General features: G+C 67.4%; 51 protein-coding genes (2 of these 51 running past the window's edge). 31 read left to right on the top strand and 20 right to left on the bottom strand.

Features of this window, described 5'->3' with window-relative positions:
• From ribH to prfH, 9 genes are all read left to right on the top strand, one after another.
• A protein-coding gene (ribH, locus tag AAN986_RS19835) for a 6,7-dimethyl-8-ribityllumazine synthase (protein ID WP_016450458.1) crosses the window boundary here: on the top strand, positions 1–294 show its 3' portion. It extends 177 nt beyond the left edge of the window; 294 of the gene's 471 nt are visible here — the last part of the coding sequence; its start codon lies off the left edge, out of view; the stop codon is at positions 292–294.
• Entirely contained in the window at positions 291–881 is a 591-nt protein-coding gene (nusB, locus tag AAN986_RS19840) for a transcription antitermination factor NusB (protein ID WP_016453904.1), read from the top strand. The genes ribH and nusB overlap by 4 nt, the downstream gene beginning before the upstream one ends.
• Positions 882–996: 115 nt before the next feature.
• Positions 997–2,181, top strand: coding sequence for a pyridoxal phosphate-dependent aminotransferase (locus AAN986_RS19845; protein ID WP_043796416.1), 1,185 nt, complete (start codon positions 997–999; stop codon positions 2,179–2,181).
• A 12-nt stretch (positions 2,182–2,193) separates the two neighbouring features.
• A complete protein-coding gene (gene ybgC / locus AAN986_RS19850) occupies positions 2,194–2,610 on the top strand; it encodes a tol-pal system-associated acyl-CoA thioesterase (RefSeq protein ID WP_016450455.1) in 417 nt (138 codons plus the stop codon).
• Entirely contained in the window at positions 2,607–3,311 is a 705-nt protein-coding gene (gene tolQ, locus AAN986_RS19855) for a protein TolQ (RefSeq protein WP_047218592.1), read from the top strand. Before ybgC ends, tolQ begins: the two co-directional genes overlap by 4 nt.
• Positions 3,312–3,341: 30 nt before the next feature.
• Positions 3,342–3,767, top strand: a complete 426-nt coding sequence (locus AAN986_RS19860) for an ExbD/TolR family protein (protein WP_047218593.1) — start codon at positions 3,342–3,344, stop codon at positions 3,765–3,767.
• A gap of 24 nt (positions 3,768–3,791) precedes the next feature.
• Entirely contained in the window at positions 3,792–4,934 is a 1,143-nt protein-coding gene (tolA, locus tag AAN986_RS19865; RefSeq protein WP_349335444.1) for a cell envelope integrity protein TolA, read from the top strand.
• A gap of 399 nt (positions 4,935–5,333) precedes the next feature.
• Complete coding sequence (locus AAN986_RS19870; RefSeq protein WP_016450451.1) at positions 5,334–6,620, top strand: RNA ligase RtcB family protein; 1,287 nt, start codon at positions 5,334–5,336, stop codon at positions 6,618–6,620.
• Positions 6,611–7,210 (top strand): peptide chain release factor H, encoded by a 600-nt coding sequence (gene prfH, locus AAN986_RS19875; RefSeq protein ID WP_047218595.1) that lies wholly within the window; start codon positions 6,611–6,613, stop codon positions 7,208–7,210. The genes AAN986_RS19870 and prfH overlap by 10 nt, the downstream gene beginning before the upstream one ends.
• Positions 7,211–7,221: 11 nt before the next feature.
• Here the strand turns inward: prfH and AAN986_RS19880 are convergent, their stop codons facing one another.
• Positions 7,222–7,992: a sulfite exporter TauE/SafE family protein gene (locus AAN986_RS19880; protein WP_047218628.1), complete on the bottom strand. Its 771-nt coding sequence runs from the start codon at positions 7,990–7,992 to the stop codon at positions 7,222–7,224.
• Positions 7,993–8,137: 145 nt separating this feature from the next.
• Here AAN986_RS19880 and AAN986_RS19885 point away from each other — a divergent pair, with 145 nt between their 5' ends.
• From AAN986_RS19885 to AAN986_RS19905, 5 genes are all read left to right on the top strand, one after another.
• On the top strand, positions 8,138–9,049 hold the full coding sequence (locus AAN986_RS19885) for a LysR family transcriptional regulator (protein ID WP_034368164.1): 912 nt from the start codon (positions 8,138–8,140) through the stop codon (positions 9,047–9,049).
• A gap of 21 nt (positions 9,050–9,070) precedes the next feature.
• Entirely contained in the window at positions 9,071–10,459 is a 1,389-nt protein-coding gene (gene yegQ, locus AAN986_RS19890) for a tRNA 5-hydroxyuridine modification protein YegQ (protein ID WP_016453913.1), read from the top strand.
• A 112-nt stretch (positions 10,460–10,571) separates the two neighbouring features.
• Positions 10,572–11,444 carry a hypothetical protein gene (locus AAN986_RS19895; RefSeq protein ID WP_016450446.1) on the top strand — a complete coding sequence of 291 codons (873 nt, stop codon included), beginning with the start codon at positions 10,572–10,574 and terminating at the stop codon, positions 11,442–11,444.
• A gap of 25 nt (positions 11,445–11,469) precedes the next feature.
• Complete coding sequence (locus AAN986_RS19900) at positions 11,470–12,915, top strand: PLP-dependent aminotransferase family protein (protein WP_016450445.1); 1,446 nt, start codon at positions 11,470–11,472, stop codon at positions 12,913–12,915.
• Between the two features lie 248 nt (positions 12,916–13,163).
• Entirely contained in the window at positions 13,164–15,326 is a 2,163-nt protein-coding gene (locus AAN986_RS19905) for a TonB-dependent siderophore receptor (protein ID WP_047218596.1), read from the top strand.
• 349 nt (positions 15,327–15,675) lie between these two features.
• Here AAN986_RS19905 and AAN986_RS19910 read toward each other — a convergent pair whose 3' ends face one another.
• From AAN986_RS19910 to AAN986_RS19935, 6 genes are all read right to left on the bottom strand, one after another.
• Positions 15,676–16,668: a Bug family tripartite tricarboxylate transporter substrate binding protein gene (locus AAN986_RS19910; RefSeq protein ID WP_012204371.1), complete on the bottom strand. Its 993-nt coding sequence runs from the start codon at positions 16,666–16,668 to the stop codon at positions 15,676–15,678.
• A gap of 81 nt (positions 16,669–16,749) precedes the next feature.
• A complete protein-coding gene (gene ilvD, locus AAN986_RS19915; protein ID WP_047218597.1) occupies positions 16,750–18,597 on the bottom strand; it encodes a dihydroxy-acid dehydratase in 1,848 nt (615 codons plus the stop codon).
• 117 nt (positions 18,598–18,714) lie between these two features.
• A complete protein-coding gene (locus tag AAN986_RS19920) occupies positions 18,715–19,017 on the bottom strand; it encodes a DNA-binding transcriptional regulator (RefSeq protein WP_016450218.1) in 303 nt (100 codons plus the stop codon).
• The gene (locus AAN986_RS19925) at positions 19,001–19,384 is read right to left on the bottom strand and encodes a type II toxin-antitoxin system RelE/ParE family toxin (protein ID WP_047218629.1); all 384 of its coding nucleotides are present in this window, start codon (positions 19,382–19,384) and stop codon (positions 19,001–19,003) included. The genes AAN986_RS19920 and AAN986_RS19925 overlap by 17 nt, the downstream gene beginning before the upstream one ends.
• A 297-nt stretch (positions 19,385–19,681) precedes the next feature.
• Positions 19,682–21,151: a cytochrome c oxidase accessory protein CcoG gene (gene ccoG, locus AAN986_RS19930; RefSeq protein ID WP_047218598.1), complete on the bottom strand. Its 1,470-nt coding sequence runs from the start codon at positions 21,149–21,151 to the stop codon at positions 19,682–19,684.
• A gap of 136 nt (positions 21,152–21,287) precedes the next feature.
• Positions 21,288–21,863 carry a hypothetical protein gene (locus AAN986_RS19935; RefSeq protein ID WP_047218599.1) on the bottom strand — a complete coding sequence of 192 codons (576 nt, stop codon included), beginning with the start codon at positions 21,861–21,863 and terminating at the stop codon, positions 21,288–21,290.
• A gap of 192 nt (positions 21,864–22,055) precedes the next feature.
• Between AAN986_RS19935 and AAN986_RS19940 the strand changes: the two genes are divergently transcribed.
• On the top strand, positions 22,056–23,027 hold the full coding sequence (locus AAN986_RS19940; RefSeq protein ID WP_016450214.1) for a DUF2157 domain-containing protein: 972 nt from the start codon (positions 22,056–22,058) through the stop codon (positions 23,025–23,027).
• A complete protein-coding gene (locus AAN986_RS19945; protein ID WP_047218600.1) occupies positions 23,024–24,679 on the top strand; it encodes a GDYXXLXY domain-containing protein in 1,656 nt (551 codons plus the stop codon). The genes AAN986_RS19940 and AAN986_RS19945 overlap by 4 nt, the downstream gene beginning before the upstream one ends.
• Positions 24,680–24,693: 14 nt before the next feature.
• On the opposite strand, the gene AAN986_RS19950 is transcribed toward AAN986_RS19945, so the two are convergent.
• From AAN986_RS19950 to AAN986_RS19960, 3 genes are all read right to left on the bottom strand, one after another.
• Positions 24,694–25,809: a CoA transferase gene (locus AAN986_RS19950; protein ID WP_349335445.1), complete on the bottom strand. Its 1,116-nt coding sequence runs from the start codon at positions 25,807–25,809 to the stop codon at positions 24,694–24,696.
• A 157-nt stretch (positions 25,810–25,966) separates the two neighbouring features.
• Entirely contained in the window at positions 25,967–26,971 is a 1,005-nt protein-coding gene (locus AAN986_RS19955) for a tripartite tricarboxylate transporter substrate binding protein (RefSeq protein WP_047218602.1), read from the bottom strand.
• Between the two features lie 75 nt (positions 26,972–27,046).
• Positions 27,047–28,750, bottom strand: a complete 1,704-nt coding sequence (locus AAN986_RS19960) for an acyl-CoA dehydrogenase family protein (protein ID WP_047218603.1) — start codon at positions 28,748–28,750, stop codon at positions 27,047–27,049.
• A 136-nt stretch (positions 28,751–28,886) separates the two neighbouring features.
• Between AAN986_RS19960 and AAN986_RS19965 the strand changes: the two genes are divergently transcribed.
• Complete coding sequence (locus AAN986_RS19965; RefSeq protein ID WP_013803426.1) at positions 28,887–29,786, top strand: LysR family transcriptional regulator; 900 nt, start codon at positions 28,887–28,889, stop codon at positions 29,784–29,786.
• A 142-nt stretch (positions 29,787–29,928) separates the two neighbouring features.
• Here the strand turns inward: AAN986_RS19965 and AAN986_RS19970 are convergent, their stop codons facing one another.
• Together AAN986_RS19970 and AAN986_RS19975 are read right to left on the bottom strand one after the other, a co-directional pair.
• Positions 29,929–32,805, bottom strand: a complete 2,877-nt coding sequence (locus AAN986_RS19970; protein WP_047218604.1) for an aconitate hydratase — start codon at positions 32,803–32,805, stop codon at positions 29,929–29,931.
• A gap of 176 nt (positions 32,806–32,981) precedes the next feature.
• A complete protein-coding gene (locus tag AAN986_RS19975) occupies positions 32,982–33,401 on the bottom strand; it encodes a hypothetical protein (RefSeq protein WP_047218605.1) in 420 nt (139 codons plus the stop codon).
• A 454-nt stretch (positions 33,402–33,855) separates the two neighbouring features.
• Between AAN986_RS19975 and AAN986_RS19980 the strand changes: the two genes are divergently transcribed.
• Positions 33,856–34,128 carry a hypothetical protein gene (locus AAN986_RS19980; protein ID WP_047218606.1) on the top strand — a complete coding sequence of 91 codons (273 nt, stop codon included), beginning with the start codon at positions 33,856–33,858 and terminating at the stop codon, positions 34,126–34,128.
• Between the two features lie 390 nt (positions 34,129–34,518).
• On the opposite strand, the gene AAN986_RS19985 is transcribed toward AAN986_RS19980, so the two are convergent.
• The gene (locus AAN986_RS19985; protein ID WP_349335446.1) at positions 34,519–34,893 is read right to left on the bottom strand and encodes a hypothetical protein; all 375 of its coding nucleotides are present in this window, start codon (positions 34,891–34,893) and stop codon (positions 34,519–34,521) included.
• Between the two features lie 131 nt (positions 34,894–35,024).
• Here AAN986_RS19985 and AAN986_RS19990 point away from each other — a divergent pair, with 131 nt between their 5' ends.
• Positions 35,025–35,843: a helix-turn-helix transcriptional regulator gene (locus AAN986_RS19990; RefSeq protein WP_047218608.1), complete on the top strand. Its 819-nt coding sequence runs from the start codon at positions 35,025–35,027 to the stop codon at positions 35,841–35,843.
• Between the two features lie 76 nt (positions 35,844–35,919).
• Here AAN986_RS19990 and acnB read toward each other — a convergent pair whose 3' ends face one another.
• From acnB to AAN986_RS20015, 5 genes are all read right to left on the bottom strand, one after another.
• Positions 35,920–38,511 (bottom strand): bifunctional aconitate hydratase 2/2-methylisocitrate dehydratase, encoded by a 2,592-nt coding sequence (gene acnB / locus AAN986_RS19995; protein WP_016450204.1) that lies wholly within the window; start codon positions 38,509–38,511, stop codon positions 35,920–35,922.
• A gap of 63 nt (positions 38,512–38,574) precedes the next feature.
• Positions 38,575–39,156 (bottom strand): hypothetical protein, encoded by a 582-nt coding sequence (locus AAN986_RS20000; RefSeq protein WP_047218610.1) that lies wholly within the window; start codon positions 39,154–39,156, stop codon positions 38,575–38,577.
• Positions 39,157–39,187: 31 nt separating this feature from the next.
• Positions 39,188–40,207: an aldolase/citrate lyase family protein gene (locus AAN986_RS20005; protein ID WP_047218611.1), complete on the bottom strand. Its 1,020-nt coding sequence runs from the start codon at positions 40,205–40,207 to the stop codon at positions 39,188–39,190.
• Positions 40,204–41,010, bottom strand: coding sequence for a trans-aconitate 2-methyltransferase (gene tam / locus AAN986_RS20010; RefSeq protein ID WP_013803434.1), 807 nt, complete (start codon positions 41,008–41,010; stop codon positions 40,204–40,206). Before tam ends, AAN986_RS20005 begins: the two co-directional genes overlap by 4 nt.
• Positions 41,011–41,024: 14 nt before the next feature.
• On the bottom strand, positions 41,025–42,011 hold the full coding sequence (locus AAN986_RS20015) for a malate dehydrogenase (protein WP_012204349.1): 987 nt from the start codon (positions 42,009–42,011) through the stop codon (positions 41,025–41,027).
• Positions 42,012–42,229: 218 nt separating this feature from the next.
• Between AAN986_RS20015 and AAN986_RS20020 the strand changes: the two genes are divergently transcribed.
• From AAN986_RS20020 to AAN986_RS20065, 10 genes are all read left to right on the top strand, one after another.
• Positions 42,230–43,018 carry a GntR family transcriptional regulator gene (locus AAN986_RS20020; protein ID WP_016450201.1) on the top strand — a complete coding sequence of 263 codons (789 nt, stop codon included), beginning with the start codon at positions 42,230–42,232 and terminating at the stop codon, positions 43,016–43,018.
• A 134-nt stretch (positions 43,019–43,152) separates the two neighbouring features.
• Complete coding sequence (sdhC, locus tag AAN986_RS20025; RefSeq protein ID WP_016450200.1) at positions 43,153–43,575, top strand: succinate dehydrogenase, cytochrome b556 subunit; 423 nt, start codon at positions 43,153–43,155, stop codon at positions 43,573–43,575.
• A 35-nt stretch (positions 43,576–43,610) separates the two neighbouring features.
• The gene (gene sdhD / locus AAN986_RS20030; protein ID WP_012204346.1) at positions 43,611–43,976 is read left to right on the top strand and encodes a succinate dehydrogenase, hydrophobic membrane anchor protein; all 366 of its coding nucleotides are present in this window, start codon (positions 43,611–43,613) and stop codon (positions 43,974–43,976) included.
• Between the two features lie 33 nt (positions 43,977–44,009).
• On the top strand, positions 44,010–45,815 hold the full coding sequence (gene sdhA / locus AAN986_RS20035; RefSeq protein WP_016450199.1) for a succinate dehydrogenase flavoprotein subunit: 1,806 nt from the start codon (positions 44,010–44,012) through the stop codon (positions 45,813–45,815).
• 27 nt (positions 45,816–45,842) lie between these two features.
• A complete protein-coding gene (locus AAN986_RS20040; RefSeq protein WP_012204344.1) occupies positions 45,843–46,547 on the top strand; it encodes a succinate dehydrogenase iron-sulfur subunit in 705 nt (234 codons plus the stop codon).
• Positions 46,547–46,846, top strand: a complete 300-nt coding sequence (locus AAN986_RS20045; RefSeq protein WP_012204343.1) for a succinate dehydrogenase assembly factor 2 — start codon at positions 46,547–46,549, stop codon at positions 46,844–46,846. Before AAN986_RS20040 ends, AAN986_RS20045 begins: the two co-directional genes overlap by 1 nt.
• Positions 46,847–46,871: 25 nt before the next feature.
• On the top strand, positions 46,872–48,182 hold the full coding sequence (locus AAN986_RS20050) for a citrate synthase (protein ID WP_016450198.1): 1,311 nt from the start codon (positions 46,872–46,874) through the stop codon (positions 48,180–48,182).
• A gap of 240 nt (positions 48,183–48,422) precedes the next feature.
• On the top strand, positions 48,423–49,085 hold the full coding sequence (locus AAN986_RS20055; RefSeq protein ID WP_241150381.1) for an N-acetylmuramoyl-L-alanine amidase: 663 nt from the start codon (positions 48,423–48,425) through the stop codon (positions 49,083–49,085).
• A complete protein-coding gene (locus AAN986_RS20060; RefSeq protein ID WP_047218613.1) occupies positions 49,082–49,594 on the top strand; it encodes a hypothetical protein in 513 nt (170 codons plus the stop codon). Before AAN986_RS20055 ends, AAN986_RS20060 begins: the two co-directional genes overlap by 4 nt.
• Positions 49,595–49,886: 292 nt before the next feature.
• On the top strand, positions 49,887–51,200 hold the full coding sequence (locus tag AAN986_RS20065) for a DEAD/DEAH box helicase (protein ID WP_206424537.1): 1,314 nt from the start codon (positions 49,887–49,889) through the stop codon (positions 51,198–51,200).
• Between the two features lie 19 nt (positions 51,201–51,219).
• Here the strand turns inward: AAN986_RS20065 and AAN986_RS20070 are convergent, their stop codons facing one another.
• Positions 51,220–52,257 carry a helix-turn-helix domain-containing protein gene (locus AAN986_RS20070; RefSeq protein ID WP_016453932.1) on the bottom strand — a complete coding sequence of 346 codons (1,038 nt, stop codon included), beginning with the start codon at positions 52,255–52,257 and terminating at the stop codon, positions 51,220–51,222.
• Between the two features lie 238 nt (positions 52,258–52,495).
• Here AAN986_RS20070 and AAN986_RS20075 point away from each other — a divergent pair, with 238 nt between their 5' ends.
• Together AAN986_RS20075 and fghA are read left to right on the top strand one after the other, a co-directional pair.
• A complete protein-coding gene (locus AAN986_RS20075; RefSeq protein ID WP_012204334.1) occupies positions 52,496–53,605 on the top strand; it encodes an S-(hydroxymethyl)glutathione dehydrogenase/class III alcohol dehydrogenase in 1,110 nt (369 codons plus the stop codon).
• A gap of 204 nt (positions 53,606–53,809) precedes the next feature.
• Complete coding sequence (gene fghA, locus AAN986_RS20080; RefSeq protein ID WP_046240405.1) at positions 53,810–54,682, top strand: S-formylglutathione hydrolase; 873 nt, start codon at positions 53,810–53,812, stop codon at positions 54,680–54,682.
• Positions 54,683–54,826: 144 nt separating this feature from the next.
• On the opposite strand, the gene phnX is transcribed toward fghA, so the two are convergent.
• Positions 54,827–55,455 carry the 3' portion of a phosphonoacetaldehyde hydrolase gene (gene phnX, locus AAN986_RS20085; RefSeq protein WP_047218615.1) on the bottom strand. It continues 217 nt past the right edge of the window, so the window shows 629 of its 846 coding nt (coding positions 218–846); its start codon lies off the right edge, out of view — the gene reads right to left on this strand; it ends in the stop codon at positions 54,827–54,829.

Consider the following 55,455-nt stretch of genomic DNA (forward strand, 5'->3'; position numbering starts at 1 on the left):
GCCCTCGAAGTGCCCGTGGCGCTGCAGGCGATGGCCGAGTCCGACCGCTACGACGCCCTGGTGGCGCTGGGCTGCATCATCCGTGGGGAGACATACCACTTCGAGCTGGTGGCCAACGAATCGGGCGCGGGTGTCACGCGCCTGGCCCTGGACTACCAGCTGCCGATCGCCAACGCGATCATCACCACCGAGAACACCGAGCAGGCCATTGCACGCCAGACCGAAAAGGGACGCGACGCGGCCCGGGTCGCCGTGGAAATGGCCAACCTGCTCCAAACCATTGACCGACCATGAGCGACGAACACTCCACACCGGCCTCCGCACGCCCTCCCCGCCAGAGCCGCACCGGCCTGACCAGCACCGGCGCGCGCAAGGCCGCCTCCAAGTCCAACCGCAGCCGCGCGCGTGAATTCGCGCTGCAGGCCCTGTACCAGCACCTGGTGGGCGGCAACGACGTGGAGGCCATCGACCGCTTCACGCGCGACCTGTCGGGCTTTCACAAGGCCGACTCGGTGCACTACGACGCGCTGCTACGCGGCTGCATCAACTCCCAGGTGGACCTGGACGCACTGATCGCCCCCAAGCTGGACCGCACCATGGCCGAGATCTCGCCCATCGAGCACGCCAGCATGTGGATAGGCGTCTATGAATTCCAGCACTGCATGGACGTGCCCTGGCGCGTGGTGCTCAACGAGTGCATCGAGCTGGCCAAGGAATTCGGCGGCACCGACGGCCACAAGTACGTGAACGCCGTGCTCAACGGCCTGGCGCCCACGCTGCGCGCCGATGAGGTGGCACACGACCGCGCCGCAAAGAGCAGCGCAGCGCCTGCTGCGCCGGCCGCGCCTGCGGCCGACGACGCGGCCGGCCAGGCCGGCTGAAGCGCGTCCTGCCACGCGCCTGCATCCACCGGGGCACAGGCCCCGCCGCATCCGGCCATCCATGGCCCGCCCGCGCCTGCCGGGCGCGGGCGCCTCTTCCAGGATTTCACCCGTCATGAAGTTTTCGACCCGCGCCGACCGCATTGAGCCCTTTTACGTGATGGAGATCGCCAAGGCGGCGCAGGAGATGGCGCGCGGCTGCGCGGACAGCGACACGCCGATGATCTTCCTGAACATCGGCGAGCCCGACTTCACCGCCCCCCCGCTGGTGCAGGAAGCCGCAGCGCGCGCCGTGCAGGATGGCGCCACGCAATACACGCCGGCCCTGGGCCTGCCCCAGCTGCGCGAGCGCATCAGCCACTGGTATGCGCAGCGCTTCGGCGTGGATGTGCCGGCGCGGCGCATCGTGGTCACGGCCGGCGCCTCGGCCGCGCTGCAGCTGGCCTGCCTGGCGACCATTGACGCGGGCGACGAAATCCTCATGCCCGACCCCAGCTATCCCTGCAACCGCCACTTCGTGAGCGCAGCCGAAGGCCGGGCCGTGATGGTGCCGACCACGGCAGCCGAACGCTACCAGTTGAGCGCCGACAAGGTCGAGGCCGCCTGGAACGAGCACACGCGCGGCGTGCTGCTGGCCTCGCCCTCCAATCCCACCGGCACCTCGATTGCGCCGGCCGAGCTGCGCCGCATCCTCGACGTGGTGCGCGCCCGGGGCGGGCTGACCATCATCGACGAGATCTACCTGGGCCTGTCGCATGACGACGCCTTCGGCCAGACCGCGCTGGCGCTGGGCGAGGACGTGATCAGCATCAACAGCTTCAGCAAGTACTTCAACATGACGGGCTGGCGCCTGGGCTGGATGGTGGTGCCCGAGGCCATGGTGCCCGTGGTCGAGCGCGTGGCGCAGAACCTCTTCATCTGCGCCAGCACCGTCTCGCAGCGCGCCGCCCTAGCCTGCTTCGAGCCCGAGTCCATTGCCGAGTACGAGCGCCGCCGCGCCGAATTCAAGGCCCGGCGCGACTTCTTCATCCCTGCGCTCGAGGCCCTGGGCTTGCCCGTGCCCGTGCAGCCCGACGGCGCCTTCTACGCCTGGGCCGACTGCCGTGCCGCTGCCGCCAAGCTCGGCGTCCAGGGCAGTTGGGACTTTGCCTACGCCGTCATGGAGCGCGCCCACCTGGCCATCACGCCGGGCCGCGACTTCGGCACGTTCGAGACCGCCGACTTCGTGCGCTTTTCCACGGCCAACTCCATGGAACAGCTGCAGGAGGCCGTGCGCCGCCTGCAGCGCCTGCTGGCCTGAGGCCCGCCGCACATGGCCTTCGAATTTCCCATCCGCGTCTACTGGGAGGACACCGATGCCGGCGGCATCGTGTTCTACGCCAACTATCTGAAGTTCTTCGAGCGTGCCCGCACCGAGTGGCTGCGCGCCCTGGGCATAGGCCAGCAGCAGTTGCGGGAACAAACGGGCGGCATGTTTGTCGTAACCCAGGCCCAGCTGCAATACCTGCGGGCGGCCCGGCTCGATGACCAACTCCTTGTTACCGCCGAGCTGCAAAGCAGCGGGCGCGCTTCGCTGACAATACGGCAGCAGGCGCTGCTGGCATCCGCCGGCGATGGCAATGCGCCGCCGCCCCTGTTGTGCGAAGGCACGATCCGCATTGGATGGGTGGATGGCTCGACCATGCGCCCCGCAAGAATTCCGAACCGCATCCTGGAGCAACTCTCATGAACTCCCATGACATGTCCATACTCAGCCTCGTGCTGCAGGCCAGCTGGGTCGTGCAGCTGGTCATGCTGATCCTCGTGGGCGCCTCGGTGGCCAGCTGGGCCACCATCTTCCGCAAGTCGCAGACCTTGAAGCGCGTGCGCTCGCTCAACGACGGCTTCGAGCAGGACTTCTGGTCGGGCACCAGCCTCAACGATCTCTACGCCTCGGCGGCCCACCACGCCAAGCAGGGCGGCCCCATGGAACGCATCTTCGCCAGCGGCATGCGCGAGTACCAGAAGCTGCGCGAGCGCCGCATCGCCGACGTGAACCAGTTGATGGACGGCACCCGCCGCGCCATGCGCGCCAGCTTCCAGCGCGAGATGGACGAGGTCGAATCGGGCCTGTCCTTCCTGGGCACCGTGGGCTCGGTCTCTCCCTACGTGGGCCTGTTCGGCACCGTCTGGGGCGTGATGCACGCCTTCACCGGCTTTGCCAACATGGAGCAGATCACGCTGGCCACCGTGGCCCCCGGCATTGCCGAGGCGCTGGTGGCCACGGCCATGGGCCTGTTCGCCGCCATCCCGGCCGTCACGGCCTACAACCGCTACGCCCACCAGATCGACCGCGTGGCCAGCCAGCAGGAAACCTTCATCGAAGAGTTCTCCAACATCCTGCAGCGCAACGTGGGTGCGACCGGCTCCAGCACCCCGTCCGGCCATTGAAGTCACGCACAGTTTGCAAGGAGTGAGCACATGCCCGCAGTAGCCTCGCGCGGCGGCCGCAGCCGCCGCACCGTCAACGAGATCAACATGGTGCCCTTCATCGACGTGATGCTGGTGCTGCTCATCATCTTCATGGTGACGGCGCCCATGCTCACGCCGGGCTCCATCAACGTGCCCAGCGCCGGCAAGGCCGCGCGCACGCCCCCGAAGCGCGCCGACGTGATGATCGACAAGGACGGCGGCATCCGCATCAAGGCCGGCAGCACCGACAAGACCGTCACGCTCAAGGAGCTGGGCGCAGCCGCCAGGAGCTGGCAGGACCAGCAAAGCGACGACAGCGCCGTGCTGATCTCGGCCGACAAGAAGCTGCCCTTCGAGACCGTGATGGCCGCCATGTCCGAGCTTCAGGCGGCCGGCGTCAAGCGCGTGGCCTTCGGCGTCAAGTCCTCCCAGTAAGCAGCGCCGCCCGCCTTCGACTCCATGCCCAACCTGCAAGACCACGACCAGTTCGCACCGCCGCGCACGCGCGGCCGCACCCGTTCGTGGGCCATGGCCGTGGCCGCGCACGGGCTGCTCGTGGCCGCCATGCTGTGGACCGTGCGCCCCCCGAAGCAGGCCGACGAGCCCATGGTCGAGGCCGAGTTCTGGTCCACGGCCGCACCGGCCCCTGCCCTGCCCGTGCCCGCGCCTCCCCCGCCACCTGCGCCCGAGCCCGTTCCCCAGCCGCCACCGCCGCCGCCCGCGCCCGTGATTGCACCGCCCCCACCTCCCAAGCCGCAGGCCGTGGACGACGACCGCGAGGCCGAGATCGCGCTGGAGAAGAAGCGCAAGATCGAGCAGCAAAAGAAGGAGCGCGCCGAACAGGCCGCCCGTGAGCAGCGCGAGAAGGAACGCCAGGAGCGCCTGGACAAGGAAAAGGCCGACAAGGCGGCCAAGGACAAGGCCGAGCGCGAGAAGGCGGAAAAAGCCGAGAAGGACCGCCGCGACAAGCTCGAGCAGCAGAAAAAGGACAAGGCCGAGCAGGACCGCAAGGACCGCCTGGAGCAGCAAAAGAAGGACAAGGCCGAAAAGGAAAAGGCGGACAAGGAAAAAGCTGCCAAGGACAAGGCCGAGCGCGAGAAAGCCGAGAAGGCGGAGAAAGAAAAGGCCGCCAAGGCAGAAGCCGAGAAGAAGGCCGCCGAGGACAAGCGCAAGAAGGAACAGGCCGCCAAGGAAGCGCGCGAGGCCAAGGAAGCCGAGGCACGCCGCCTGGAGAACATCCGCCGCATGCAGGGCCTGGCCGGCAGCGGCGGCTCGGCCGGCGAAGGCGCCGGTGGCAGCAAGAGCGGCGGCTCGGGCAGCTCCGCCGGAGGCCCCTCGGCCGGCTATGGCGCCAAGGTGGCCGCGCGCGTCAAGCCCAACATCGTCTACCCGGACGCCATCAGCGGCAACCCGCGGGCCGAGGTGCGCGTGCGCACCGCACCCGATGGCACCATCACCGGCGCCACCATCGCCAAGTCCAGCGGCAACAAGGCCTGGGACGACGCCGTCATCCGCGCGCTGCAAAAGACCGAGACGCTGCCGCGCGACATCGATGGCCGCGTGCCTTCGGACTTGGTCATCGGATTCCGCCCGCAGGACTGAACGGGCACAGGCCCTTCATCAAAAAGCCCCGCCGGTACCTGCCTGCGGGGCTTTTTCCATCTTGCTTTGTATGCAATCCGCCACGCGCCTGCGACTTCGCTTGCGGCACCGGCCGCTTGTCCCTAGCATCCCCGTCTTTGCCGCATTCGCGGCACCCGTCCACCATCGCAAAGGAGAGAACCCATGTCCCATTCGACACGTCCCTTTGCAGTCGTGCACGCTTGAAGCCCTAGCGCCTCCAGGCCACGCTGCAGACCTGATTTCCGGCCCCGCAAGAGGCCCGGCTTTCGGCTGCGCGTGCGCTTTTCCTGATGCCTGTCCATCGAGCTTGCGGCGACTGCCCATTGCGCATTCCGCATCTGCCGGAATGTGCCCCAAGCACTCGATCGAAAGCCATTCATGGGCAATTCCATAGTATTCCGTGGCGCAAACGCGGCACCCGCAATCACTCAAGCCAGAGACACCGAGGAAGGGCCGCCCCGCACCGAGGGTGTCGTCTCCCCCCGCGAAGCGAGAGGGGGGAAGGCGCGCAGCGACTCAGGGGGGCCGGACATCCATCTTCAGGTGTTCGCCAACCGCGGCGTCTGGATTGAAGACGCCGCCATCCAACAACTTCAAACGACGGCCCGCAACCTGGCCGGCATGCGCGCAGCCGTGGGCCTGCCGGACCTGCACCCGGGCCGGGGCTACCCGGTAGGGGCAGCCTTCTTTTCCGTGGGCCGCTTCTACCCGGCCCTGGTCGGCGGCGACATCGGCTGCGGCATGTCGCTGTACAGCACGGAGCTGGCAGCGCACAAGACCTCGGCCCCCAAGCTGGAAAAGGCGGTGGGCAACATCGACGGCCCCCTGCCCCAGGAACTGCTGGACGCCGTGGACATGCAGCAGCTGGAGCACATCGCCCAGGCCAGCGGCGTGGCCGACCTGGCGTATCTGCAGGACAGCCTGGGCACCATTGGCGGCGGCAACCACTTTGCCGAACTGCAGGTGGTGGACACGCTGTACGAGGACGGCGCGCTCGACAGGAAACGCGTGCACCTCATGGTGCACAGCGGCTCGCGCGGGCTGGGCGGCGCCATCCTGCGCGCCCATGTGGAGGCCTTCAGCCACGACGGCCTGGCCGCCAGCAGCGATGCCGCCACGCAGTACCTGCGCCAGCACGCGGCCGCCATCGCCTTCGCCCAACTGAACCGCGCCAGCATTGCGGCACGCCTGCTGCGCGCCCTGCGCACGCGCGGCCAGGCCCTGCTGGACATCACCCACAACCACGTGATCGCCCACCACTGGCGCGGCGAAGACGGCTTTTTGCACCGCAAGGGCGCCACGCCGGCCGACCAGGGGCTTGTGGTGATCCCGGGTTCGCGCGGCGACTACAGCTACCTTGTGCGGCCCGTGGCCGGGCGTGACGAGGCACTGCACTCGCTGGCGCACGGCGCGGGCCGCAAGTGGGCACGTACCGATTGCATGGGCCGCCTGCGCCCGCGCTTCACGCTGGACGAACTGCTGCGCACAAAATTCGGCAGCGCCGTGGTCTGCGCCGACCGCGAACTGGTCTACGAGGAGGCCCCCCAGGCCTACAAGGACGTGGACTCCGTCGTCGCCAGCCTGCAGGAAGCCGGCCTGGTGCAGCTGGTGGCGCGGCTGCGCCCCCTGCTGACCTACAAGAAGGGAGCCATGCAATGCTGCTGATCCAGCTGACCGCATCCCACGGCCCCGCCGAGTGCGAGCATGCCGTGCGCCTGACCCTGCGCGAGCTGCTGCGCGACTGCGCTGCCAGCGGCATCGCCGTGGACGTGCTGGAGGAAACGCCCACGCCGGCCGGCTACAGGTCCGTGCTGCTGCGCTGCGAGGGCGACACCGGCCTGCTCCACGGCACGCTGGGCGCCTGGCTGGGCACCATCCAGTGGGTCTTCGACAGTCCCCTGCGGCCCCATCACCCGCGCAGGAACTGGTTTGTTGCCGTGCAGAAGTGCGAGCCGCCCCGGCAATTGCCGGCAGACGGCGAAATCGTCTTCCAGGCCTGCAAGGCCTCGGGCAAGGGCGGCCAGCATGTCAACACCACGGACTCCGCCGTCCATGCCCTGCATGTGCCCAGCGGGATCTCGGTGAAGGTCATGAGCGAGCGCAGCCAGCACGCCAACAAGCGGCTGGCGCGCGAGCTGCTGGCCCTGAAGCTGGCGCGCCTCAACGCGCAGGGCGAGGGCCAGGCCCGGCGCACGCGCAGCCAGCTGCACTGGGAGGTGGAGCGCGGCAGCCCCGTGAAGGTGTTCCGCGCCTGAACGCCCCGGGGCTAGCCCCTGGCGCACATGTAGATGCCCAGGGCCAGCAGGCCCAGCATCAGCACGCGCTTGAAGACCTGGGGCGACAGCGACTGGCGCAGCCGCTCGCCCCAGGCCATGCCGGCCAGGGCGGGCAGCAGCATCAGTGCGGAAACCAGGGCCGTGGCCCCCCAGCCCGTCCAGGACGAAGCGGCATGGCCCTGCCCCTGCGCCAGCGCCATGCCCGCGCCCAGCGCCAGCGTGGACACCGTGAAGCACAGGCCCATGGCCTGCATCAGCGCCTGCCGGCCCAGCGCCAGCGATTGCAAAAAGGCCACGGCCGGCACCACGAACACGCCGGTCAACGCCGTGATCCCGCCCGTCAGCAGACCACACAACAGGCCCAGCCAGGCCTGATGCCTCTGCGGCAACTGCAGGCCCGGCCCCCACAGGCCCCACAGGGCATACACAACCAGGGCCACGCCCAGCGCCGTGCGCGCCACGGCGGCCTCGCCCACCGGGCCCCACCACAGCATGCCGCCCACCGTGCCCGCGACAATGCCCAGCTGCATCCAGCCCAGGCGCCGCAGCAGCGGCCACAGCGATGGCAGGGGCCGCATCTGCACCACATTGGTCACCAGGGACGGCAGCAGCAGCCAGGCCGCCGCCTGCCCGGCCGGCATGAACAGCGCCAGCAGCGCCATGGACACCGTGGGCAGGCCCAGGCCCACCACCCCCTTGACGACACCGGCCAGCCCGAACACGGCCACCGCCGCCGCCAGCACCCACCACGCATCCCACATCACGGCCACCCTGCACTTTCCACCGACTTGGCTCAGGCCCTTCCTGAACCTCATGGCGCCATGCTCGTGCACCAACAAAGGGATCACAATCGGGAATCTTCAAACCAAGGCTCAGGCATGGCCTGATCCTTCAGCACCACAGGCCATGCGATTCGACCTCACCGACCTGCAGCTGTTCGTCCACATCCTCGACTGCGGCACGCTCACTGCGGCGGCCGGGCGCGCGCACATGACCCTGGCCTCGGCCAGCGAGCGCGTGCGCGGCATGGAGGCGCAACTGGGCTGCGCCCTGCTCGCGCGCCAGGCGCGCGGCGTGCGGCCCACGGCGGCCGGCCACACGCTGGGCCAGCATGCGCGCAGCGTGCTGGCCCAGATGCAGCGCCTGCGCGGCGACATGGCCGAATACGGCGCGGGGCTGGCCGGCCATGTGCGCGTCTGCGGCAACACCTCGGCCGTGGGCGAGCACCTGCCGCTGGCCGTGGCGGGCTTTCTGCGCAGCCACCCGCGCGTGGCGCTGGAGCTGCAGGAATGCGGCAGCGCCGAAGTGCTGGACCGGCTGCGCCAGGGCCTGTGCGACATCGGCGTGGCCAGCGATGCGCAGGACACCACCGGCCTGCAGGCCACGCCCTGGCGCCCCGACCCGCTGGTGGCCGTGCTGCCGCGCGGCCACCGCCTGGCCCGGCGCACGCGCCTGGCCTTGCAGGAGCTGCTGGCCGAAGACTGGGTGGGCCTGCCGCACGATGCCGCCCTGCAGATGCTGGTGCGCCAGCAGGCCGCCTTGCTGGGGGGGCCGTCGGAAGGGCAGTTGCGCTGGCGTGCCCAGCTGCAGCACCTGGACAGCATCTGCCAGCTGGTGGGCCAGGGCGTGGGCGTGGCCGTCATGCCGGCGGCAGCCGCGCAGCGCCTGGCCCCGGCCAGCGGCGCCCGCGCCGTGCCCTTGAGCGATGCCTGGGCCCGGCGCCAGCTGCTGCTGTGCACCGTCCGGGAAGACCAGTTGCCCGCCCATGCCAGGCAGTTGCTGGAGCATCTGCAAGGGCTTGGCTCGCCTGAGCCTTAGCGAACCATGTTGGAAAGCGCTATGCAGGACAATACGGGGATCATGACCCTCAAAGCCCCCGAACTGCTGCTGCCGGCCGGCTCGCTCGACAAGATGCGCGCGGCCTACGACTTTGGCGCCGACGCCATCTACGCCGGGCAACCCCGCTACAGCCTGCGCGCACGCAACAACGAATTCCGCCTCGAACAGATCGCCCAGGGCATCTCCGAGGCGCATGCGCGGGGCAAGAAATTCTTCGTCACCAGCAACCTGATCGCCCACAACGACAAGGTGCGCACCTATATCCGCGACATCGAGCCCGTGATCGAGTGCAAGCCCGACGCGCTGATCATGGCCGACCCCGGCCTGATCATGATGGTCAAGGAAAAGTGGCCCGAGACCGAGGTCCATCTCTCGGTGCAGGCCAACACCACCAACTGGGCCACGGTGAAGTTCTGGCAGAAGGCCGGCGTCTCGCGCATCATCCTGTCGCGCGAGCTGTCGCTGGACGAGATAGAGAAGATCCGCCAGGAATGCCCGGACATGGAGATCGAGGTCTTCGTGCACGGCGCCCTGTGCATCGCCTACTCGGGCCGCTGCCTGCTGTCGGGCTACTTCAACCGGCGCGATCCCAACCAGGGCACCTGCACCAATGCCTGCCGCTGGGACTACAAGACGCATGACGCGGCCGTGGACCCCAATACCGGCGAGGCCCTGGCCCAGACCATGGAGCAGGACTTCAGCTTCGAGAAGGCCCGCGAGGAGGCCGACAGCCAGTTCACCAGCACCTGCGGCGACGGCGCGCGCCACCCCAAGGCCGAGCAGGTCTACCTGCTGGAGGAAAAGGGCCGCCCCGGCGAGCTGATGCCCATCATGGAAGACGAGCACGGCACCTACATCATGAACTCCAAGGACCTGCGCGCCGTGGAGCATGTGGAGCGCCTGGTGAAGATCGGCGTGGACTCGCTCAAGATCGAGGGCCGCACCAAGAGCCTGTACTACGTGGCACGCACGGCCCAGGTCTACCGCCGCGCCATCGACGATGCCGTGGCCGGCCGCCCCTTCAACCCGCACCTGATCACCGAGCTCGAAGGCCTGGCCAACCGGGGCTACACGGGCGGCCTGCTGGAGCGCCGTCCCTCGCAGGACTACCAGAACTACGAGACCGGCCACTCGGTGCTGCAGCGCAGCCACTTCGTGGGCGAAGTGCGCAGCTATGCCGACGGCATGGCCGAGGTGGAGACCAAGAACCGCTTCTCGGTGGGCGACACGCTGGAGATCATCCACCCCCAGGGCAACCGCCAGGTGCTGCTGGAGAAGATGTTCAACCTCGACGGCGAGCCCGTGCAGGTGGCCCAGGGCAACCCGGTGCGCGTGCGCATCCCCCTGGAAGGCCCGGCTGAAGGCGCGCTGATCTCGCGCCTGCTCTGAGGGCGGGCTTCGCCCCTGCTTCCAGTTTTTCTTCTTGGCGGCCGTCCAGGTCCATTGCCGCAATGGCCTGGAGCGGTCGCCTTTTTCTTTCATTCCTCATTTCTGCACTGCCATGGACATCGTCGTCAACGAAGAACTCAAGGCCTACATCGACCCGCTGACCCCCGATGAACTCGACGCGCTGGAGCGCAGCATCCTGGCCGAGGGCTGCCGCGATGCGCTCGTGCTCTGGAACGACCTGCTCATCGACGGCCACAACCGCTACGCCATCTGCCAAAAGCACGGCCTGCCCTTCAACACCATCCAGGCCACGCAGTTCAAGAACATGGACGACGTGCACCTGTGGATGATCGACCAGCACCTGGGCCGCCGCAGCGTGTCCGACTTCCAGCGCGGCGTGCTGGCGCTGCGCAAGCGCGAAATCATTGCGGCCCGCCGCTCGGCCGCTGCCGCCGCCGTGATGGCGGCCAAGGCCGAGGCGCCGGCCCAGCCCGAAGGCGAAGCGCCCTGGGAAGGCGAGACCGACCCCGTGGTCGCCGCCGCCCTGGCCAGCGTGGCCAAGGTGCCCGATGAGGCCCTGGACACGCGCGAGGCCCTGGCCCGCGTGGCCCGCCTGTCCAGCAGCCAGGTCAAGCTGATCGAGACCATCCAGCAAAAGGCCGCGCCCGAAGTGGTGGCCGCCGTGCGCTCGGGCGACATCTCGCTGAGCACCGCCGCCGTGGTCGCCAGCCTGCCCGTGGATGAGCAGCAGGCCGTGGCCGCCGCCGGCGCCGACGAACTCAAGCAGGCCGCCAAGCGCGTGCGCGATGCGAAGAAAAAGCCCAAGGCCGCCAAGCCCGAAGCCGACGCTGCCGACGGCGAAGGTGCGGCCGTGACCGCCTCGCCCGAGGAACTGCAGCAGCGCGTGAACGAACTTGAAGCCGAGAACGAGCGCCTACGCCAGCAGATCAAGGCCTTGCAGGAACTGCTGGCCGAACAGGGCTGATCCCCGGGCCGCGACCTCCCCAGGCATGACGCGCTACCAGGAACTGGCCGACGATATCGAGGCCTCCATCGCCGCAGGCGTGCTGCGCGCGGGCGACAAGCTGCCCTCCGTGCGTCACACCAGCGAGCGGCGCGGCGTCAGCGCCTCCACGGTGTTCCAGGCCTACTACCTGCTGGAGGCACGCGGCCTGGTGCGCGCGCGCGAGCGCTCGGGCTACTTCGTCGCGGCGCGGCCGCACAGCGCCCCGCCCGAGCCCACGCAGCTGTCGGCCCCCCCGGGCGAGCGCTTTGCCGTGGTCGATGTGAGCGAGCGGGTGTTCGAGGTTCTGGAATCGTCCATGGACCGCGATGTCGTGCCGCTGGGCTCGGCCTTTCCCTCGCCGCGCCTGTTCCCGCTGCAGCGCCTGGGCCAGGCCCTGGCCCGCGCCGCGCGCCAGGCCGATCCGCGCAGCGCCCTCGACGACCTCACGCCCGGCAGCATGGCATTGCGACGCCAGATCGCGCGGCGCTACCTGGCCGACGGTCTGGCACTGTCACCGTCCGACCTGGTCATCACCAATGGCGCGCTGGAGGCACTGAACCTGTGTCTGGCCGCCGTCACGCGGCCCGGTGGCGCCGTGGTCATCGAATCGCCGTGCTTCTATGGCGCGCTGCAGGCTCTGGAGCGCATGGGGCTGTCCGCCATCGAGGTGCCCACGCATCCCGGCGAAGGCATGGACCTGGCCGCGCTGGAGACCGCCGTGCAGCGTCACCGGCCCCAGGCCATCTGGTTGATGACCAGCTTCCAGAATCCGCTGGGCAGCCTGATGCCCGAGGCGCGCAAGAAGGCCCTGGTGGAACTGGCCACGCGCCACCAGCTGCCGCTGATCGAGGACGATGTCTACGGCGAGCTGTACTTTGGCGAACACCGCCCGCCACCGGCCAAGGCCTTCGACACCGAGGGCTGGGTGCTGCACTGCGCCTCGTTCTCCAAGTGCCTGGCGCCCGGCTGGCGCGTGGGCTGGACCGCTCCGGGCCGCTTCACGCGCGCCGTAGCGCGGCAAAAGCTCACCACCACGCTGGCCACCAATGCCCCCAGCCAGCAGGCGCTGGCCGACTACCTGGAAAGCGGTGGCGTGGACCGCCACCTGCGCCGCCTGCGCCAGAGCCTGGCCCTGCAGCGGGACCACATGGCATCGGCCATTGCCCGCCACTTTCCGCAAGGCACGCGGGCCACGCGGCCCGAGGGCGGCTACTTCATGTGGATAGAGCTGCCGCCGTACTGCGATGCGCTGGCCCTGCACCGCGCAGCGCTGGCGCGCGGCATCAGCGTGGCGCCGGGGCCGATCTTCTCGGCCTCGCAGGCCTTCGGCCATTGCCTGCGGCTGAACTACGGCCATGACTGGAGCGACGAGACCGGGCAGGCCCTGGCCACGCTGGGCGAGCTGGCCCGCGCAATGCAGTCCCTTCCAGCAGCAAAAGCAGCAGGGTAAGCGCCCGCTGCGCTGGAGGCACCTGCTGCGCTGTAGCGCCCGGGCAACGCGACCCCGCGCAGCTGCTGCCAGCCTGGTGCCGGCTGGATGATTCTCATTTAGACTCGCGCACCGAACCGGCATTGCCGCCATGCATGCTGACCGGTCCTTGTCTCCTGCTTCCGCCTCGCCCGCCGCCACGCGTCCTGCAGCCTGCCAGCCGACCCTTCAGCGCTGCACCATTCCCAGAGGCACAAAGGAAGTTTTCCATGGTTTCCAGCAATCACTGCGCCACGCTCACACGCTGCGCGGCCGCTGTCGCCGCCGCCCTGCTGTCGCTGCAGGCGTCGGCACAGGCACCATCGCCCACCACCACCGCACCCGAGGCCGGCCTGTCCACCATCACCGTCACGGGCAACTGGCTGGACAACCCCACCGAGGAAAAAGTGCTGGACCATGCCGGCGCGCGCACCATCGTCGAGCGGGCGCGCATCGAGGAAACCGGCTCCTCCAGCCTGCGCGACGTGCTGCGCCTGGTGCCCGGCGTGCAGGTGCAGGACAGCAACGGCACGGGCGGCAGCGATGTGTCCCTGAACATCGGCGTGCGCGGCCTGACGGCACGCCTGTCGCCGCGCTCGTATGTGCTGATGGACGGCGTGCCCGTCTCCTACGCGCCCTACGGCCAGCCCCAGCTGTCGCTGGCGCCCGTCTCGCTGGGCAACCTGGAGTCGGTGGACGTGATCCGCGGCGCGGGCTCGGTGCGCTACGGCCCCCAGAACGTGGGCGGCATCATCAACTTCGTCACGCGCGCCATTCCCAAGACCTTCGCGGCCGAGGCCTCGGTGGGCACCGAGTTCTACAGCCACGGCGGCAATGCCAAGACCACGCCCAGCCTGTTCGTGGGCGGCACCAGCGAATCCGGCCTGGGCCTGGCCCTGCTGTACTCGGGCACGCATGGCGACGGCTGGCGCGCAGGCAATGACAAGACCGATATCGACGACATCCTGCTCAAGGGCGCCTACCGCATCTCGGCCCAGGACGACATCGCCGTCTCGCTGCACCACTTCGAGGGCTCGGGCCGCATGCCCGGCGGCCTGACCACGGCGCAGTACGCGGCCGACCCGTTCCAGTCCACACGCTCCTACGACAGCTTCGACGGCCGCCGCACCGATGCCTCGTTCAAGTACAACCACAAGGACGGGCGCAACAACTTCGAGGTGCTGGGCTACTACGTGGACTCGTTCCGCGGCAGCCACATCGAGCAGGACAACGTCAACCAGCGCCGCCTGACCGCCGCGCCGCGCAGCTACCACTACTTCGGCATCGAGCCGCGCTACTCGCGCCTGTTCGAGACCGGCTCCGTGGTGCAGGAAGTCAGCGTGGGCTACCGCTACCTCAAGGAAAGCAGTTCCGAGGTCGCGCTGCGCACCGCCTACTACAACCCCGCCACCATGGCCAACGCCATGGCCCTGCCGATCACGCCCTACCAGACCAGCCGGGGCGGCACCACGGCCCATGCCTTCTACATCGATGACCGCATCGACATCGGCAACTGGACCATCACCCCCGGCGTGCGCTACGAACGCATCAACTCCTTCAACAACGTCAGCAACCTGGGCGCCGACGGCAGCACCGTCACCAGCCAGCTGTTCCCCAAGGCCGAGGCACGCGAGCTCCTGCCCACGCTGTCCGTGCTCTACCGCATGAATGCGCAGTGGTCGCTGTTCGCCAACGCGGGCAAGTCCTTCGGACCGCAGCAGTATGCGCAACTGGCCCAGACCGAGCGCGGCCTGCATCCCGAATCGGCCAAGACCTATGAGGTGGGCACGCACTACAACAGCCCGGCGCTGAACGCCGAGCTGACGCTGTTCAACATCGACTTCGACAAGGAACTGCTGCTGACCCGCGTGGGCGTGGACGGTATCTGGACCGACCTGGGCGCCACGCGCCACCGCGGCATCGAGTCCTCGCTGCGCTACGACCTGGGCCAGTGGAATGCCGCGCTCAAGGGGCTGACGGCGGGTGTGTCCTATACCTACACCGAGGCCGTCTCGCGCGCCGGCGATTTCGCGGGGCGCGACCTGCCGCTGTACTCGCGCCACACGGGCCAGCTATGGGCGCGCTATGCGCTGGGGCAGTGGACGCTGAATGCGGACCTGGCCGCGCAATCGAAGCAGCGCTCTCCGGGGTCGGGCACGCAGTATGTGACGCAGGAAGATGCTGCGGGGCGGCTGGGTGATATTCCCGGGTTTGCGACCGTGGGCCTGCGTGCGGGCTATGACTTTGGCAAGTCGCTGAGCAATCTGCGGGTGGCTGTGGGGGTCAAGAATCTGTTTGATCGCAGGTACTACACGCGGTCTACGGACAACAACGGGGGCAAGTATGTGGGGATGCCTCGGACGTTGTATGTGCAAGGGACGTTGCCGTTCTAAATACTTCGGTCTTTTTTGACCCTGCCGGGTGGTTGTTTTTCGAGGCCGGGTCTCGGCCCGGCGGCCGACTGCCCTTTCTTGATTCGCCAAGAAAGGTCAGATCAAAGAAGGCGACCCGAATGTCCGCGACCCTCCGCTTCGCTGCGGGTAACCTGCGTCGTGGCGGCTGCGGGGTTCGCCGTGAAACTCTCTTCGCGCTGCGCGCTACGTTCGGACAATCACGGCGAGTCAGATGACGAAGCAAGCCTGTCCTTCGGCAGGCTTGCAACCCCGCAACCGCCACGCCGCAGGCGCTGACATACGGGGAGTTGGTTCGGGCCTTCGCTTCGCTCGGCCCGTTTTGTTCTTTTTAGCCCTCTGCTGTGAATCCCACGCGCTTGACGATGGGGCCCCATTTGGCGAGTTCGGACTGCAGCAGCGCGGCCAGTTCGGCGGGGGTGGAGGATTGGGCGTCCAGGCCGAAGGTGGCCAGGCTGTCCACCACGTCGGGCGTGGCCAGGGCCTTGCGCATGTGGCCGTTCAGGCGCTGCACGGTCTCGGCGGGGGTCTTGGCTGGCACGAAGAAGGCGAACCATTCGCTGTGCGCCATGTCCTTGTAGCCCTGCTCCACCAGCGTGGGCACCTGGGGTGCGAAGCGGCTGCGCTTGGCGCCGCTGACGCCCAGGATGCGCATCTTGCCGCCGGCCAGGTGCTGCAGCATGTCGCCCACGGGGCCGCAGACGGCGGAGACGTTGCCGCCCAGCATGTCCAGCAGCGCGGGCTGGGTGCCGCGGTAGCCGGCGTGCTTGAAGTCCACGCCTGCATGCTGGCCCAGCAGGGCGCCGATGAAGTGCGGCGTGGAGCCGGGCGCAGGCGAGCCGAAGTTGGCGCCTGCGGGGTTGGCCTTGGCCCAGGCGAAGAATTCGGGCACGGTGGTCACGCTGGCGGGCACGGCGGGGCCGACGGCAAAGCCGAAGTCGAAGATGCAGCCCACGGTGACTGGCGCCAGGTCGGCCACCGGGTCATAGGGCAGCTTCTTGTAGATGTGCGGGTAGATGGACAGCATGGACGTGGGCGTCTGCAGCAGGGTGGCACCGTCTGCGGGCCGGCCCTTGACGTAGCTGATGGCGATCTGCCCGCCCGCGCCGGTGCGGTTCTCCACCACGGCGGTCTTGGCATAGCCCGACAGCTTGGTGCCCACGCGGCGGCAGATGGCGTCAGAGGTGCCTCCGGCCGCGAAGCCGGTGATGATGTTCAGGGTCTCGATGGGGCCCTGGGCCTGCGCCCAGGCCTGCTGGCCCAGGCTGGCCAGCAGCGCACCCGCTCCAGCGGTGCCCAGCCATTGGCGGCGGTCGATGTTCATGCGTATGTCTCCGGTTGAAATTGAATCTCTGAAAAAAACAGTGGGGGAACAGCGGGGGAAATGCGTGCCAGCCCGGCGGCTTCAACTGTCGTCGCGCAGCCAGACCACCTGGCCCGAATGCGTGACCGCTCCCTGGTGGGCCGGGCGCACGGTGAGCGCGTATTTTTCCAGCACGCCGCCCAGCGGCGGCATCTGGCGGCGCGCGGCGGCTGATTGTTCCAGACGTGCGGCCAGTTCGGCCTCGCCGATTTCCACCGTGATGCTGCGCGCATCGGCGCGGGCGTCGATGGCGATGAGGTCGCCGTCGCGCAGCGCGGCAATGGGGCCGTTGTCGGCGGCCTCGGGGCCTGCATAGCCGATGCACAGGCCGCGCGTGGCGCCGGAGAAGCGCCCATCGGTCAGCAGGGCCACCTTGTCGCCCATGCCCTGGCCATAGAGCAGCGCCGTGATGCCCAGCATCTCGCGCATGCCGGGGCTGCCGCGCGGGCCTTCGTTGCGGATGACGATGACATCGCCGGCCGCGTACTGCATGGCCTGCACGGCGGCCTGGGCCTGTTCCTCGGACTCGAAGACGCGCGCGGGGCCCCGGTGCACCAGGGTCTTGAGGCCGGCCGTCTTCAGCAACGCGCCATCTGGGCAGAGGTTGCCCTTGAGCACGGTCAGGCCACCGTCGCGCGTGATGGGATTGCCGGGCGTGCGCACCACCTCGCCATCGGGCGGCGCGGCATCGGCCAGTTCTTCGGCCAGGGTGCGGCCCGTGAAGGTGAGCGCATCGCCGTGGACAAAGCCCTGCTCCATCAGCGTGCGCAGGATCACGCCGGCACCGCCGATGTAGTACACGTCGCGCGCCAGGAAGCGCCCGCCGGGGCGCAGGTCGGCGATCAGCGGCGTGCGCGCGAAGATCTCGGCCACGTCGTCCAGGTGGAAGCGGATGCCGGCCTCGTGCGCGATGGCCGGCAGGTGCAGGGCGGCATTGGTCGATCCGCCCGTGGCGCTGACCACGGCGCAGGCATTCTCCAGCGCCCGGCGCGTGATGATGTCGCGCGGCAGCGGGCCGCCGCCTTCGGCGCTGGCCCACACGGCCTGCATGAGCTGGCGCGCGGCGCGGCGCATCAGCGGTGCGCGCTCGCTGAACACGGCGGGCACCATGCTGGAGCCGATGGGCGCCAGGCCCAGCGCCTCGCTCACCATGCCCATGGTGTTGGCCGTGAACTGGCCAGCGCAGGCGCCGGCCGTGGGCAGGCAGGCGCGGCTCATGGCCTCCAGGTCCTGCGCCGTGGCGGTGCCGGCCAGCACCTGGCCGATGGTCTCGTAGGTATCGACCACGTTCAGGTCGCGCCCGTGCACGCCGGGCGCCTGCCCCGGCAGGGCCGAGCCGCCATGCACGAAGACGCTGGGCACATTGCAGCGCACCATGCCCATCATCAGCCCCGGCAGGTTCTTGTCGCAGGCGCCGATGGCGAAGATGCCATCCCACTGGTGGCCGCGCACCGAGGCCTCCACGCTGTCGGCGATCAGCTCGCGCGAGACCAGCGAGAACCGCATGCCCGAATGCGCCATGGTCAGCCCGTCGCTGACCGACACCACCGGGCATTCATGCGGCGTACCGCCCCCGGCATAGATGCCGGTCTTGGCATGCTGGGCCTGGTCGCGCAGGTTGAGGTTGCAGGGGCTCATCTCCCCGCCCGTGTGGAACACGCCGATGTGCGGGCGCTCTATGTCTTCGTCGTCCTGGCCCAGGGCATGCAGGAAGCTGCGCGTGGTGGCACGGATGGTGCCGGAGCGGATCAGGGCGGAGCGAAAGGGCGTGGGCGTGGCCGCTGCCGGGCTGCTGCCGGTGGTGCTGGTTGTGGTGGTGGAGGCGGCCAGCGATGCGGAGGCGCTGGACTCGGAAAAGACGTTGTCGGGGGAGGCAGGTTTCTTGTTCATACGCGGGACGGAAAACAGCCGCCCACCATAGCGGGGTCTGCGGATTTCCCTATGAGCATTTACACCAGATCGTGTCGCCCGGGAGTCGCCCGCATACCGCCCTTGTGTCGCCCCGGCTCAGAGGATGGCCTGAAGGCCTTTGTCGGCGATGACGTTGAGCAGCTTTAGCGCCGGTCCGGCGGGACGGGTTTCGCCCTGCTCCCATTTGCGCACCGTGGAAGCCGTGGTGTGCAAATGCAGCGCAAACACCGGTTGGCTGAACTTCAAAGTCTCGCGCAGTTGTTTGATGTCGGCCGCCTCGAACTCCCGCACCGGGGGAGGACAGATCGCGTCGAACTCGCGCATCGTCACCTTGTCGATGGCGCCCGCTTCGTACAGCGCAGCCAGATCGCCGCGCAGGGATTCAATGATCTTGCTCACAATGCACCTCCAACAAAACGCCTGACTGCAAGGCCGCCGACAAGGCCTGGGTGGACAGGTCCAGAAACAGCTTGCCTGCAAACCTCAAAGCCCTCTGTTCTTCCTGTGTGATGTTCGCCTTGTCGTTCTTGGTGAAACCATGCAGGAAGAAGTATCGGTTGCCGATTCGTGCCGACAACAGCGTTCGATAACCCCCACTCTTGCCCGCGCCTGGACGCGCCACCCGCTTCTTGTAGAGAAAGCCCCCCAGGTCCGCGTCGATCAGCCCTCTTTCCATCTCCCTGACCGCCTTGCACAGCGCGGTATCGGGCAGTTTCTCGCTCGCCTGCCATCGGGAAAAGTCCTTGCGTTTGAGAACGCGCGCCATGCCAGCCTCCCAACTATACCCGTTACGGGTATGTATTTCACCTTCATACATATCACCACAGGGTAGAGCCTGCGAATTTGAAGTGCTGCCTCGTGCCTGCCTCATTCAAGCCCCTGTCGTTTCTCCTTGGCCTGACTGCCAGCCCGCTTGTCCGCCTTGTCGGGAAGACACGATAAAAAAAGGCCCCGGAACAAACTTCCGGGGCCTCAAAACCGATGCCAGCCCGCGCTGCAGCGGACCAGGCATCGTGCACAACAACTGCGCTGTACTCCTGAATCAATCCACCCAACCGGCCCCTCAGCGCGGCACCAGGAACGTGCTGTGCGCCTGCTTGGTAAGCGCCGGATCACCCACCGCCGTGGCCGTGATCTCCACGCCGTGCGAGCCAGGGCCGGCCGCGCCATAGGGCGCCTGCAGCCGCACCACGACCCAGCGGTCCTGGGCCGCGCCCACGTCCACCTCGGTCTCCGAAGCCACGCGCAGGCCCTCGATGCCCGAGGCCGACAGCACATAGCGCTGGTCCTGCTCCGTGGCATTGCCGATCTGCACGCGGTAGATGTTCTCGATCTGGCCGCCGGCCACGATGCGCGACAGCGTGCCCCGGTCGCGCACCACGTCCACCTTCAGCGGCGTGCGCAGCGCCAGGCTGGCCACCATGGCCGTGGAGATGGCCACCAGCGCCGTGCCGTAGATGAGCACGCGCGGGCGGAAGATGCGGCGCACCAGCTCGCTCTGGCGCCAGCCCCGGGCCACGCCGTTCTGCGTGGACAGGCGGATCAGCCCGCGCGGGTAGTGCATGCGGTCCATGACGCTGTTGCAGGCGTCGATGCACAGGCCACAGCCGATGCATTCGTACTGCAGGCCGTCGCGTATGTCGATGCCCACCGGGCAGACCTGCACGCACAGCGTGCAGTCGATGCAGTCGCCCAGGCCCTGGGCCCGGTAGTCCACCCCCTTGTGGCGCGGGCCGCGCGATTCGCCGCGTGCGGTGTCGTAGGTGACGACCAGGGTGTCCTTGTCGAACATGGCGCTCTGGAAGCGCGCATAGGGGCACATGTGCTTGCAGACCTGCTCGCGCAGGAAGCCCGCGTTGCCGTAGGTGGCCAGCGCATAGAACAGCACCCAGAAGATCTGCCATGCGCCGGTCAGCGCCAGCACCTCGGGCAGCAGGCTGCGGATGGGCACGAAGTAGCCCACGAAGGTCAGCCCCGTCCACAGCGCAATCAGCAGCCACAGCGCATGCTTGCCGCCACGCCGCGCGATCTTCTCCGGACCCCAGCCGCTGGCATCCAGACGCAGGCGTGCGCTGCGGTCGCCCTCCAGCCGGCGCTCCACCCACATGAACAGCTCGGTGTAGACCGTCTGCGGGCAGGAAAAGCCGCACCACAGCCTCCCCGCCACCGTGGTGAACAGGAACAGCGCCAGCGCCGAGACGATGAGCAGCACGGCCAGGTAGATGAAATCCTGCGGATACAGCAGCCAGCCGAAGATGTAGAAGCGCCGCTGCTCCAGGTCGAACAGCAGGGCCTGCCGGCCGTGGATCTGCAGCCAGGGTATGCCGTAGAAGAACAGCTGCGTGAGCCAGACCATGGCCCAGCGCCAGTTGGCGAAGCGCCCCGAGATGGAGCGCGGCTGGATCTTGCGGCGTGACTCGAACAGCGGGGAATCCGCGCTGGCGTCGGCGATGGGAATCACCTTGCGCGGCGCGGGCCGCGGCCGGGGGGCTGCGGCGGTTTCATCGGGAAGCGGTTTCGGTCGTTCTGACATGCGGGGCCTTCGCCCCGGCCGGTGCGCCCGTGATGCGGGCTTGTCATGAACTGCCGGGGACTGCCTGGACTATGCCCAGCGCCCTGCTCCGCGGGTAGCAGCAGATGCGGTGAATTCGACCGTATCAGATGGAGCTTCAGGCCTGGGGAGCACGAAGACGCGGCACCGCCAGCCGCAACCCCCACGCCACCAGGCACAGCCCCAGCAGCGCCGTCAGCGTGCCGATGCGCACATCGGCCTGGAGCACGCCCCAGCGGTTGAAGATCTCCGTCCAGTCATGGTCGCCGCCGCCCACCAGCGGAAGCACCTGGGCGCGTGCGTCCTTCATGTAGCGGGCCACGTTCATGAGGCTCTCTCCCAGCCACATCAGCGCGGCGATCCAGCCCGTGCGCTGGCCCTGCCTGCGGAAATGGCGCATGAACAGGACGGGGAACAGCAACTGGAACAGCGTGCCGCCGTAGACCGAGAGATGCTGCGAGAACAGGGCCACCAGCGGGTGCCCGGCCTCGTGCAGCGCGAGGTTGGCGTTGTCCAGCAGCATCAGCCAGCGGTCCTCGCTGAAGAAGTGGCCCCAGATGATCCAGGCGCCGAAAGCCGTCAGCGCGATGGCGGCAGGGCGTGTGACCGGCGTCCATTCGACCGGGTCGTCGAAATCGTCGAGGTCGGCGCCGCGCTTCATGGCGCCAGCAACGCCGTTGCGTTCAGAGGGCATGCCAGCGGCTTGGCGGGGTACATGCGAGGTCGGCAAAAAGGGGCAGGCGCAGGATGCATGGCGGCAGTGTTCCGGAGAGTGGGAGGAAGATAGCAGGTTGCACCGGCACCGGGCTGCCGCGTTGCAATCCATCCCGGACAGGTTCTGGCAAAGTCGGGCATCCGCATCTTCAAGCCAAGGAACATCCACACCATGAACCTGCGCCCCCTATTGCATGAGCTTGTCCGCCAGCATGGCCTGGACCGCAAGGCCGCCGTGCAACTGTTTGCACTGGCGGGATTCGGGCATGAACCGGCCGCCCTCAGAACCCGCCTGTGGCCCGTGGTGGCCTTGCTGGGCGCGGCGCTGGGCGGGCTGGGCATCGTGCTGTGGATTGCCGCCAATTGGGAGAGCATGGGCCGCATGCAGCGCTTTGCCCTGCTGCAGGGCTTCGTGCTCGTGATGTGTCTTGGCGCGGCATGGCGCGCGGCGGCGCGCGTGCCGCTGTCGGTGCTGGCGCTGCTGGGCACGGGTGCGCTGTTCGCCTTTTTCGGGCAGACCTACCAGACGGGAGCGGACCCCTGGCAGCTGTTCGCGCTGTGGGCAGCGCTGACCCTGCCGCTGGCCCTGGCGGCGCGCAGCGATGGCGTCTGGGTGCCCTGGGTGGTGGTTGCCATGACGGGCATTGCGCTGTGGGCGCAGGCCCATACGCCGCAGTTCTGGGAGGTGGAGTCGCGCGACCTGGGCGTCCATGCCGTGGCCCTGGGCGCCGCCCTTGCCGTCACCGCGGTCATGGCACCGGCCCTGCGGCGCTTCACGGGCGCCGGGCTGTGGGCCTTGCGCGGCGCGGGCGCGCTGGCGCTGGCGATGATCACCTCCACCGCCATCAGCGGGCTGTTCCACAGCACGGTGGCGCCGCAGTACCCGCTGGGGCTGGTGCTGCTGGCAGGCGCGGCGGCGCTGGCGGGCCTGCGCAGGCATTTCGACATCTTCCTGCTCAGCGGTGCGGCGCTGGGCCTGAACGTGCTGCTGGTGTGCGGCCTGGTCTACCTGCTGCTGGAGAAACTGGGGGCGGACTTCACGGGCATGCTGCTGCTCGTCGGCCTGGGCGCTGCGTGCCTGCTGGCGGCCACGGTGAGCCTGGTGCTTCGAATGTCCCGCAACGCGGAAGGAGGCCTTCAATGAGCCACGAACACGACACCCTGCTGCGCCAGGCCGTGGACCAGGGCATCCTGCCGCCTGCTGCCTTGCAGGACCGCCGCCCTGCCGCCAACGACCGCCATTGGGCGGTGGTGCTGCTCACGGCGCTGGGCGCCTGGCTGGCCCTGCTTCCCTTGCTGATTCTGTTTGCGTTTGCCCTGTCCGACTGGATAGAGCGCGGCGCCGGCACCTATGTGATCGGCGCCATGATGCTGGCCGCAGCCGTGGCCGTGCTGCGCGCCGAGGAGCTGCCCGTCTTCCTGGAGCAGCTGGCCCTGCCTGCCATGCTGACCGGCGCCGGCCTGCTGGGCTTTGGCCTGGCGCGCGACCTGTCGGGGCAGGCTGCGGCCGCGATAGGCCTGGCCATTGCGCTGGCCTGCACGGCCGCCATTCCAAGGCCCTGGCTGCGCGTGCTGCTGGGCGCCGCCTGCGCGCTGCTGTTTTGCACCATGCTCTGGCCGGACAACGATCCATCCACCCTGTACGCAGGCCTGCCGACCTGGGTCATCGTGCATGCGGCGCTGCTGCTCTGGATGCTGCTGCTGGCAGCCCAGTGGCGCGCGCTGGGGCAGTCTGCAGCACAGACCCGCATGGCGGCGGCGCTGGAGCCCTTTGCCACGGGCTGGCTGCTGGCGGTGCTGGCTGGCCTGGCCTTTCTGTCCGGCAGGAGCTTCATGGTGGCCGGCGTGCTGGGCGGCGGCCTGGCGGGCGAGCTGGCGCAGGAAGCCGCCCCGAACATCTCCATGGGCGTTCTGACGCAGGCCGGCTCGGCCGTGCTGGCCCTGGCAGCCGCCTGGTTCGCCCAGCGCGCATGGCCCACGCTGCGGCAGCCGCGCGCCGCCGTGGCTGCCGTGGTGCTGGCCGTGCTGAGTGCCTTTCTGCCCTGGCTGGGCGCCTGCCTGCTGGCGCTGGCGGTGACCGGCACCAGCGGCCGCTGGCGGCAGGCCGCAGCGGCCGCCCTGGCTGCGGCCTGGATCGTGGGCAGCTTCTACTACCAGCTGGCCTGGCCACTGGCCACCAAGGCCCTGGTGCTGGCCGGCTGCGGCGCCTTGCTGGGCCTGCTGGCCTGGGCAGGGCCGCGCGCCGCAGTCCTGCCGGGCAGCGCGGAGACCGCCGCCGCATCGGGCGCCGCGCCCCTGCAGCGCTGGGCGCCGTGGCTGGTGGTGCTGACGGCGGCCTGCACGCTGGCGGTGGCCAATATCGGCATTGCGCAGAAGGAGCGCACCATCGCCCAGGGCCGCAAGGTGTTCGTGGAATTGGCGCCGGTGGACCCGCGCTCTCTGATGCAGGGCGACTACATGCGCCTGAACTTCCGCCTGCCTTCCGAGGACAGGGACGTGGAGAAAGAGAACCTGCGCAGCGGACGCCTCTACGCCATCGGCAAGCTCGATGAGCAGGGCGTGGTGCAGTGGCTGCGCACCGGCACGGCCAGCGAGCCGCTGGCGCCCGGCGAGCAGCGCTTTGAACTCACCCCGCGCGGCGGCCGGTGGACGCTGGTGACCGATGCCTGGTACTTCCGCGAAGGCGATGGCCAGCGCTGGGAGCAAGCCCGCTACGGCGAGTTCCGCGTGGAGCCCGACGGTCGCGCGCTGCTGGTGGGCATGGCTGACGCGCAACTGCGCCCCATCGTGCCCTGAGCGCACCACGCAAATCACTCGAAACTGTCGCCCTCGGCCAGCGGCGCATGCCGGTAGCTGGCCGGCGTGCGGCTGAGCTTGACGGGCGCGCCCAGGCCCCGGTAGCCGCCCTCCATCTCCACCACCATCTCGCGGTGCAGGGTATGCGGGTGGTTGAGCGCCGCGTCCACGCCCAGCACGGGTGCGGCGGGCACGCCGATGGCCATCAGCGCATCGGCCAGGGCGGGGCCGTCGCAGGACTGCAGGGCCTGCTCCAGCAGCGGCTTGAGCGCATCGCGGTGGTGCGAGCGCTGGCCGGCCGTGGCAAAGCGCTCGTCGGCCACCAGTTGCGGGCATCCCAGGTGCTCGCACAGCAGGCGGAACTGGCGGTCGTTGCCCACGGCCAGGAAGACCGGCGTGGTGCCCGTGGCAAAGCTGTCGTAGGGATAGATGTTGGGATGGGCGTTGCCCGAGCGCCCTGGCGTCCTGCCGCTCATGAACCAGTTGGCCGCATGCGGGTGCAGCAGCGAGATGCCGCTGTCGTACAGCGAGACATCGACCAGCTGGCCCAGGCCGCTGCGCTGGCGCTCCTGCAGCGCCAGCAGCACGCCGATGACGCCGTTCATGCCCGTGACCATGTCCACCACCGGCAGGCCCACGCGCAGCGGATCGCCGCCGGCCTCGCCGTTGACGCTCATCAGCCCCGTCATGGCCTGGATGGCCGCGTCATAGCCGGGCCAGGCGCCCAGCGGGCCATCGGCGCCGAAGCCGCTGACGCGGCACCAGATGAGGCGCGGAAAGCGCTCGCGCACCTGCTCCCAGCCAATGCCCCACTTTTCCATGGTGCCGATCTTGAAGTTCTCCACCACCACGTCGGCCTGCTCCATCAGCGCCAGCACGGCCTGCTGGCCTTCGGGCAGGGACAGGTCCAGGAACTGCAGCCGCTTGTTGCGGTTCAGGCCCCGGTAGTAGGAGGACACTCCGTCCTGGAACGGCGGCCCCCAGGCGCGCGTATCGTCGCCCTGCGGCGGCTCCACCTTGAGCACGTCGGCGCCGTGGTCGCCCAGGATCTGGCCGCACAGCGGGCCACCAAGAATGCGGGAGAGGTCGAGGACACGGATGCCCTGGATGGCACCATTGGCTCTGCTCATAAAGTTTCTTTCTTCATTGGCACAAGGTGCAAGACTGGCGTGTTTCAAGCCACTGGGGCGCCCAGCAAGGGCCGCCCCGCAGCGAAGGCGCCGTCCCACTCCCGCGTGCGAGAGAGGGGGAAGCGGCGTAGCCGCTCAGGGGGTGTTCTCCATCTATTCAATCCAGTTTGGCGCCGGAGGCATCGACCACGGCCTTCCACTTGGTCACTTCCTGCGCGATGAAGGTCGACAGCCCTGCTGGCGACAGATCCGATGCCGGCTCCAGCCCCTGGTCGGCAAAGGTCTTGCGGATGCGCTCGCTGCCCAGGGCCTTGCGGAAGGCCGCGTTCAGCGTCTCGATGCGGTCGGCCGGCGTGCCGGCCGGTGCCACCACGCCGAAGAACACGCTCACGTCGTAGCCGGGCAGGCCCTGCTCGGCGATGGTGGGAATATCGGGCATGGCCTGGGAGCGCTTTTCCGTGGCCACGCCAATGGCCTTGAACTTGCCGGCCTTGATGTAGGGCATGGCGGTGAGGATGTCGGTGAAGGTCATGTTCACCTGCCCCGCCAGCAGGTCGTTGAGCGCCGGGCCCGTGCCCTTGTACGGGATGTGCTGCAGCGAGGTGCCGGCCATCTTGTTGAACAGCACGCCCGCCAGGTGCGAGGAGGCACCGTTGCCCGAGGACGCATAGTCCAGGCTGCCCGGCTTGGCCTTGTCCTGAGCAATCAGCTCCTGCACGGTGGTGGCCTTGGTCGCCGGGTTGACCACCAGCACATTGGGCAGGTGGCCCACGCGGATGATGGGCGCGAAGCTGGTCTGCGGGTCGTAGTTGATCTTGCGGTACAGGTGCTTGTTGATGGCCAGCGGCCCCGAGGTGCCGAACATGATGGTGTAGCCGTCGGGCCTGGCGCGCGCCACGAAGTCGGCACCGATGTTGCCGCCCGCGCCGGCCTTGTTTTCCACGATCACGCTCTGGCCCAGCGTCTCGGTCAGCGATATCGCCAGCGTGCGGGCCATGGCGTCCGTGGGCCCGCCGGGCGGGAAGGGAACGACGAAGCTGATGGGCCGCTCGGGAAAGCGTTCGGCCAGGGCGGCGGCCGGCAGCGCGGCGGTGGCGGCGAGCGCACAGGCCCACAGGAATCGGCGTTTCTGGAAGGACGGCTTCGGGTCAGTGCAAGGCATGGTGTTTGTCTCCGGTACTTGTGCGGGCACCCCTGTGGACGGGATGTGTGTTCTGGGTCGGTGCGCTCGATGGGCTCAGCGTGTCCAGCCTTCGGACAGGTCGCCTGCCGCCAGCGGGTCGCGCGGCAGCACGCGGTGCAGCAGCACCAGCTGGGCCCAGCGCATGCGTTCGGCACTGCGTGTGCACGAGGCCTCCCAGGCCATGGCCGTGGCCGTGAAGCAGTGGTACAGGCCCGAGGCGGCGGCGCGCGCCAGGCGGTCACCGCCCTCCTCGGCCGCGCGCAGGGCCAGGGCCGCAGCCTTGTCCATGCTGGCCGACAGCGCGGCCTTGAATTCCGTGGCCGCCTCGGTCTGGGCCAGCAGCTGGGCCGCGTGGTCGCGCAGCACGGGCAGAGAGCCTTCGCGCTTGATGGCGCGGATCACGTCCAGCGCCACGATGTTGCTGGTGCCTTCCCAGATCGATCCCAGGTGGGAGTCGCGCACCAGGCGCGGGTCGCTCCATTCCTCGATGTAGCCGCATCCGCCGCGCACTTCCATGGCGTCGCCCGTGACCTTGCGCGCGTCGCGGCAGGCGCGGAACTTGATCATGGGCGTGAGGATGCGCAGCAGCGCGTAGGCGCCGTCTTCGCCTGCGTCCGAACGCTGCAGCGCCTGGGCCGTCTGCAGCACCATGGTGCGGGCCTGCTCGGAGTAGATGCGCAGCTTGTCGAGCTGGCGCTGCATCAGCGGCATGTCCTGCAGGGCCTTGCCGAAGGCGCGGCGCTCGCGCGCCACGTACTCGGCCTCGGCCACGGCGCGGCGCATCAACCCGGCCGAGCGCACGCCGTTGGACAGGCGCGAGTTGTTCACCATGTCGGCCATTTGCACGAAGCCCCGGCCCTGCTCGCCCACCAGGTAGGCGACGGCGCCGTCGAGCACGATCTCGCCGCTGGCCATGGAGCGCGTGCCCAGCTTGTGCTTGAGGCGCACGATGCGGTAGTGGTTGGCCGAGCCATCGTCCAGCCGGCGCGGCAGCAGGAACAGCGAGATGCCCTTCATGCCCGCCGGCGCGCCTTCCACGCGCGCCAGCACCATGGCGAAGTCGGCATCGGGGTTGGAGCAGAACCACTTGTCGCCCGACAGGCGCCAGCTGCCGTCGGCGGCCGGGCGGGCCAGCGTCTGGGTGTTGGAGATGTCCGAGCCGGCCGCCTGCTCGGTCATGAACATGGCGCCCTGGGCCTGGTCCTCGAAGCGCAGCTGCGTCATGCGCGGCCAGTACTTCTCGACCAGGGCCGGCTCGCCGTACTTGCGCAGCGTGCGCGCCAGCGAGTCCGTCATGGACAGCGGGCAGCACAGGCCGAACTCGGCCTGCACGAACAGATAGGTCAGCGCGTACTTGGCCAGCGGCGGCAGCTTGCCATCCCAGCCCAGCACGCCCGTGCGGTGCGACATGACGGCCAGGCCGAACTCGCCGTAGGCAATGCGCTCCATCTCCACATAGGCCGGGTGCTTGACGATGCGCTGCGCATCGCGCCCCGTGCGGTCGCGGTGCTCCAGCTCGGGCGGGTTGCGGTCGGCGGTCAGTGCCCATTCATCGATCTCGCGGCCGGCCAGGGCGCCCATGCGCTCCAGATGGGGCTGCAGGTGCGCGTTCACCTCGGGCGGCAGGTACAGACCCAGCAGCGGCTGCAACTGCGAATCGGTGGTGTACAGGTTGCTGCCGTGGCGGTCGGGCACGGCCTGGAAAGCCTGGGCGGGGGAAGACTGCATGGCGGCCAGCGCCTGCGGTTCGGGGTTCATGGTCTGTCTCCTGTGCGGGAACCTGGCCCGGGCGCATGGGCTCCGGGTCTTGGGGATGTCCCCATTCTTGGAAACAGTCCTATTCGAGTCAAATATCGATAACGTATTGATCAATAGTCAAACCGGATAGAACACCATGGAGCTGAGACAACTGAGGTACTTTCTGGTGCTGGCCGAGGAGCTGCACTTCAGCCGCGCAGCCCAGCGCCTGTCCATCTCCCAGCCGCCGCTGAGCGTGGCCATCCGCCAGCTGGAGGAAGAGCTGGGCGCCCAGCTGTTCGAGCGCACCAGCAAGGAGGTGCGGCTCACGGCCGCCGGCAAGCACCTGCGCGTGCAGGCCCAGGACATCATGGAACAGGCCCAGCGCGTGCGCCAGGACATGCGCGCCATCGCCGACGGCGTGCAGGGCCGCATCCGGCTGGGCTTTGTGGGTTCGGCCATCTACCGCGGGCTGCCCGAGGCGCTGGAGAGCTTTCGCGCCCGGCACCCGCTGGTGCGCATCGACATGCTGGAGCTCAACAGCGCAGAGCAGATCGCCTCCCTGCAGCAGGAGCGGCTGGACCTGGGCCTGCTGCACGCCACGCGCCCCGCGCCCGGCCTGCAATCACACACCCTGGTGAGCGAGCCCTTCATGGCCTGCCTGCCCGCAGGCCATGCGCTGGCCGGCCAGCGCACGCTGCAGGTGCGCCAGCTGGCGGGCGAGCGCATGGTGCTGTTCTCGCGCCAGGTCTCGCCCGACTACCACCAGCAGATCTGGCAGATCTGCCAGAGCGAAGGCTTCACGCCCGACCTGCACCACGAGGTGCGGCACTGGCTGTCCGTGCTGTCCATGGTGTCGCTGGGCCAGGGCGTGTCCCTGGTTCCGTCCTGCCTGCAGCGCGTGGGCTTTCCGGGGCTGGCCTTCGTGCCCATCCAGGGCCGGCACCCGCAGTCGCAGATGCAGGCCATGTGGCACCCGGGCCATGTGCAGCCCCTGGTCGAATCGCTGCTGGCCCACCTGCGCGACAGCGTGGGCAGGCTGGGACAGCAGCCATAAACGCCACACCCTTGCTCAGTTCACCATGTCCAAAACTGGCGTGGCCCAAACGCGAGGGACACCGAGCAAGGGCCGCCACGCCGCCAGGGTGTCGTCCCCCTTCCAGGGGGAAGCCGCATAGCGGCTCAGGGGGTTTCCAACTTCATTCAAGGAGCTGCCTGAGAACGTACGGCAGGATGCCGCCGTGCCGGTAGTAGTCCACCTCGATGGGCGTGTCGATGCGCAGCTTGACCACCACGGTCTGCTTGCTGCCATCGGCACGCGTGATCACCAGCTGGGCCTCGCTTTGCGGCGCCAGGTCGGCGGCGGGAATCACTTCCACGAACTCCTCGCCCGTCAGGCCCAGGGTCTGCCAGCTGTCCGTGCCCAGGAACTGCAGCGGCAGCACGCCCATGCCCACCAGGTTGGAACGGTGGATGCGCTCGAAGCTGCGCGCCACCACGGCCTTGATGCCCAGCAGCTGCGTGCCCTTGGCGGCCCAGTCGCGGCTCGATCCCGTGCCGTATTCCTCGCCCGCGAAGATCACGGTGGCACGGCCCTCGGCCTGGTACTTCATGGCCGCGTCGTAGATGGGCATCTTGGTAACCTGGCCCGTGCCGTCGCGGTACAGCGTCAGGCCGCCCTCCTCGCGCGAGCCATCGGCCTGCGCCGGAATCATCAGGTTCTTGATGCGCACGTTGGCAAAGGTGCCGCGCATCATCACCTCATGGTTGCCGCGCCGCGAGCCGTAGCTGTTGAAGTCGGCCTTTTGCACGCCGTGGGCCAGCAGCCACTGGCCTGCGGGCGAGCTTTCCTTGATGGAGCCGGCCGGCGAGATGTGGTCGGTGGTGATGGAGTCGCCGAACAGCGCCATCACGCGCGCGCCGTGCACCACGTAGGGGTTGGAGCCTTCGGCGCCGGCGGCGGGCGCGTCCAGCTGGAGCCGGAAATCATCGAAGAACGGCGGCTCGGCAATGTAGGTGCTCTCGGGCCAGGTATAGGTGGCGCCCGTCACGCCGTGGATCTTTTCCCAGAGCTTGCCGGGCTCGGAACGCACCTTCTCGTAGTTCTCGCGGAAGGCCTTGCCGTTCATGGCGTACTTCATCAGCGCGTGGATCTCTTCGCTGGTCGGCCAGATGTCGCCCAGGTAGATGTCACGGCCGTTCTTGCCCTGGCCCACGGGCTCGGTCATCAGGTCGCGGCGCACCGTGCCGGCAATGGCATAGGCCACGACCAGGGGCGGGCTGGCCAGGAAGTTGGCCTTGATGTTGGGGTGGATGCGCGCCTCGAAGTTGCGGTTGCCCGACAGCACGGCCGCGCAGACCAGGTCGTTGCTGGTGATGGCTTCGTTGAGCTCCGGCGTGAGGTCGCCCGCGTTGCCGATGCAGGTGGTGCAGCCGTAGCCGGCCAGCGCAAAGCCCAGCTTTTCCAGGTAGGGCAGCAGGCCGGCTTCGGTCAAATACTCGGTCACCACGCGCGAGCCCGGCGCCAGAGAGGTCTTGATGTGCGGCTGCACCGTGAGCCCGGCCTTCACCGCCTTCTTGGCCAGCAGGCCGGCGGCCAGCATCACGCTGGGGTTGGAGGTGTTGGTGCAGCTGGTGATGGCGGCAATCAGCACGTCGCCGTTGGCGATGCTCAGGCGCTTGGGCGGCGTGGGGGCATCGACCGGCGCCTCGCTGTGGGCGGCCTCCAGCTTGGGCTTGTTGGCCTCCATCTCGGCCAGCGAGCGCTGCGCGCCGGGCGGATGGGCCGGCGTCTCGGGCGCCACCTCGCCCTCACCGCCACCGCCTACGCGAAAGCTCCGGCCCAGCCGCTCCATCGGCTGGTTGAACCCGTTGTGCGCCGCAGGGGCGCTGAACAGCTCATCGAACTTGGACGACACATTGCCCAGCTCGATGCGGTCCTGCGGGCGCTTGGGTCCGGCCAGGCTGGGCGCCACCGTGCCCAGGTCCAGACGCACCACATGCGAGTAGTCGATCTCGCCGGCGGCCGGCACGCCGAACAGCTCCTGCGCGCGGAAATAGCCCTCGAAGGCCTCGATCTCGGCCTTGCTGCGGCCCGTGCCCCTGAAGTAGTCGATGGTTTTTTCATCGACGGGGAAAAAGCCCATGGTGGCACCGTACTCGGGCGCCATGTTGCCGATGGTGGCGCGGTCGGGCAGCGCCAGGGTGCGCGTGCCTTCGCCGAAGAACTCCACGAACTTGCCCACCACCTTCTCGCGGCGCAGGATCTCGGTCACCGACAGCACCAGGTCGGTGGCCGTCACGCCCTCGCGCAGCTGGCCCGACAGCTCGAAGCCCACCACATCGGGCGTGAGGAAGTACACGGGCTGGCCCAGCATGGCCGCCTCGGCCTCGATGCCGCCCACGCCCCAGCCCACCACGCCGATGCCGTTGATCATGGTCGTGTGGCTGTCCGTGCCCACCAGGGTGTCGGGGTAGTGCACGCCGTCCTTGGTCTTGTGCACGCCGCGCGCCAGGTACTCCAGGTTCACCTGGTGGACGATGCCGAAGCCCGGCGGCACCACGCCGAAGGTGTCGAAGGCCTGCATGCCCCACTTCATGAACTGGTAGCGCTCCTTGTTGCGCTGGAACTCCAGCTTCATGTTCAGGTCCAGCGCCTTCTTGGTGCCGAAGTAGTCCACCATGATGGAGTGGTCCACCACCAGGTCCACGGGCACCAGCGGCTCGATGGACTTGGGCTTCTTGCCCAGCCTGGCGGCAGTGCTGCGCATCGCGGCCAGGTCGGCCAGCAGCGGCACGCCCGTGAAATCCTGCAGCACCACGCGCGATACCACGAAGGGGATCTCGTCCACGCGCTCGGCCTGGGGCTTCCAGTTCGCCAACTGCTCCACATGCTCGCGCGTCACCTTGTTGCCATCGCAGTTGCGCAGCACGGACTCCAGCACGATGCGCAACGACACGGGCAATCGCCGGACCTGTGGATATTGCCTTGCCAGTTCAGGCAGGGAGAAGAACTTGCCCTTCTTGCCCCCCGCCGCAGCAAAGGACTTGAGGGTGTTTTCATATTCGTGGCGCATCGTGAGACTCCTGGATGAAACTCTGGGAAGGCACATGCGCGCCGCCTTTTCCGGGCTGCTGGGCATGCACCAAGACTCTGATTTCCATTGTGCCCAGAAGTGCCCGCGGATGCTGTGGTCCATTGGCGATAGTCACACGCGGACAACGCTGTCCGCGCGTCAAAAACGGCAGGCTTTCACGGGGCTGTCATCGAACCGGCCAGCGAAGCCCTGCTGCGCCACAACCCCGCGCACTGCAGATCGCCCAGCGCCACGCCGATGGCCGCCTGGCCCAGCACCCATGCCCAGCCTGCGGGCGCAGGCTCCAGCACGCCGCTGTACAGCACAACCCCGCAGGCCAGGGCCCAGCCGAAGTTGCCGAACACGGCAAGCGCCACCAGCCCCCCGCTGCGCGGCATGCGGCACGCGCCCCAGCCAGCCACGCAGGCCCAGGCCAGCAAGAAGCGCCCCGTGCCCAGCAGCAGCGCCTGCGGCAAGCCCGTTGAAACGGCCAAGGGCTGCGAAAAAGCCAGCTGCACCGAACCGGCCGCGGCACAGCAGATGGCGTCGGCCCACAGGGTGCGGGGCAGGAAACGGGCATGGGAAAACATCGGCATCAGCACTCCTTGTGGATTGCCGGGCATGCACCTCGCAAGCCGGCCCCACCGATGCTCCGCCGCCACCGCCCCCCGAGTCCATGACCTGCCAGGTCATGCCAGCCCCGCTGGAGCAACTCCAGTCGCTATGCCACAATCCGCACCAACCCCCTGTCACGGGGCCGGTGCTTGAAAACACCTTTGAAGAATAGCGGAGCGGCCTCCCCGATAGCGAGGCCTTGTCACGTCTGATTTGCTTGGATCGTGGGCGCTTGCCTGCATCCGAACGGTTTGGGACGGGATGGGGCTCACCGCAAGGCTGCCCGCACGACTATTCTCGTGTTTTCAACATCCCGTCCACCATTGCTGTGCTTGAAAACCCGGCTTGGTGGTTCAGTCTCGAATAGGAGCACGGAACCATGTACATCGCATCCCTCTCGATGGCCCGCCTCACCTTTGCACGGAGAGCCGAGCCATGACACCCAGACCCCCACCCAGCGCCGAGCATTTCACCCAGGTCGTGACCGAGGTGGACCGCCTTGTGCAGCAAGGCTGTGCCGAAATCTCGGCACTCTCCCGCATGGCCCTGCTGTGGCTGGAAACGCCCGAAACCAGCAACCGCCTGAACGTGCTCGCCAGCGCCCTGCGCACCATCCGCAACAGCGCCGACATGCTGGCCAGCGAAACCAGCGGCGAAGTCGTCGCCGTGGGCTGCTCCCCCTACGTCAAAAGCAGCGCACCCCCCTGACCCGGGCCCAGCGCAGCGAAGGCCCGAGCCCACTCCCCGTATGTCAGCGCCTGCGTCGGGCCGCCTGCGGGGTTGCAGTCCTGCCGAAGGACAGGACTGCTTCGTCAACTGACTCGCCGCAGTTGTCTGAACGGAGCGCGCAGCGCGCAGTGAGTTCTGCGGCGAACCCCGCAGGCGGCCCGATGCAGGTTGCCCCGCAGCGCAGCGAAGGGGTCGCGGGCATTCGGGTCGCCTTTGCTTTGCCTACTTTCCTTTGGCGAAACAAAGGAAAGTAGGTCGGCTGCCGGGCCGAGACCCGGCCTCCAAAAAACACCATCCGGCAGGGGCAGATACAGCCCCATTACCCTGCAACAACGGGATGTGCAGCACCCGCCACATCCCGCGTGCGCCTCAACCAGTCCACTGCAACTCAGCCAACACCACAACCACCAGCGCCTGCCCCAACACCCACGCCACCCCCCAGGCAGACAACCCCAACCCACCAAACGCCAACAGCGCAACACAGCCCACAGCCCACCCCAAATTCCCCACAACCACCAGCCCGATCAACCGCCGCGGCACAGGCGAGCGCGCCGCCATCCACGCAGCCAGCAGCGCATAGCCCAGCAAAAACCAGCCTGTGGACTGCAGCAGCGCCAGAGGCAACCCCGTCACATCCGCCAGCGGCTGCCCCGCCACCAGTTGCAAGGCGCCCGAGGCGGCGCAGGAAGCAGCATCGGCCCACATCACGCGGGGCAGGAAACGGGGGGAAGCGAACATCGACATGGCGAACTCCTTGAGAGCAACAGGCACACACCGTGCATGCCATGGACTGCATGGTCCGCCGCAGGCTGCACAGGGTCGATAACCTCGCAGGTCATGGCCGCCACGCCAGCCCCGCCGCTACGATGCGGACCATGACCTCCACCGCCCATCCACCGTCCGCGCGCTCGCCCTTCGGCGACCATCTGCGCCACTGGCGCCAGCACCGCCGCCTGAGCCAGCAGGGCCTGGCACTGGAGGCCGAGATCTCCACGCGCCACCTGAGCTATGTGGAAACCGGCCGCGCCCAGCCCAGCCGCGAGATGGTGCTGCGCCTGGTCGAGCGCCTGGGCGTGCCGCTGCGCGAGCGCAACGCGCTGCTGGTGGCCGCAGGCTATGCGCCCATGTACCAGGCCCGGCCGCTGGACCACCCGGACCTGGCCGCCGCGCGCCAGGCCGTGGACCTGGTGCTCAAGGGCCACGAACCCAATCCCGCCCTGGCCGTGGACCGGCACTGGAACCTGGTGGCCGCCAACGCCATCGTGCCGCTGCTGCTGGCCGGCGTGGCGCCCTGGCTGCTGGAGCCGCCTGTCAATGTGCTGCGCCTGAGCCTGCACCCCGAAGGCCTGGGCCCGCGCCTGGCCAACGCAGCCCATTGGCGCGCGCATCTGCTGCACCGCCTGCAGCAGCAAATTGCCGCCACGTCGGATGCGCAGTTGCAGGCGCTGCACGACGAGATTGCCGCCTACCCGTTCAAGGAAGATGAAGCGGACTCGCATGGCGCAGCACCTGCCAGCCACATCGCCGTGCCCTTCGCGCTGGACACCGACCATGGCCGGCTGAACTTCATCAGCACCATCACCATCTTCGGCACGCCGGTGGATGTGACACTGCAGGAGCTGGCCGTGGAGTCGTTCTTTCCGGCGGATGCGCAGACGCAGGAGGTGCTGGGGCGGTTGAGGCAGGCTGCGTAAACCGGAAAGTACAGAGCCAGAAAGCAGCAAAGCCCGCCGAAGCGGGCTTTGCTCATGGAGCCGGATCAGGCCGGACTCAGGCGCTCACGCCCTTGGCCACGTCCGCGTACTCTTCGATCTGGTCGAAGTTCATGTAGCGGTAGACGCTGGACTTGTCGGCATCGATCACGCCCATTTCCTTGAGGTATTCCTCCTTGGTGGGCAGCTTGCCCAGGCGCGATGCGATGGCGGCCAGCTCGGCCGAGCCCAGGAACACGTTGGTGTTCTTGCCCAGGCGGTTGGGGAAGTTGCGGGTCGAGGTGGAGATCACCGTCGCGCCTTCGCGGACCTGGGCCTGGTTGCCCATGCACAGCGAGCAGCCCGGCATTTCGGTGCGGGCACCGGCCGTGCCGAAGGCGGCGTAGTGGCCTTCCTTGATCAGCTCGTTCTGGTCCATCTTGGTGGGCGGAGCCACCCACAGCTTGACGGGGATGTCGCGCTGGCCGCCCAGCAGCTTGGCTGCTGCGCGGAAGTGGCCGATGTTGGTCATGCACGAACCGATGAAGGCTTCATCGATCTTGGTGCCGGCCACTTCGGACAGGAACTTGGCGTCATCGGGATCGTTGGGGCAGCAGACGATGGGTTCCTTGATGTCGGCCAGGTCGATCTCGAACACGGCAGCGTATTCGGCGTCCTTGTCGGCTTCGAGCAGGTCGGGCTTGGCCAGCCAGGCTTCGACCTTCTCGATGCGGCGCTGCAGCGTCTTGGCGTCGGCGTAGCCGTCGGCGATCATGTTCTTCATCAGAACGATGTTCGAGGTCAGGTACTCCTTGATCGGCTCGGGGTTGAGCTTGATCGTGCAGCCGGCAGCCGAGCGCTCGGCCGAGGCGTCGGACAGCTCGAAGGCCTGTTCCACCTTCAGGTCGGGCAGACCTTCGATTTCCAGGATGCGGCCCGAGAAGATGTTCTTCTTGCCGGCCTTGGCCACGGTCAGCGCGCCTGCCTTGATGGCGTACAGGGGAATGGCATGCACCAGGTCACGCAGGGTGACGCCGGGCTGCATTTCGCCCTTGAAGCGCACGAGCACGGACTCGGGCATGTCCAGGGGCATCACGCCCGTGGCGGCGCCGAAGGCCACCAGGCCGGAACCTGCGGGGAAGGAGATGCCGATGGGGAAGCGCGTGTGCGAGTCGCCGCCCGTGCCCACGGTGTCGGGCAGCAGCAGGCGGTTGAGCCAGGAGTGGATCACGCCGTCACCGGGACGCAGGGCCACGCCGCCGCGGTTGCTGATGAAGGCAGGCAGCTCGCGGTGGGTCTTGACGTCCACGGGCTTGGGGTAGGCGGCCGTGTGGCAGAAGGACTGCATGACCATGTCGGCCGAGAAACCCAGGCAGGCCAGGTCCTTGAGCTCGTCGCGGGTCATGGGGCCGGTGGTGTCCTGCGAACCCACGGTGGTCATGCGCGGCTCGCAGTAGGTACCGGGACGCACGCCCTGGCCTTCCGGCAGGCCGACGGCGCGGCCGACCATCTTCTGGGCCAGCGTGAAGCCGGCGTTCGAAGCAGCGGGCGCCTGGGGCAGGCGGAACACGGTGGAGGCAGACAGGCCCAGGAATTCGCGGGCCTTGGCGGTCAGCGAACGGCCGATGATCAGGTTGATGCGGCCGCCGGCGCGCACTTCGTCGAACAGCACGTCGCTCTTGAGCTGGAACTCGGCGACGGTCTCGCCGTTCTTGACCAGCTTGCCGTCATAGGGCAGCACGTCGATGACGTCGCCCATCTCCAGCTTGGAGACGTCCACTTCGATGGGCAGCGAGCCGGAGTCTTCCTGCGTGTTGAAGAAGATGGGGGCGATCTTGCCGCCCAGGGTCACGCCGCCGAAGCGCTTGTTGGGCACGAAGGGGATGTCCTGGCCCGTGGCCCAGACGATGGAGTTGGTGGCCGACTTGCGCGAGGAGCCGGTGCCGACCACGTCGCCCACGTAGGCGACCAGGTGGCCCTTCTTCTTGAGGTCGTCGATGAACTGCATCGGGCCGCGCTTGCCGTCTTCCTCGGGCTTGAAGGCCGCGTCGGGACGGGTGTTCTTGAGCATGGCCAGGTAGTGCAGCGGGATGTCCGGACGGCTCCAGGCATCGGGTGCGGGCGACAGGTCGTCGGTGTTGGTCTCGCCGGGCACCTTGAAGACGGTGACGGTGATCTTCTTGTCCACTTCGGGGCGCGAGGTGAACCACTCGGCGTCGGCCCAGCTCTGCATGACTTCCTGGGCCTTGGCGTTGCCGGCCTTGGCCTTGGTGGCCACGTCGTTGAAGAAGTCGAACATCAGCAGCGTCTTCTTCAGCGCGTCGGCAGCGACGCCGGCGACTTCGGCATCGTCCAGCAGCTCGATCAGGGGGTGCACGTTGTAGCCGCCCACCATGGTGCCCAGCAGCTCGGTGGCCTTGGCCTTGGAGATGAGAGCCACCTGGATGTCACCGTGGGCCACGGCCGCCAGGAAGCTGGCCTTGACCTTGGCGGCATCGTCCACGCCCGGAGGAACGCGGTGCGTGAGCAGGTCGAGCAGGAAGGCGTCCTCGCCAGCGGGCGGGTTCTTGATCAGCTCGATCAGTTCGGCAACCTGCTTGGCATCCAGCGGCAGCGGGGGGATACCGAGCGCGGCGCGTTCGGCCACGTGGTCACGGTAGGCTTTCAACATGATTCTCTCTCCATGGTTTTCTAAAGTGGGGCTGCTTGCGGGACGCTCAGGTCCGGGCCTGGATTACTGGCCGGCGGGCTTGGGTGCTTCCAGCAGGCTGGGAGGCGGGTTCTTCTTGATGGCCTCGGCCACCTGAAGCTGGTCAGGGCTCATGCATTCGTCGGCCAGGCGCTGGCCGACCTTCTGGTTCATGAGCATGGACTTGTTGGCGATCTGCAGCCAGACGGCGCCGGCATGCTTGTCTTCCAGGCGCACGGTGCCGGTCGAGGTCTTGACGGGCGCCATGTGGTACTTGAAGCCCTTGCCGTCGATGTTGAAGTAGCCGGGGTTGGACTGGTCGGCCGTCACATTGACGAAGACGCCCAGCTCGCAGGGAATGCGGCCGGTGTGCACGCGCTCCGAGATGGCCAGGTCTTCGGCGGACAGCGGCTGCTGGGCAGCAGCTGCCACGGCCGCCGCACCGCCGACTGCGGCAGCGCCGGCAGCGGCCTTGGCCGCGGTGGCCTTCTTGGCGGGAGCCTTCTTGACCGCAGGCTTGGCGGCGGCCTTGGCCGGAGCCTTCTTGGCAGGTTCGGCGGCGCTGGCGCCCAGGCCCATGGCTAGCAAGGGGGCTGCGATCAGGATGGAGGCGATAGCTGTCTTCATACGTTGGGCTCCTGCAAATTCCCGGTGTGGGCTAAGCAAGTGATTCTGATGCAAACCAGGGCTGCACCTGCGGGGGCAGCGCCTGGCCGGTCTGGTGGGCACGTGTGAGCAACTGCCAGAAGTAGCGGTAGCTCGCCCGGTCATGTAATACACCATCCACGCTGACGGGCGCCCAGTCGGCGGCCCCGGCGGCGGTAAGTATTTGTGCGGCCTGCGCCACTTCGTCGGCCTGGGGCGCGAACGCGGCGAGGATGGGACGGATCTGGTCCGGGTGGATGCTCCACATGCGGGTATAGCCGAGCCGCCGTGACGCCTGTGTGGCAGCGGCCTGCAGCGCCTGTGGATTCCTGAACTCGGTGACCACGCAGTGCGAAGGCACCTTTCCGTGCGCGTGGCAGGCAGCTGCGATCTCCAGCTTGGCACGCACGACCAGCGGATGGTCGAACTGGCCGGCCGAGCCCATGGCCGAGGCAGGAATCGCGCCGCCATGGGCCGAGACGAAGTCCATCAGGCCGAAGGAAATGCTCTGCACGCGCGGGTGTGCGGCGATGTCGAAGGCACGGTGCACGGCGGCGGGCGACTCGATGAGCACATGCAGCGGCAGTTCGCGGCAGCCCAGTCGGCCCAGATGCCGCTCGGCCAGCAGCACGTCGTCCACGCTTTCCACCTTGGGCAGCATGAGGTGGCACAGGCGGTCGCCGGCCTCGCCGACGATGATGTCCAGGTCCTGCGCGAAACTGGCGTGGTCCACGGCATGCACGCGCGCAGCCACGCGGGCGCCGGGCGCGGCATCACGCGCCAGCGAGGCCACCAGGCGCGCATGGGCGGCCTCCTGGCCCACGGGGGCGCCGTCCTCGCAGTCCAGCGTGACGTCGAACACGCAGGTGCCGAACTCGGCCATCATCTCGGCCTGCAGCTGCAGGCTCTTGCGCATGCGCACTTCCACGCCGCTGTAGTGGTCGCAGACGGGCAGGTGCAGGGCACCGCCCTGCGCATCGAGCAGCACCTGGGCCGGGTGTGCGCGAGAGGGTGTGGACGTGGCGGCGGTCATGGCTTGCGCTGGGCGACGATGAACAGGCGGGGGAAGGCCAGCAGGCGCCGGCCGTCGGCGCGCACGCCGTAGGCGGCGTCCACGCGGTTTTCGTATTCGGTGAGAAAGTCGGCCTGCAGGGCTTCGGGCAGGCCTTCGACGAAGGGCTTGAGGCCGGTGCCGCGCAGCCACTGGACGATGGCGCCGGCCGAGTCCATCGGATGCTGGTAGACGGTGTGCCAGACATCGACGGCGCCGGCCTCGACGCCGGCCTGCTCCTGCGGTCCGGCCAGCAGGTCGTAGTAGCTGCGGATGGGCAGGATGTCGGCCCGCACCTTGGCGGCATCGCCGATGTAGGCGGCAAACTTGGGCAGGCTGGCAATCTCGCGCATCACGCGGTGCGTGGCTTCCTGCCGGTTGTCGGGCATCTGTATCGCCAGCACGCCCCCTGGCGCCAGTTGGGCGAACAGGCGGGGTATCAGCGTTTCATGCTCCCCCACCCACTGGAGGGAGGCATTGGCATAAATCAGGTCGGGAGCGCTCTCGCCGGGGGCGGGCGTCCAGGAAGCAATGTCGGCCAGCGCGAAGCGGGCCTCAGGCAGATGCTGGCGCGCGGTGGCCAGCATCGCCTGGGAGTTGTCTATGCCGGTGATCGTGGCACCGGCATAGCGCTGTGCAAGCAGCTCGGTGGAATTGCCCGGCCCGCATCCCAGGTCCACCACATGGCGGGCCTGGGCCAAGGGCACACGCGCCAGCAGCTCGGCTGCGGGGCGCGTACGCTCATTGGCGAAACGCAGGTAAAGCGCGGGATTCCAGTCGAGCATGGCTTGCCGGCGGCTTACAGCAGGTGCTTGACGCCGTCCTGTTCGCCTTGCAGCTCGGCCAGGGTCTTGTCGATGCACTCTTGCGAGAAGGCGTCGATTTCCAGGCCTTCGACGATCTTGTACTCGCCGTTCTCGGTGGTGACCGGGAAGCCGAAGACGATGCCGGCGGGGATGCCGTATTCGCCGTTGGAGGGCACGCCCATGGTGACCCATTCGCCACCCGAGCCCAGGGCCCAGTCGCGCATGTGGTCGATGGCAGCGTTGGCAGCCGAGGCAGCCGAGGACAGGCCGCGCGCTGCAATGATGGCGGCGCCACGCTTGCCGACGGTGGGCAGGAACACGTCCTTGTTCCAGGCCTGGTCGTTGATCTTGGCCTTGACGCTTTCACCGTTGACGGTGGCGAAGCGGTAGTCGGCGTACATCGTGGGCGAGTGGTTGCCCCAGACGGTCAGCTTGCGGATGTCGCCGACCTTGAAACCGGCCTTGGCAGCCAGCTGCGATGCAGCGCGGTTGTGGTCCAGGCGCAGCATGGCGGTGAAGTTCTTGGCCGGCAGGTCCGGAGCCGACTTCATGGCGATGTAGGCGTTGGTGTTGGCGGGGTTGCCGACGACCAGCACCTTCACGTTGCGCGAGGCCACGGCGTTCAGCGCCTTGCCCTGGGCCGTGAAGATCTGTGCGTTGGCAGCCAGCAGGTCGGCACGTTCCATGCCGGGGCCGCGGGGACGCGCGCCGACCAGCAGGGCGTAGTCGGTGTCCTTGAAGGCTTGCAGGGGGTCGGAGTGGGCTTCGATGCCGGCCAGCAGGGGGAAGGCGCAGTCTTCGAGTTCCATGATCACGCCCTTGAGCGCGTTCTGGGCCTTCTCGTCGGGAATCTCCAGCAGTTGCAGAATGACGGGCTGGTCCTTACCCAGCATTTCGCCGGAGGCGATGCGAAACAGCAGGGCGTAACCAATTTGACCGGCGGCACCGGTGACGGCGACACGAACGGGCTTCTTGCTCATGATGAAACTCCAGGGATGGGGAAAAAATCAGGTGTTATCGGCGCCAGGTCGCACCAGCGTCAGAAACCAGCAGCCCGTGCTCCGCAAACAACGCGAAAGTGTACTCCCGATTTCGGAGCCCGGTCAATTTGTCTTATGTCTTATATAAGATATGATCGACGTCTGTTTCCAAGTCTTTCATCTGCGTCGCCGGGAGCCTCCCCACCCCGAACTTTCCCATGCCAGCCCTGCCTCCCCTCGCCTCTGAAACCGCCGCTGCCACCATCGGCGCGGGCGCATCGACCCCGGCCTTCAGCCCGCTGTACCAGCAGATCAAGGGACTGATACTGCAAAGCCTTGAAGCAGGCGAATGGCGGCCCGGCGAGCTGATCCCCAGCGAGATGGAGCTGGCGGCGCGCTTTCGCGTGAGCCAGGGCACGGTGCGCAAGGCCATCGACGAGCTGGCCGCGGAGAACCTGGTGATGCGCCGCCAGGGCAAGGGCACCTTCGTGGCCACCCACGCGGCCCAGCATGTGCAGTACCGCTTCCTCAAGCTGCAGCCCGACGCCGGCGACCAGCAGGGCGAGGGCCGTGCCGAGCGCCGCATCATCGACTGCCGGCGCCTGCGCGCATCGGCCGACGTGGCGCGCGGCCTGGCGCTGCGCAGCGGCGATGCCGTGATGCACGTGCGCCGCGTGCTGTCGTTCTCCGCAATCCCGACCATTTTGGAAGACATCTGGCTGCCGGGCCACGCCTTCAAGGGCCTGACCGCCGAGCAGATGTCCGCGTACCAGGGCCCCACCTACGCCATGTTCGAGCTGGACTACGGCGTGCGCATGGTGCGCGCCGACGAAAAGATCCGCGCCGTCCTGCCCGAGGCCGAACAGGCCCTGCTGCTGGACGTGCCCAGCACCACGCCCCTGCTGAGCGTGGAGCGCACCGCTTACACATACAACGATGTTCCCATGGAGTTACGCCGTGGCCTGTACCGCACCGACACCCATCACTACCGCAACGCGTTGAGCTGAACGATCCGTTCCCCAGAGAAGCGGGCGAAAATACGCAATTCCCAGCAAAGCTGTTTTTATTGCATTGCAATAGAATTTTGCATCGCCGCCCCTGAGCGATTACGAAGCAGTTACATCCACGAAAGTACCCTGCCATGACTGAGCAAGCCAAAAAGCGGCCAGAGTTCCGCAACATCAACTTCTTCAAGGACCTCCCCACCTACCGGTTGCCGCCGGCCGGCATCGTGTCCATCCTGCACCGCATCAGCGGCCTGCTGATGTTCATCCTGCTGCCTTTCATCCTGTGGATGATGGACATGTCGCTGACCTCGGAGATCTCCTTCGACGGCTTCACCTCGGTTTTCGCGGGTCCCTTCGGATGGTTCCTCAAGCTCGTGTGCCTGGCATTGATCTGGGCCTACCTGCACCACTTCTGCGCCGGCCTGCGCCACCTGTTCATGGACGTGAACCACCATGCGGTCAACAAGCAGTTCGGCAAGACCTCCGCCCTGGTGGTGCTGGTGCTGAGCGTGGGCCTGACCCTGATCCTGGGCGCCAAGCTGTTCGGCCTGTACTGATAGACGATCTCCCCTCACGATAAGGAAAAAGAACCATGTCCGTGAATTACGGCTCCAAGCGCACCGTGGTCGGTGCGCACTACGGCATCCGCGACTGGATGGTGCAGCGCGTCACCGGCGTGCTGATGGCACTGTTCACCATCGTGCTGCTGGCCAAGCTGATCTTCAGCACCGGCTCCGTCGGCTATGACCTGTGGGCCGGCATCTTTGCCCCGCAGTGGATGAAGTTCCTGACCTTCGCCGTGATCGTCTCGCTGGCCTGGCACGTCTGGGTCGGCGTGCGCGACATCTGGATGGACTACGTCAAGCCCGTGGGCCTGCGCCTGGTGCTGAACGTTTTCACCCTGGTCTGGCTGGTCGGCTGCGCCGGCTGGGGCATCCAGATCCTGTGGCGTATCTGATAGAGACGCGGTCTCCACGATTGAAGGTTAAGAATGAGCTACTCCAAAGCAAACATCACCAAGCGCAAGTTTGACGTCGTCATCGTCGGCGCTGGCGGCTCCGGCCTGCGTGCCGCGCTGGAACTGTCGCGCGCCGGCCTGTCCGTGGCCTCGCTGTCCAAGGTCTTCCCCACGCGCTCGCACACCGTGGCCGCGCAAGGCGGCGTGTCCGCTTCGCTGGGCAACATGAGCGAAGACAACTGGCACTACCACTTCTACGACACCATCAAGGGCTCCGACTGGCTCGGCGACCAGGATGCGATCGAGTTCATGTGCCGCGAAGCGCCCAACGTCGTGATCGAGCTGGAACACTTCGGCATGCCGTTCGACCGCAACCCCGACGGCACCATCTACCAGCGCCCCTTCGGCGGCCACACGGCCAACTACGGTGAAAAGCCCGTGCAGCGCGCCTGCGCCGCGGCCGACCGTACCGGCCACGCCATGCTGCACACGCTGTACCAGCAGAACGTCAAGTCCAAGACCAACTTCTTCGTGGAGTGGATGGCGCTGGACCTGATCCGCAATACCCAGGGCGACGTGGTCGGCGTGACCGCCATCGAACTGGAAACCGGCGACCTGTACGAGCTGCACGCCAAGGCCGTGCTGCTGGCCACGGGTGGCGCTGGCCGCATCTTCCAGGCATCGACCAATGCCTTCATCAACACCGGCGACGGCCTGGGCATGGCTGCACGCGCAGGCATCCCGCTGCAGGACATGGAGTTCTGGCAGTTCCACCCCACCGGCGTGGCCGGCGCGGGCGTGCTGCTGACCGAAGGCTGCCGTGGCGAAGGCGCCATCCTGCTCAACAGCGAAGGCGAACGCTTCATGGAGCGCTACGCTCCCACGCTGAAGGATCTGGCACCGCGCGACTTCGTGTCCCGCTCCATGGACCAGGAAATCAAGGAAGGCCGTGGCTGTGGTCCCAACAAGGACTACATCCTGATGAAGCTGGACCACCTGGGCGCCGACACCATCCGCAAGCGCCTGCCTTCGGTGGAAGAGATCGGCCACAACTTCGCCAACGTGGACATCACCAAGGAACCGATTCCCGTGGTGCCCACCATCCACTACCAGATGGGCGGCATTCCCACCAACATCAACGGCCAGGTCGTGGTGTGGGACGGCCAGCAGAACAACGTGGTCAATGGCCTGTACGCCGTGGGCGAATGCTCGTGCGTGTCGGTGCACGGCGCCAACCGCCTGGGCACGAACTCGCTGCTGGACCTGCTGGTCTTCGGCAAGTCGGCCGGCAAGCACATCGTGCAGTTCGTCAACGGCTTCGGCGACCACAAGCCCGTGCCGGCCGATGGCTCGGAGCGCACGCTCACGCGCCTGAACCAGCTCGACGACTCCAAGGAAGGCACCTACGCCCAGGACCTGGCTGGCGACATCCGCGCCACCATGCAGCAGCATGCCGGCGTGTTCCGCACGCAAAAGAGCATGGACGAAGGCGAAGTCAAGATCAACGCCATTCGCGAACGCGTGGGCTCCGTGACCCTCAAGGACAAGTCCAAGGTCTGGAACACCGCCCGCATGGAAGCGCTGGAAGTGGACAACCTGATCGAAGTGGCCCAGGCCACCATGATCTCGGCCGCTGCCCGCCACGAATGCCGCGGCGCCCACACCGTGTACGACTACGAGCATCCTGCCGACCACGCCGAGTTCCCGCTGGGCCGCAATGACAAGGAATGGCTCAAGCACACCCTGTGGTACAGCGCCACCAACAGCCTGGACTACAAGCCCGTGAACCTGAAGCCCCTCACGGTGGACAGCGTGCCGCCCAAGGTCCGCACGTTCTAATCCAGCAGCCCACGAGAGAACAGACAAATGAAGCGCACTTTCAAGATCTACCGCTACGACCCGGACAAGGATGCCAAGCCCTACATGCAGACCGTCGAGGTCGAGCTGGACGGCCACGAGCGCATGCTGCTGGACGCCCTGGTCAAGCTCAAGGAGATGGACCCCTCCATCTCGTTCCGCCGCTCCTGCCGCGAAGGCGTGTGCGGCTCGGACGCGATGAACATCAATGGCAAGAACGGCCTGGCCTGCCTGACGAACATGAAGACCCTGCAGGGCGACATCGTTCTCAAGCCCCTGCCCGGCCTGCCCGTGATCCGCGACCTGATCGTGGACATGACGCAGTTCTTCAAGCAGTACCACTCGATCAAGCCGTACCTGCAGAACGACAGCTTCGCGTCTCCCACCAAGGAACGCCTGCAGTCGCCTGAAGAGCGCGAAGAGCTCAACGGCCTGTACGAGTGCATTCTGTGCGCCAGCTGCTCCACCAGCTGCCCCAGCTTCTGGTGGAACCCCGACAAGTTCGTGGGCCCGGCCGGCCTGCTGCAGGCCTACCGCTTCATCGCGGACAGCCGCGACGAGGCCACGGGTGACCGCCTTGACAACCTGGAAGATCCGTACCGCCTCTTCCGTTGCCACACCATCATGAACTGCGTGGACGTGTGCCCCAAGCACCTGAACCCCACGCAGGCCATTGGCAAGATCAAGGAACTGATGGTCCGCCGGGCCATCTGATGACCATGACGAATACTCTGCTCGACGAACGCGAGCGAGACCTGCTGCGCTGGCGCTGCCGGCGCGGCCTGGTCGAGAACGACCTGTTCATCGCGCAGTTCTTCGCCACCTACGGAGACCAGCTCACGCGGAGACACGCGAGCGGTCTGTCTGCCTTGATGGACCTGGCAGACAACGACCTGATGGACCTCTTCTTGCGCCGCAAGGAGCCTGAAGGTGAACTCGATACCCAAGAAATCAGGGAAGTTCTGGAACTGGTGCGCAAGCGCAAGCCCGGTTCTCTCCCGCTAGTAGGCTAGGCAATCTAGAGAAGGAAGTTTGGAAATGAAACTCGCAGACAACAAAGCAACGCTGTCTTTCAGCAACGGCGCCCCCAGCGTCGAGCTGCCCGTCTACCAGGGCAACGTCGGTCCCGACGTGGTGGACATCCGCAAGCTGTACGCGCAGACCGGCATGTTCACCTATGACCCGGGCTTCCTCTCTACCGCCTCGTGCCAGTCCGCCATCACCTACATTGATGGCGACAAGGGCGAGCTGCTGTACCGCGGCTACCCCATCGAGCAGCTGGCCAAGAACTGCGACTACCTCGAGACCTGCTACCTGCTGCTGTACGGCGAGCTGCCCAACGAGTCGCAGAAGGCCGACTTCGTCGAGCGAGTGACCAAGCACACCATGGTCAACGAGCAGATGCAGTTCTTCCTGCGTGGTTTCCGCCGTGACGCCCACCCCATGGCCGTCCTGACGGGTCTGGTCGGCGGCATGTCGGCCTTCTACCACGACAACATGGACATCAACAACGCCGAGCACCGCGACATCGCCGCGATCCGCCTGATCGCCAAGATGCCCACGCTGGTCTCCATGGCCTACAAGTACGGCATCGGTGCGCCGTACATGTACCCCAAGAACGACCTGAGCTACGCCGGCAACTTCATGCGCATGATGTTCGGCAACCCCTGCGAGGAGTTCAAGGTGAACCCCGTGGTCGAGCGCGCGCTGGACCGCATCTTCATCCTGCACGCAGACCACGAGCAAAACGCCTCCACCTCCACCGTGCGCCTGTGCGGCTCGTCGGGCACCAACCCCTTCGCCGCCATCTCGGCCGGCGTGGCCTGCCTGTGGGGCCCTGCCCACGGCGGCGCCAACGAAGCCTGCCTGAACATGCTGGAATACCTGCAGGCCAACGGCGGCGTTGCCAAGGTCGGCGAGTTCATGGAACAGGTCAAGGACAAGAACAGCGGCGTCAAGCTGATGGGCTTCGGCCACCGTGTCTACAAGAACTACGACCCCCGCGCCAAGCTCATGCAGGAAACCTGCAATGAAGTGCTGGCCGAACTGGGCCTGGAAAAGGACCCCCTGTTCGCCCTGGCCAAGGAAGTCGAGAAGATCGCCCTGGAAGACGACTACTTCGTGCAGCGCAAGCTCTACCCGAACGTGGACTTCTACTCCGGCATCGTGCAGCGCGCCATCGGCGTGCCCGTGAACCTGTTCACCGGCATCTTCGCCCTGGCCCGCACCGTGGGCTGGATCGCCCAGCTCAACGAGCAGATGGCCGACCCCGAGTACAAGATCGGCCGTCCCCGCCAGCTGTTCACGGGCTCCGTGTCCCGCGACGTCAAGCCGATCGGCCAGCGCTGATCGCAGGTCCGGGCCTCAGCGGCCCGGCACCCAAAAGCCCCATGCCTTTGCATGGGGCTTTTTTCATGGGCGAGTCCACCGTTCCAGAAGGCCACGCCACTCCTAGGAACACCATTCTGGCTATCGCGGCATGGATCTCGATTGATCACATCTACCATAAGGTGACCGTTGACCCTCCCTGAAACGGGATGGAGGCGCAGCGCAATGCCCGCTGCCGTTCAACGCAACCCCGGGACTCACATGCTTGTCGAAATCACCAAGGACGGAATGCTCATCCATGCGCGCGTCAAGAATGCGCGCAGCCCCGCCATCGAGAGAGGAAAGCGGACCGCCGCCATCACCGGCATCGTCGTGCACCAGACCGATGCCAACACGGCCCAGTCTTCGCTGAACAGCTACAAAAACCCGAAGGCCAATGCGGCACACTTTCTCATCGACAAGGACGGAACCATCTACCAGACTGCGGCCATCTACCAGCGCACCAACCATGTGGGCCCGCTGAAGGCAAGATGCCTGCTTGTGGGGAAATGCAAGGCCAGGGACTATGAAGGACTGAAGGCAAAAGGGGTACACCGCATCGAGATGATGAAGGCTCCTGGTGAACGCTATCCGAGCAATATGGAGGCCATAGGTATCGAGATGGTCGGCCGAGCGGAGTTGCCGAAGGGGTTCAAACCTTCCTCCAACGAAGCGGATTTGCCCCCCGAGAGATTGCGAGGAGAGCGCGGCCTCTATCCCGCCCCGACCCAAGCTCAGAACCGGTCACTGACATGGCTTGTTGAAGCACTGCAGGACTCCATGCAACTGTCGCCCGGTGAAGTCTTCAAACATCCCGAGGTAAGTTGGAAAAATCTGACCGAAGCAGAAGGTGCAAACTGGAACCTTCCTACGAACACACCATGAAGTACCACCAATTTTTTTGGGCACTAACTTCAGCGATGGTCATGGCCTCAACGATTCATGCTGCTGACGCCCGGTATTCTGCAAAGAACATCCAGAAAATCAATATCTTCGTCCCCTCATCAAGCAACCCCGCTTGGGAGGATAAAAAATGGCTCGATTGCGACGATGTGATCCTGACCGAGGAGGATGTGCGATATGCATTGCAGCATATACGCCGAATTTCGGAAAAAGCCTATTTCAGCGAAGAAAACATGGATAGATCCGGATGCTCCGGAGGTGCGTCCGTCACGTTCAAGAGCGGAAAGATCATCGTCATGGATATCGAGCCAACAGGGCGAATCAGAATCTTCGAGGCGAACAGGAAGCTTGAACCCCTTGGAGTACCCTCACGCTACTACGACTGCGCTCCTTGCAACAAACGCAAGATGAACCTGCTGCAAGACGCCTTGGACCGCGCCACGGAAAGGCGGCTCAAGGAGCTGAAGAGGCAGGGCCGGCTCCCGCCTTGAGTCACGGTCTGGTCTTCTCTTGCGCGCCTGTTTTGGCAATGGCTCTGACGCTTTACTCAACGCTTCATGCGGCCGAAGCCAGATAGCCGCTCAGGCACGTGCCACCGGCCCGGCTGCAACGGCTGGCGGCCTGGTGAACAGCCTGCTGGTCGGCAGCGCCGCCTGGCCTGAGCGCCCGGGCCAAGCCCCCTGCTTCACGCAGCGGCGCGGTTTCGCCGACAATGCCCCCCCGGCCCTCGTGGCCGGCCCTTTCTTGCGCCGGGGTTCCGGCCCCAGCCACTCCCTGCACACCATGAACTTTGCCTCCCTCGGCCTGAGCCCGGCGCTGGTCTCCAGCCTCCAAGACCTGGGCCTGGTCGATCCCACGCCCATACAGACCCAGTCCATCGCCCCCGTGCTTGCGGGCCGCGACCTCTGGGCCTGCGCGCCCACGGGCTCGGGCAAGACGGCCGCCTACCTGCTGCCGCTGCTGCAGCGCTGGATGGATGGCGGCAAGGCCCAAGGTGCCCAGGGCGGCTTTGTGCGAACCCTGACCACGCTGATCGTGGTGCCCACGCGCGAGCTGGCCCAGCAGGTGGGCGAGACGCTGTCCGACCTGGGCCGCACGCTCAGGCAGCCGCCGCGCATCGGCGTGGTCTATGGCGGCGTGTCCATCAACCCGCAGATGATGATGCTGCGCGGCAGTGCCGATTTCCTCGTGGCCACGCCGGGCCGCCTGCTGGACCTGGTGGAGCACAACGCCGTGCGCCTGTCCGCCGTGCGCCATCTGGTGCTGGACGAGGCCGACCGCCTGCTGGACCTGGGCTTCCAGGACGAGCTGCAGCGCGTGCTGGCCCTGCTGCCGAAGCAGCGCCAGACCCTGCTGTTCTCGGCCACCTATCCCGATGCCGTGCAATCGCTGGCCACAGGCCTGCTGCACGATCCCGTTCAGGCCCGCGTCGATGCCGCCGAAGGCCAGGATGCCGCCAGCCCCCAGAGCATTGCCCAGCGCGCCATTGCCGTGGACCGTGCGCGCCGCACCCAGCTGCTGCGCACACTGGTACAGGGGGAGACGGCGCCCGGCACAGACCCCGCCACGCTGGAGCGCGCCCTGGTCTTCGTGGCCACGCGCCACACGGCCGAACTGGTGGCGGAAAAGCTCTACAAGGCCGGCATCTTCGCCACGGCCTTCCATGGCGACCTGAGCCAGGGCGCACGCAAGGAAGCGCTGGCCGACTTCAAGGCCAGGCGCTGGCAGGTGATGATCACCACCGACCTGGCGGCGCGCGGCATCGACATCACCCAGCTGCCCCTGGTCGTCAACTACGACCTGCCGCGCTCGGCCACCGACTATGTGCACCGCATCGGCCGCACGGGCCGCGCGGGCGAGGACGGCACGGCCATCAGCTTCGTGACGCCGGCCGACCAGGCGCACTGGGCGCTGATCTGCAAGCGCAACCAGCTGGACCTTGAACTGGAGCAGCTGCCAGGCTTCGAGCCCACCGAGCCCGTGCCGCCGCCCCCGGTGGCCCAGGACGGCAACGGCGGCATCAAGGGCCGCCGCCCCAGCAAAAAAGACAAGCTGCGCGCAGCGCAGGCTGCCGAGGCAGCAGCCAAAAGAGGCTGAGCTCTCCAGGCCGATCCGCTCAGCCCGCGCCGCCGCGCCCGCCAAAGCGATCCCGGTACGCCACCGGGGTAATGCCCAGGTGGCGCACGAACAGGTGGCGCAGCGCCTGCTCCGAGCCCAGGCCCACGCGCGCGGCCACGGTCTTGAGCGGCAGATGGGCCTGGCTTTCCAGCAGTTGCTTGGCCGCCTCCAGCCGCGCGCTCTCCACAAAGGCCGTGGGGCTTTGCCCGGTTTCCTGCTGGAACACGCGGCGCAGGTGCCGCTCGCTCATGTGCGCCTGCTCGGCCATCTGCGCAAGGGTCAGAGGCTCGGCCAGATGGGTCATCACCCACTGCTGCACGGCCTGCACGCCGCCGTGCTGCGCGGCCTGGGCCGCCAGCGGCACGCTGAACTGCGACTGGCCACCGGGACGCTTGAGGTACATGACCAGGTCACGCGCCACCTCCAGCGCCAGCGCGTGGCCGAAATCCTCTTCGACCACGGCCAGGGCCAGGTCGATGCCGGCCGTCACGCCGGCCGAGGTCCACAGCTGGCGGCTGCCTTCGCCATCGCGGATCTCCTCGCGCAGGTAGATGGCATCGGCATCGACCTGCACGCGCGGATGGCGCTGGGCCAGTTGCGCCGTCACGCTCCAGTGCGTGGCCGCGCGCCGGCCGTCCAGCAAGCCCGCCTCGGCCAGGAAGAAGCTGCCCGAGCACAGCGCAATCAGCCGCTGCACGCGCGGCGCCACGCGGCCCAGCCAGGCGACCAGCTCGGCCGAGCCGCCCAGCACCTGCTCGATATGGCGCGAGCCCACGACGACCACGGTGCAGCCCATGCCTGCAGCCTCCAGCCCGGCCAGCGTGTGGGTGGCCTCCAGCGACATCAGCGTGTCCGAGCGCACGGGCCCTTGCCGCTGCGAGACCACGCGCACCTCGTAGCCGTCGCTCTGGCCGCGCGCGCGCAGGTGCACGTTGGCATAGTCGAACACCGACATGGGCCCTATGGCCTCCAGCGCCTTGAAGCCGGGGTAGACGACAAGATCGATGCGGTGGGCGCTGGCGTGGCGGTGGTCCATGGGAAACGGCGGGCTCGGAGGCGGTCAGGGTGGAAAGAATGGGGCGGACTATACGAAAAGACGCAAGCACCCACGGCCTGCAGGCCCGGCCGACGCCGGCCACACCCCTCAGATTCGGACATATCACCTGAGGCTGCGGCCATGATGCGGCCGGTCCGCGCGGCCATGGCCTACATTCAAGGCTTCGCGGAGCGCGCGCACTGCCGCTCCTGAGCCACCCCGACAGAAAGACACGCCCATGAAATCCAAAGCCGCCGTCGCCTTCAAGGCTGGAGAACCCCTGCAGATCGTCGAGATCGACGTGGCCCCCCCGAAGAAGGGCGAGGTCCTGATCAAGATCACCCACACCGGCGTCTGCCACACCGACGCGTTCACGCTGTCGGGCGACGACCCCGAAGGCATCTTCCCCGCCGTGCTCGGCCATGAAGGCGCGGGCATCGTCGTCGAGGTCGGCGAAGGCGTGACCAGCGTCAAGCCCGGCGACCACGTGATCCCGCTGTACACGGCCGAATGCGGCGAATGCCTGTTCTGCAAGAGCGGCAAGACCAACCTGTGCGTTTCCGTGCGCGCCACCCAGGGCAAGGGCGTGATGCCAGACGGCACCACGCGCTTTTCGTACAACGGCGAGCCCATCTACCACTACATGGGCTGCTCCACCTTCAGCGAGTACACCGTGGTCGCCGAAGTCTCGCTGGCCAAGATCCACCCCGATGCCAACCCCGAGCAGGTCTGCCTGCTGGGCTGCGGCGTGACCACGGGCCTGGGTGCCGTCAAGAACACCGCCAAGGTCCAGGAAGGCGACACCGTGGCCGTGTTCGGCCTGGGCGGCATCGGCCTGGCCGTGATCCAGGGCGCCAAGCTGGCCAAGGCCGGCCGCATCATCGCCGTGGACACCAACCCCTCCAAGTTCGACCTGGCCCGCACCTTCGGCGCCACCGACTGCGTGAATCCCAAGGATTTCGACAAGCCCATCCAGCAGGTCATCGTCGAGATGACGGGCTGGGGCGTGGACCACAGCTTCGAATGCATCGGCAACGTCAACGTGATGCGTGCCGCCCTGGAATGCGCGCACCGCGGCTGGGGCCAGTCGGTCATCATCGGCGTGGCCGGCGCGGGCCAGGAAATCTCCACACGCCCCTTCCAGCTGGTGACGGGCCGCAAGTGGCTGGGCACGGCCTTCGGTGGCGTCAAGGGCCGCAGCGAGCTGCCCGGCATGGTCGAGCAGGCCATGAGCGGCGAGATCCAGCTGGCCCCCTTCGTCACGCACACCATGGGCCTGCCGGAGATCAACGAGGCTTTTGACCTGATGCACGAAGGCAAGTCCATCCGCTCCGTCGTCGTGTACTGAAGCTCCCCCTGAGGCGCTGCGCGCCCTCCCCCGTTGCACGGCGCCTCTCTACTCGCTACGCGAGGGAGGAGGACGGCGCCCTCGCCTGGGCAGCGCCAGTTTCATGGGCCGTTGACCGTGTATAGCGTATCAACTCCCATCTTTGAATGCTGCACGCACCGCTTGCCAAGGTGCTCGTAGCATTTTTCTTTTTTGAGGAACACCATGTCCGCACTGCCGCCCCTGGAACTCAAGAACGCCCATGCCTGCTTCGGCGGCGCACAGCGTTTCTACGAGCATTTCTCCGCCGAGATCGGCCTGAACATGAAGTTCTCGGTCTTCCTGCCGCCCAAGGCCGTGGCCGGCGAGAAGGTGCCCGCCGTGCTCTACCTGGCCGGGCTGACCTGCACCGAAGAGACCTTCATGACCAAGGCCGGCGCCCAGCGCCTGGCCGCCGAGCTGGGCATCGCCCTGATCGCGCCCGACACCAGCCCGCGCGGCGCAGGCCTGCCCGGCGAGGCCGATGCCTGGGACTTCGGCGTGGGCGCGGGCTTCTACCTGGACGCCACCACCAGGCCCTGGGCACTGCACTGGCGCATGGAAAGCTATCTGCTGGGCGAGCTGCTGCCGCTGATCGCCGCACGCCTGCCCATCGACGCGCAGCGGCTGGGCATCTTCGGCCACTCCATGGGCGGCCACGGCGCGCTCACGCTGGCGCTGCGCCATCCGGGCCGCTTCAAGAGCCTGTCGGCCTTCGCGCCCATCGCCAACCCCGTCAACTGCCCCTGGGGCCAGAAGGCCTTCTCAGGCTATCTGGGCGATGACCGCAAGGCCTGGGAAGCGCATGACGCCAGCTGCCTGATGGCCGCCCAGACCCAGGCGCCCTACCCGGCCGGCATCCTCGTGGACCAGGGCCTGGCCGACAAGTTCCTGATCGAAAAGCAGCTGCTGCCCGAAGCCTTCGAGGCCGCCTGCGCCCAGGCCGGCCAGCCGCTGACGCTGCGCCGCCACGGGGGCTACGACCACGGCTACTACTTCATCCAGAGCTTCATTGATGACCATCTGCGCCATCATGCAGAGCAGTTGAGTACCCCCTGAGGCGCTTCGCGCCTTCCCCCTCTCTCGCTTCGCGGGAGGGGGACGACGCCATCGCCGCGAGGCGGCTCTTGCTCGGCGTCCCTGTTTTTTTGGCCGCGCCAGTTTCAAAGGGTGATGCGCCCAACAGGTGCAGGGCAGCTTGCCTCAACCTGGCCTATGGCCAGCGCGCATGTCCTGCGCAATCCGCTCCAGTACCTGCGGCAGGTCCTTGACGCTGGCGATCACGTGGTGGGCGCCGGCTGCGCGCAGCTTGGCTTCGGCGCGGGCCACGCGCTCGCGCACTTCTTCGGCGGGGGCGGCGGCCAGTTCGGCGGGGGAGTAGCCGACTTCGTTGCCGGACAGGGTCAGGCCCACGGTCCACATGCCGGCGTTGCGGCCTTCCTCGATGCCGGGCACGGTGTCGTCCACCTTCACGCAGGCACGCACGTCGCCGATGCCCAGCGCCAGCACATTGGCCAGCGCCATGAAGGGGCCGGGGCGGCCGCCTGCGGCCATTTCATCGCCGGCCACCACATGGTCGGGAGCCAGGCCGTTGGCCGCTGCCTGGGGCAGCAGCTGGTTCAGGACTTCACGCGGATAGCCCGAGCACGAGCCCACCTTCAGGCCCTGCGCGCGCAGCCAGCCCAGCAATTCAGGCGCGCCTTCGATGGGTGCCGAGAACTCGCCGACCTTGGCGATCTGCATGGGCATGAAGCGGGCGTAGATGGCGTCCACGTCGGCGTCGCCAGGCGGCTGGCCGAAGGCCTTGTGCCATTGCGCGCGGATGCCCTCGT

Origin of the sequence: Delftia sp. DS1230, from assembly GCF_040112715.1 — a bacterium.
In the GTDB taxonomy this organism is placed as follows: domain Bacteria; phylum Pseudomonadota; class Gammaproteobacteria; order Burkholderiales; family Burkholderiaceae_C; genus Comamonas; species Comamonas tsuruhatensis.

Excerpts from the sequence above, each read along its gene's own strand:
- nusB (WP_016453904.1), top strand. The coding sequence starts at position 291 with ATGAGCGACGAACACTCCACACCGGCCTCCGCACGCCCTCCCCGCCAG.
- AAN986_RS19845 (WP_043796416.1), top strand. The coding sequence starts at position 997 with ATGAAGTTTTCGACCCGCGCCGACCGCATTGAGCCCTTTTACGTGATG.
- ybgC (WP_016450455.1), top strand. The coding sequence starts at position 2,194 with ATGGCCTTCGAATTTCCCATCCGCGTCTACTGGGAGGACACCGATGCC.
- tolQ (WP_047218592.1), top strand. The coding sequence starts at position 2,607 with ATGAACTCCCATGACATGTCCATACTCAGCCTCGTGCTGCAGGCCAGC.
- AAN986_RS19860 (WP_047218593.1), top strand. The coding sequence starts at position 3,342 with ATGCCCGCAGTAGCCTCGCGCGGCGGCCGCAGCCGCCGCACCGTCAAC.
- tolA (WP_349335444.1), top strand. The coding sequence starts at position 3,792 with ATGCCCAACCTGCAAGACCACGACCAGTTCGCACCGCCGCGCACGCGC.
- AAN986_RS19870 (WP_016450451.1), top strand. The coding sequence starts at position 5,334 with ATGGGCAATTCCATAGTATTCCGTGGCGCAAACGCGGCACCCGCAATC.
- prfH (WP_047218595.1), top strand. The coding sequence starts at position 6,611 with ATGCTGCTGATCCAGCTGACCGCATCCCACGGCCCCGCCGAGTGCGAG.
- AAN986_RS19880 (WP_047218628.1), bottom strand. The coding sequence starts at position 7,992 with ATGTGGGATGCGTGGTGGGTGCTGGCGGCGGCGGTGGCCGTGTTCGGG.
- AAN986_RS19885 (WP_034368164.1), top strand. The coding sequence starts at position 8,138 with ATGCGATTCGACCTCACCGACCTGCAGCTGTTCGTCCACATCCTCGAC.
- yegQ (WP_016453913.1), top strand. The coding sequence starts at position 9,071 with ATGCAGGACAATACGGGGATCATGACCCTCAAAGCCCCCGAACTGCTG.
- AAN986_RS19895 (WP_016450446.1), top strand. The coding sequence starts at position 10,572 with ATGGACATCGTCGTCAACGAAGAACTCAAGGCCTACATCGACCCGCTG.
- AAN986_RS19900 (WP_016450445.1), top strand. The coding sequence starts at position 11,470 with ATGACGCGCTACCAGGAACTGGCCGACGATATCGAGGCCTCCATCGCC.
- AAN986_RS19905 (WP_047218596.1), top strand. The coding sequence starts at position 13,164 with ATGGTTTCCAGCAATCACTGCGCCACGCTCACACGCTGCGCGGCCGCT.
- AAN986_RS19910 (WP_012204371.1), bottom strand. The coding sequence starts at position 16,668 with ATGAACATCGACCGCCGCCAATGGCTGGGCACCGCTGGAGCGGGTGCG.
- ilvD (WP_047218597.1), bottom strand. The coding sequence starts at position 18,597 with ATGAACAAGAAACCTGCCTCCCCCGACAACGTCTTTTCCGAGTCCAGC.
- AAN986_RS19925 (WP_047218629.1), bottom strand. The coding sequence starts at position 19,384 with ATGGCGCGCGTTCTCAAACGCAAGGACTTTTCCCGATGGCAGGCGAGC.
- ccoG (WP_047218598.1), bottom strand. The coding sequence starts at position 21,151 with ATGTCAGAACGACCGAAACCGCTTCCCGATGAAACCGCCGCAGCCCCC.
- AAN986_RS19935 (WP_047218599.1), bottom strand. The coding sequence starts at position 21,863 with ATGCCCTCTGAACGCAACGGCGTTGCTGGCGCCATGAAGCGCGGCGCC.
- AAN986_RS19940 (WP_016450214.1), top strand. The coding sequence starts at position 22,056 with ATGAACCTGCGCCCCCTATTGCATGAGCTTGTCCGCCAGCATGGCCTG.
- AAN986_RS19945 (WP_047218600.1), top strand. The coding sequence starts at position 23,024 with ATGAGCCACGAACACGACACCCTGCTGCGCCAGGCCGTGGACCAGGGC.
- AAN986_RS19950 (WP_349335445.1), bottom strand. The coding sequence starts at position 25,809 with ATGAGCAGAGCCAATGGTGCCATCCAGGGCATCCGTGTCCTCGACCTC.
- AAN986_RS19955 (WP_047218602.1), bottom strand. The coding sequence starts at position 26,971 with ATGCCTTGCACTGACCCGAAGCCGTCCTTCCAGAAACGCCGATTCCTG.
- AAN986_RS19960 (WP_047218603.1), bottom strand. The coding sequence starts at position 28,750 with ATGAACCCCGAACCGCAGGCGCTGGCCGCCATGCAGTCTTCCCCCGCC.
- AAN986_RS19965 (WP_013803426.1), top strand. The coding sequence starts at position 28,887 with ATGGAGCTGAGACAACTGAGGTACTTTCTGGTGCTGGCCGAGGAGCTG.
- AAN986_RS19970 (WP_047218604.1), bottom strand. The coding sequence starts at position 32,805 with ATGCGCCACGAATATGAAAACACCCTCAAGTCCTTTGCTGCGGCGGGG.
- AAN986_RS19975 (WP_047218605.1), bottom strand. The coding sequence starts at position 33,401 with ATGCCGATGTTTTCCCATGCCCGTTTCCTGCCCCGCACCCTGTGGGCC.
- AAN986_RS19980 (WP_047218606.1), top strand. The coding sequence starts at position 33,856 with ATGACACCCAGACCCCCACCCAGCGCCGAGCATTTCACCCAGGTCGTG.
- AAN986_RS19985 (WP_349335446.1), bottom strand. The coding sequence starts at position 34,893 with ATGTCGATGTTCGCTTCCCCCCGTTTCCTGCCCCGCGTGATGTGGGCC.
- AAN986_RS19990 (WP_047218608.1), top strand. The coding sequence starts at position 35,025 with ATGACCTCCACCGCCCATCCACCGTCCGCGCGCTCGCCCTTCGGCGAC.
- acnB (WP_016450204.1), bottom strand. The coding sequence starts at position 38,511 with ATGTTGAAAGCCTACCGTGACCACGTGGCCGAACGCGCCGCGCTCGGT.
- AAN986_RS20000 (WP_047218610.1), bottom strand. The coding sequence starts at position 39,156 with ATGAAGACAGCTATCGCCTCCATCCTGATCGCAGCCCCCTTGCTAGCC.
- AAN986_RS20005 (WP_047218611.1), bottom strand. The coding sequence starts at position 40,207 with ATGACCGCCGCCACGTCCACACCCTCTCGCGCACACCCGGCCCAGGTG.
- tam (WP_013803434.1), bottom strand. The coding sequence starts at position 41,010 with ATGCTCGACTGGAATCCCGCGCTTTACCTGCGTTTCGCCAATGAGCGT.
- AAN986_RS20015 (WP_012204349.1), bottom strand. The coding sequence starts at position 42,011 with ATGAGCAAGAAGCCCGTTCGTGTCGCCGTCACCGGTGCCGCCGGTCAA.
- AAN986_RS20020 (WP_016450201.1), top strand. The coding sequence starts at position 42,230 with ATGCCAGCCCTGCCTCCCCTCGCCTCTGAAACCGCCGCTGCCACCATC.
- sdhC (WP_016450200.1), top strand. The coding sequence starts at position 43,153 with ATGACTGAGCAAGCCAAAAAGCGGCCAGAGTTCCGCAACATCAACTTC.
- sdhD (WP_012204346.1), top strand. The coding sequence starts at position 43,611 with ATGTCCGTGAATTACGGCTCCAAGCGCACCGTGGTCGGTGCGCACTAC.
- sdhA (WP_016450199.1), top strand. The coding sequence starts at position 44,010 with ATGAGCTACTCCAAAGCAAACATCACCAAGCGCAAGTTTGACGTCGTC.
- AAN986_RS20040 (WP_012204344.1), top strand. The coding sequence starts at position 45,843 with ATGAAGCGCACTTTCAAGATCTACCGCTACGACCCGGACAAGGATGCC.
- AAN986_RS20045 (WP_012204343.1), top strand. The coding sequence starts at position 46,547 with ATGACCATGACGAATACTCTGCTCGACGAACGCGAGCGAGACCTGCTG.
- AAN986_RS20050 (WP_016450198.1), top strand. The coding sequence starts at position 46,872 with ATGAAACTCGCAGACAACAAAGCAACGCTGTCTTTCAGCAACGGCGCC.
- AAN986_RS20055 (WP_241150381.1), top strand. The coding sequence starts at position 48,423 with ATGCTTGTCGAAATCACCAAGGACGGAATGCTCATCCATGCGCGCGTC.
- AAN986_RS20060 (WP_047218613.1), top strand. The coding sequence starts at position 49,082 with ATGAAGTACCACCAATTTTTTTGGGCACTAACTTCAGCGATGGTCATG.
- AAN986_RS20065 (WP_206424537.1), top strand. The coding sequence starts at position 49,887 with ATGAACTTTGCCTCCCTCGGCCTGAGCCCGGCGCTGGTCTCCAGCCTC.
- AAN986_RS20070 (WP_016453932.1), bottom strand. The coding sequence starts at position 52,257 with ATGGACCACCGCCACGCCAGCGCCCACCGCATCGATCTTGTCGTCTAC.
- AAN986_RS20075 (WP_012204334.1), top strand. The coding sequence starts at position 52,496 with ATGAAATCCAAAGCCGCCGTCGCCTTCAAGGCTGGAGAACCCCTGCAG.
- fghA (WP_046240405.1), top strand. The coding sequence starts at position 53,810 with ATGTCCGCACTGCCGCCCCTGGAACTCAAGAACGCCCATGCCTGCTTC.